The 53,265-nt window shown below is 54.8% G+C and carries 61 protein-coding genes; 26 read left to right on the top strand and 35 right to left on the bottom strand.

All coding sequences use genetic code 11. The features are described 5' to 3' along the window. The first annotated feature begins 39 nt into the window (after nucleotides 1-39). On the top strand, nucleotides 40-933 hold the full coding sequence (locus ACTID9_RS04390) for a DMT family transporter (protein WP_441070034.1): 894 nt from the start codon (nucleotides 40-42) through the stop codon (nucleotides 931-933). A gap of 82 nt (nucleotides 934-1,015) precedes the next feature. Here ACTID9_RS04390 and ACTID9_RS04385 read toward each other — a convergent pair whose 3' ends face one another. Next, nucleotides 1,016-1,969, bottom strand: a complete 954-nt coding sequence (locus tag ACTID9_RS04385; RefSeq protein WP_441070032.1) for a DNA-3-methyladenine glycosylase family protein — start codon at nucleotides 1,967-1,969, stop codon at nucleotides 1,016-1,018. A 140-nt stretch (nucleotides 1,970-2,109) separates the two neighbouring features. Beyond that, nucleotides 2,110-3,030 (bottom strand): proline dehydrogenase family protein, encoded by a 921-nt coding sequence (locus ACTID9_RS04380; protein ID WP_441070030.1) that lies wholly within the window; start codon nucleotides 3,028-3,030, stop codon nucleotides 2,110-2,112. 209 nt (nucleotides 3,031-3,239) lie between these two features. Between ACTID9_RS04380 and ACTID9_RS04375 the strand changes: the two genes are divergently transcribed. The 3 genes from ACTID9_RS04375 to ACTID9_RS04365 all read left to right on the top strand — a co-directional run bounded on the left by ACTID9_RS04375 (nucleotide 3,240) and on the right by ACTID9_RS04365 (nucleotide 7,393). Beyond that, on the top strand, nucleotides 3,240-4,937 hold the full coding sequence (locus ACTID9_RS04375; protein ID WP_441070028.1) for a sigma-54 interaction domain-containing protein: 1,698 nt from the start codon (nucleotides 3,240-3,242) through the stop codon (nucleotides 4,935-4,937). Between the two features lie 18 nt (nucleotides 4,938-4,955). After that, complete coding sequence (locus ACTID9_RS04370) at nucleotides 4,956-6,095, top strand: winged helix-turn-helix domain-containing protein (protein ID WP_441070027.1); 1,140 nt, start codon at nucleotides 4,956-4,958, stop codon at nucleotides 6,093-6,095. 62 nt (nucleotides 6,096-6,157) lie between these two features. After that, complete coding sequence (locus ACTID9_RS04365; protein ID WP_441070025.1) at nucleotides 6,158-7,393, top strand: MFS transporter; 1,236 nt, start codon at nucleotides 6,158-6,160, stop codon at nucleotides 7,391-7,393. Between the two features lie 36 nt (nucleotides 7,394-7,429). Here the strand turns inward: ACTID9_RS04365 and ACTID9_RS04360 are convergent, their stop codons facing one another. From ACTID9_RS04360 to ACTID9_RS04345, 4 genes are read right to left on the bottom strand one after another with little or no spacing between them, the layout of a single operon-like run. Then, complete coding sequence (locus ACTID9_RS04360) at nucleotides 7,430-8,248, bottom strand: SPL family radical SAM protein (protein ID WP_441070023.1); 819 nt, start codon at nucleotides 8,246-8,248, stop codon at nucleotides 7,430-7,432. Between the two features lie 15 nt (nucleotides 8,249-8,263). Beyond that, complete coding sequence (locus tag ACTID9_RS04355) at nucleotides 8,264-8,977, bottom strand: 2OG-Fe(II) oxygenase (RefSeq protein ID WP_441070022.1); 714 nt, start codon at nucleotides 8,975-8,977, stop codon at nucleotides 8,264-8,266. Further along, the gene (locus ACTID9_RS04350) at nucleotides 8,970-9,512 is read right to left on the bottom strand and encodes a methylated-DNA--[protein]-cysteine S-methyltransferase (protein WP_441070021.1); all 543 of its coding nucleotides are present in this window, start codon (nucleotides 9,510-9,512) and stop codon (nucleotides 8,970-8,972) included. Before ACTID9_RS04350 ends, ACTID9_RS04355 begins: the two co-directional genes overlap by 8 nt. Beyond that, nucleotides 9,493-10,167: a bifunctional transcriptional activator/DNA repair enzyme AdaA gene (locus ACTID9_RS04345; protein ID WP_441070020.1), complete on the bottom strand. Its 675-nt coding sequence runs from the start codon at nucleotides 10,165-10,167 to the stop codon at nucleotides 9,493-9,495. Before ACTID9_RS04345 ends, ACTID9_RS04350 begins: the two co-directional genes overlap by 20 nt. Nucleotides 10,168-10,362: 195 nt before the next feature. Between ACTID9_RS04345 and ybaK the strand changes: the two genes are divergently transcribed. Beyond that, nucleotides 10,363-10,857, top strand: a complete 495-nt coding sequence (ybaK, locus tag ACTID9_RS04340) for a Cys-tRNA(Pro) deacylase (protein WP_441070018.1) — start codon at nucleotides 10,363-10,365, stop codon at nucleotides 10,855-10,857. Between the two features lie 72 nt (nucleotides 10,858-10,929). Here ybaK and ACTID9_RS04335 read toward each other — a convergent pair whose 3' ends face one another. Further along, the gene (locus tag ACTID9_RS04335; RefSeq protein WP_441070016.1) at nucleotides 10,930-11,517 is read right to left on the bottom strand and encodes a PilZ domain-containing protein; all 588 of its coding nucleotides are present in this window, start codon (nucleotides 11,515-11,517) and stop codon (nucleotides 10,930-10,932) included. A 124-nt stretch (nucleotides 11,518-11,641) separates the two neighbouring features. Between ACTID9_RS04335 and ACTID9_RS04330 the strand changes: the two genes are divergently transcribed. Beyond that, nucleotides 11,642-11,815 (top strand): DUF5325 family protein, encoded by a 174-nt coding sequence (locus ACTID9_RS04330; protein ID WP_183192247.1) that lies wholly within the window; start codon nucleotides 11,642-11,644, stop codon nucleotides 11,813-11,815. 9 nt (nucleotides 11,816-11,824) lie between these two features. Here the strand turns inward: ACTID9_RS04330 and ACTID9_RS04325 are convergent, their stop codons facing one another. After that, nucleotides 11,825-12,886 carry a tetraprenyl-beta-curcumene synthase family protein gene (locus ACTID9_RS04325; protein WP_441070015.1) on the bottom strand — a complete coding sequence of 354 codons (1,062 nt, stop codon included), beginning with the start codon at nucleotides 12,884-12,886 and terminating at the stop codon, nucleotides 11,825-11,827. A gap of 219 nt (nucleotides 12,887-13,105) precedes the next feature. Between ACTID9_RS04325 and ACTID9_RS04320 the strand changes: the two genes are divergently transcribed. The 4 genes from ACTID9_RS04320 (at nucleotide 13,106) to ACTID9_RS04305 (ending at nucleotide 17,442) form a co-directional block, all read left to right on the top strand. Beyond that, entirely contained in the window at nucleotides 13,106-13,678 is a 573-nt protein-coding gene (locus ACTID9_RS04320) for a TetR/AcrR family transcriptional regulator (protein WP_441070013.1), read from the top strand. 164 nt (nucleotides 13,679-13,842) lie between these two features. Next, the gene (locus ACTID9_RS04315; protein ID WP_441070011.1) at nucleotides 13,843-15,147 is read left to right on the top strand and encodes an agmatine deiminase family protein; all 1,305 of its coding nucleotides are present in this window, start codon (nucleotides 13,843-13,845) and stop codon (nucleotides 15,145-15,147) included. 20 nt (nucleotides 15,148-15,167) lie between these two features. Beyond that, nucleotides 15,168-16,517, top strand: coding sequence for an APC family permease (locus tag ACTID9_RS04310; protein WP_441070009.1), 1,350 nt, complete (start codon nucleotides 15,168-15,170; stop codon nucleotides 16,515-16,517). 55 nt (nucleotides 16,518-16,572) lie between these two features. Continuing rightward, complete coding sequence (locus tag ACTID9_RS04305) at nucleotides 16,573-17,442, top strand: carbon-nitrogen hydrolase (protein WP_441070008.1); 870 nt, start codon at nucleotides 16,573-16,575, stop codon at nucleotides 17,440-17,442. A gap of 76 nt (nucleotides 17,443-17,518) precedes the next feature. On the opposite strand, the gene ACTID9_RS04300 is transcribed toward ACTID9_RS04305, so the two are convergent. Continuing rightward, complete coding sequence (locus ACTID9_RS04300) at nucleotides 17,519-18,142, bottom strand: YesL family protein (RefSeq protein ID WP_441070006.1); 624 nt, start codon at nucleotides 18,140-18,142, stop codon at nucleotides 17,519-17,521. A gap of 27 nt (nucleotides 18,143-18,169) precedes the next feature. Beyond that, a complete protein-coding gene (locus tag ACTID9_RS04295) occupies nucleotides 18,170-19,168 on the bottom strand; it encodes a CvfB family protein (protein ID WP_441070005.1) in 999 nt (332 codons plus the stop codon). 177 nt (nucleotides 19,169-19,345) lie between these two features. On the opposite strand from ACTID9_RS04295, the gene ACTID9_RS04290 reads away from it, so the two are divergent. Then, nucleotides 19,346-20,128, top strand: a complete 783-nt coding sequence (locus ACTID9_RS04290; RefSeq protein ID WP_441070003.1) for an undecaprenyl-diphosphate phosphatase — start codon at nucleotides 19,346-19,348, stop codon at nucleotides 20,126-20,128. 60 nt (nucleotides 20,129-20,188) lie between these two features. Here ACTID9_RS04290 and ACTID9_RS04285 read toward each other — a convergent pair whose 3' ends face one another. Both ACTID9_RS04285 and ACTID9_RS04280 read right to left on the bottom strand, forming a co-directional pair. Further along, on the bottom strand, nucleotides 20,189-20,998 hold the full coding sequence (locus ACTID9_RS04285) for a CAP domain-containing protein (protein WP_441070001.1): 810 nt from the start codon (nucleotides 20,996-20,998) through the stop codon (nucleotides 20,189-20,191). Next, complete coding sequence (locus ACTID9_RS04280) at nucleotides 20,995-21,210, bottom strand: hypothetical protein (protein WP_441069997.1); 216 nt, start codon at nucleotides 21,208-21,210, stop codon at nucleotides 20,995-20,997. The genes ACTID9_RS04285 and ACTID9_RS04280 overlap by 4 nt, the downstream gene beginning before the upstream one ends. 169 nt (nucleotides 21,211-21,379) lie before the next feature. Between ACTID9_RS04280 and ACTID9_RS04275 the strand changes: the two genes are divergently transcribed. After that, nucleotides 21,380-21,523, top strand: coding sequence for a hypothetical protein (locus ACTID9_RS04275; RefSeq protein ID WP_441069996.1), 144 nt, complete (start codon nucleotides 21,380-21,382; stop codon nucleotides 21,521-21,523). A 234-nt stretch (nucleotides 21,524-21,757) separates the two neighbouring features. Here the strand turns inward: ACTID9_RS04275 and ACTID9_RS04270 are convergent, their stop codons facing one another. Together ACTID9_RS04270 and ACTID9_RS04265 are read right to left on the bottom strand one after the other, a co-directional pair. Next, nucleotides 21,758-23,107 (bottom strand): sensor histidine kinase, encoded by a 1,350-nt coding sequence (locus ACTID9_RS04270; protein ID WP_441069995.1) that lies wholly within the window; start codon nucleotides 23,105-23,107, stop codon nucleotides 21,758-21,760. Between the two features lies 1 nt (nucleotide 23,108). Further along, nucleotides 23,109-23,849, bottom strand: a complete 741-nt coding sequence (locus ACTID9_RS04265; protein ID WP_441069994.1) for a response regulator transcription factor — start codon at nucleotides 23,847-23,849, stop codon at nucleotides 23,109-23,111. Between the two features lie 197 nt (nucleotides 23,850-24,046). Between ACTID9_RS04265 and ACTID9_RS04260 the strand changes: the two genes are divergently transcribed. Continuing rightward, nucleotides 24,047-24,538: a hypothetical protein gene (locus ACTID9_RS04260; RefSeq protein ID WP_441069993.1), complete on the top strand. Its 492-nt coding sequence runs from the start codon at nucleotides 24,047-24,049 to the stop codon at nucleotides 24,536-24,538. Between the two features lie 40 nt (nucleotides 24,539-24,578). On the opposite strand, the gene ACTID9_RS04255 is transcribed toward ACTID9_RS04260, so the two are convergent. The 6 genes from ACTID9_RS04255 to ACTID9_RS04230 form a co-directional block, all read right to left on the bottom strand. Continuing rightward, complete coding sequence (locus ACTID9_RS04255) at nucleotides 24,579-25,130, bottom strand: DJ-1/PfpI family protein (protein WP_441069991.1); 552 nt, start codon at nucleotides 25,128-25,130, stop codon at nucleotides 24,579-24,581. Nucleotides 25,131-25,242: 112 nt separating this feature from the next. Beyond that, a complete protein-coding gene (gene spoVAE, locus ACTID9_RS04250) occupies nucleotides 25,243-25,593 on the bottom strand; it encodes a stage V sporulation protein AE (RefSeq protein ID WP_441069990.1) in 351 nt (116 codons plus the stop codon). A gap of 14 nt (nucleotides 25,594-25,607) precedes the next feature. Continuing rightward, nucleotides 25,608-26,609, bottom strand: a complete 1,002-nt coding sequence (spoVAD, locus tag ACTID9_RS04245; RefSeq protein WP_441069988.1) for a stage V sporulation protein AD — start codon at nucleotides 26,607-26,609, stop codon at nucleotides 25,608-25,610. Nucleotides 26,610-26,613: 4 nt separating this feature from the next. Then, the gene (gene spoVAC, locus ACTID9_RS04240; protein WP_441069986.1) at nucleotides 26,614-27,087 is read right to left on the bottom strand and encodes a stage V sporulation protein AC; all 474 of its coding nucleotides are present in this window, start codon (nucleotides 27,085-27,087) and stop codon (nucleotides 26,614-26,616) included. Between the two features lie 28 nt (nucleotides 27,088-27,115). Further along, the gene (locus ACTID9_RS04235; protein WP_441069984.1) at nucleotides 27,116-27,976 is read right to left on the bottom strand and encodes a DUF421 domain-containing protein; all 861 of its coding nucleotides are present in this window, start codon (nucleotides 27,974-27,976) and stop codon (nucleotides 27,116-27,118) included. Between the two features lie 76 nt (nucleotides 27,977-28,052). After that, nucleotides 28,053-28,259 carry a DUF1657 domain-containing protein gene (locus ACTID9_RS04230; RefSeq protein ID WP_441069983.1) on the bottom strand — a complete coding sequence of 69 codons (207 nt, stop codon included), beginning with the start codon at nucleotides 28,257-28,259 and terminating at the stop codon, nucleotides 28,053-28,055. Nucleotides 28,260-28,518: 259 nt separating this feature from the next. Between ACTID9_RS04230 and ACTID9_RS04225 the strand changes: the two genes are divergently transcribed. Genes ACTID9_RS04225 through ACTID9_RS04215 form a run of 3 tightly spaced genes read left to right on the top strand, consistent with a single transcriptional unit; the run spans nucleotide 28,519 to nucleotide 31,620 of the window. Next, nucleotides 28,519-29,862 carry an ammonium transporter gene (locus ACTID9_RS04225; RefSeq protein ID WP_441069982.1) on the top strand — a complete coding sequence of 448 codons (1,344 nt, stop codon included), beginning with the start codon at nucleotides 28,519-28,521 and terminating at the stop codon, nucleotides 29,860-29,862. Between the two features lie 22 nt (nucleotides 29,863-29,884). After that, nucleotides 29,885-30,904 carry a DUF294 nucleotidyltransferase-like domain-containing protein gene (locus ACTID9_RS04220; RefSeq protein WP_441069980.1) on the top strand — a complete coding sequence of 340 codons (1,020 nt, stop codon included), beginning with the start codon at nucleotides 29,885-29,887 and terminating at the stop codon, nucleotides 30,902-30,904. Continuing rightward, nucleotides 30,901-31,620 (top strand): exonuclease domain-containing protein, encoded by a 720-nt coding sequence (locus ACTID9_RS04215; protein WP_441069978.1) that lies wholly within the window; start codon nucleotides 30,901-30,903, stop codon nucleotides 31,618-31,620. Before ACTID9_RS04220 ends, ACTID9_RS04215 begins: the two co-directional genes overlap by 4 nt. A gap of 9 nt (nucleotides 31,621-31,629) precedes the next feature. Here the strand turns inward: ACTID9_RS04215 and ACTID9_RS04210 are convergent, their stop codons facing one another. The 5 genes from ACTID9_RS04210 to ACTID9_RS04190 all read right to left on the bottom strand — a co-directional run bounded on the left by ACTID9_RS04210 (nucleotide 31,630) and on the right by ACTID9_RS04190 (nucleotide 37,465). After that, nucleotides 31,630-32,748, bottom strand: a complete 1,119-nt coding sequence (locus ACTID9_RS04210; RefSeq protein ID WP_441069976.1) for an S-layer homology domain-containing protein — start codon at nucleotides 32,746-32,748, stop codon at nucleotides 31,630-31,632. Nucleotides 32,749-32,810: 62 nt separating this feature from the next. After that, nucleotides 32,811-33,773 (bottom strand): helix-turn-helix transcriptional regulator, encoded by a 963-nt coding sequence (locus ACTID9_RS04205; protein WP_441069974.1) that lies wholly within the window; start codon nucleotides 33,771-33,773, stop codon nucleotides 32,811-32,813. 4 nt (nucleotides 33,774-33,777) lie between these two features. Beyond that, on the bottom strand, nucleotides 33,778-34,572 hold the full coding sequence (locus ACTID9_RS04200; RefSeq protein WP_441069972.1) for an NAD kinase: 795 nt from the start codon (nucleotides 34,570-34,572) through the stop codon (nucleotides 33,778-33,780). 136 nt (nucleotides 34,573-34,708) lie between these two features. Beyond that, nucleotides 34,709-35,113 (bottom strand): YugN family protein, encoded by a 405-nt coding sequence (locus ACTID9_RS04195; protein WP_441069970.1) that lies wholly within the window; start codon nucleotides 35,111-35,113, stop codon nucleotides 34,709-34,711. Between the two features lie 66 nt (nucleotides 35,114-35,179). Further along, on the bottom strand, nucleotides 35,180-37,465 hold the full coding sequence (locus ACTID9_RS04190; protein ID WP_441069969.1) for an immune inhibitor A domain-containing protein: 2,286 nt from the start codon (nucleotides 37,463-37,465) through the stop codon (nucleotides 35,180-35,182). Nucleotides 37,466-37,674: 209 nt separating this feature from the next. Here ACTID9_RS04190 and ACTID9_RS04185 point away from each other — a divergent pair, with 209 nt between their 5' ends. From ACTID9_RS04185 to ACTID9_RS04175, 3 genes are all read left to right on the top strand, one after another. Continuing rightward, nucleotides 37,675-38,730 carry an alpha/beta fold hydrolase gene (locus ACTID9_RS04185; protein ID WP_441069967.1) on the top strand — a complete coding sequence of 352 codons (1,056 nt, stop codon included), beginning with the start codon at nucleotides 37,675-37,677 and terminating at the stop codon, nucleotides 38,728-38,730. Between the two features lie 69 nt (nucleotides 38,731-38,799). Next, on the top strand, nucleotides 38,800-39,918 hold the full coding sequence (locus ACTID9_RS04180) for a glycosyl hydrolase family 18 protein (protein WP_441069966.1): 1,119 nt from the start codon (nucleotides 38,800-38,802) through the stop codon (nucleotides 39,916-39,918). A 1-nt stretch (nucleotide 39,919) separates the two neighbouring features. Continuing rightward, nucleotides 39,920-40,825 (top strand): LysR family transcriptional regulator, encoded by a 906-nt coding sequence (locus ACTID9_RS04175; RefSeq protein ID WP_441069965.1) that lies wholly within the window; start codon nucleotides 39,920-39,922, stop codon nucleotides 40,823-40,825. On the opposite strand, the gene ACTID9_RS04170 is transcribed toward ACTID9_RS04175, so the two are convergent. The 3 genes from ACTID9_RS04170 to ACTID9_RS04160 all read right to left on the bottom strand — a co-directional run bounded on the left by ACTID9_RS04170 (nucleotide 40,822) and on the right by ACTID9_RS04160 (nucleotide 43,104). Then, a complete protein-coding gene (locus ACTID9_RS04170; RefSeq protein ID WP_441069964.1) occupies nucleotides 40,822-41,235 on the bottom strand; it encodes a nuclear transport factor 2 family protein in 414 nt (137 codons plus the stop codon). The genes ACTID9_RS04175 and ACTID9_RS04170 overlap by 4 nt on opposite strands. 275 nt (nucleotides 41,236-41,510) lie before the next feature. Beyond that, on the bottom strand, nucleotides 41,511-41,741 hold the full coding sequence (locus tag ACTID9_RS04165) for an excisionase family DNA-binding protein (protein ID WP_441069963.1): 231 nt from the start codon (nucleotides 41,739-41,741) through the stop codon (nucleotides 41,511-41,513). Further along, nucleotides 41,725-43,104, bottom strand: coding sequence for a glucose-6-phosphate isomerase (locus ACTID9_RS04160; protein WP_441069962.1), 1,380 nt, complete (start codon nucleotides 43,102-43,104; stop codon nucleotides 41,725-41,727). The genes ACTID9_RS04165 and ACTID9_RS04160 overlap by 17 nt, the downstream gene beginning before the upstream one ends. Before the next feature lie 164 nt (nucleotides 43,105-43,268). On the opposite strand from ACTID9_RS04160, the gene ACTID9_RS04155 reads away from it, so the two are divergent. The 3 genes from ACTID9_RS04155 to ACTID9_RS04145 are packed head-to-tail and all read left to right on the top strand — an operon-like array spanning nucleotide 43,269 to nucleotide 46,444. Then, entirely contained in the window at nucleotides 43,269-44,528 is a 1,260-nt protein-coding gene (locus ACTID9_RS04155) for an efflux RND transporter periplasmic adaptor subunit (RefSeq protein WP_441069961.1), read from the top strand. Between the two features lie 12 nt (nucleotides 44,529-44,540). Further along, entirely contained in the window at nucleotides 44,541-45,260 is a 720-nt protein-coding gene (locus ACTID9_RS04150; protein ID WP_441069960.1) for an ABC transporter ATP-binding protein, read from the top strand. Further along, entirely contained in the window at nucleotides 45,257-46,444 is a 1,188-nt protein-coding gene (locus ACTID9_RS04145) for an ABC transporter permease (RefSeq protein WP_441069959.1), read from the top strand. Before ACTID9_RS04150 ends, ACTID9_RS04145 begins: the two co-directional genes overlap by 4 nt. 38 nt (nucleotides 46,445-46,482) lie before the next feature. Here ACTID9_RS04145 and ACTID9_RS04140 read toward each other — a convergent pair whose 3' ends face one another. Continuing rightward, nucleotides 46,483-46,662, bottom strand: coding sequence for a hypothetical protein (locus tag ACTID9_RS04140; protein ID WP_441069958.1), 180 nt, complete (start codon nucleotides 46,660-46,662; stop codon nucleotides 46,483-46,485). A 153-nt stretch (nucleotides 46,663-46,815) separates the two neighbouring features. After that, complete coding sequence (locus ACTID9_RS04135) at nucleotides 46,816-47,082, bottom strand: DUF3886 domain-containing protein (RefSeq protein ID WP_441069957.1); 267 nt, start codon at nucleotides 47,080-47,082, stop codon at nucleotides 46,816-46,818. A gap of 109 nt (nucleotides 47,083-47,191) precedes the next feature. Between ACTID9_RS04135 and sspK the strand changes: the two genes are divergently transcribed. Further along, nucleotides 47,192-47,323: a small acid-soluble spore protein K gene (gene sspK, locus ACTID9_RS04130; RefSeq protein ID WP_003391014.1), complete on the top strand. Its 132-nt coding sequence runs from the start codon at nucleotides 47,192-47,194 to the stop codon at nucleotides 47,321-47,323. A 26-nt stretch (nucleotides 47,324-47,349) separates the two neighbouring features. Here sspK and ACTID9_RS04125 read toward each other — a convergent pair whose 3' ends face one another. Genes ACTID9_RS04125 through ACTID9_RS04105 form a run of 5 tightly spaced genes read right to left on the bottom strand, consistent with a single transcriptional unit; the run spans nucleotide 47,350 to nucleotide 51,644 of the window. After that, entirely contained in the window at nucleotides 47,350-47,565 is a 216-nt protein-coding gene (locus tag ACTID9_RS04125) for a hypothetical protein (RefSeq protein WP_441069956.1), read from the bottom strand. Further along, nucleotides 47,562-48,662, bottom strand: coding sequence for a GerAB/ArcD/ProY family transporter (locus tag ACTID9_RS04120; protein WP_441069955.1), 1,101 nt, complete (start codon nucleotides 48,660-48,662; stop codon nucleotides 47,562-47,564). The genes ACTID9_RS04125 and ACTID9_RS04120 overlap by 4 nt, the downstream gene beginning before the upstream one ends. A 3-nt stretch (nucleotides 48,663-48,665) precedes the next feature. After that, a complete protein-coding gene (locus ACTID9_RS04115; RefSeq protein WP_441069954.1) occupies nucleotides 48,666-48,890 on the bottom strand; it encodes a hypothetical protein in 225 nt (74 codons plus the stop codon). Further along, nucleotides 48,887-50,080: a Ger(x)C family spore germination protein gene (locus tag ACTID9_RS04110; protein ID WP_441069953.1), complete on the bottom strand. Its 1,194-nt coding sequence runs from the start codon at nucleotides 50,078-50,080 to the stop codon at nucleotides 48,887-48,889. Before ACTID9_RS04110 ends, ACTID9_RS04115 begins: the two co-directional genes overlap by 4 nt. Next, nucleotides 50,067-51,644 carry a spore germination protein gene (locus ACTID9_RS04105; protein WP_441072407.1) on the bottom strand — a complete coding sequence of 526 codons (1,578 nt, stop codon included), beginning with the start codon at nucleotides 51,642-51,644 and terminating at the stop codon, nucleotides 50,067-50,069. Before ACTID9_RS04105 ends, ACTID9_RS04110 begins: the two co-directional genes overlap by 14 nt. A 198-nt stretch (nucleotides 51,645-51,842) precedes the next feature. Here ACTID9_RS04105 and ACTID9_RS04100 point away from each other — a divergent pair, with 198 nt between their 5' ends. From ACTID9_RS04100 to ACTID9_RS04090, 3 genes are all read left to right on the top strand, one after another. Then, entirely contained in the window at nucleotides 51,843-52,196 is a 354-nt protein-coding gene (locus tag ACTID9_RS04100) for a DUF3905 domain-containing protein (RefSeq protein WP_441069952.1), read from the top strand. A gap of 168 nt (nucleotides 52,197-52,364) precedes the next feature. Next, nucleotides 52,365-52,661: an iron-sulfur cluster biosynthesis family protein gene (locus tag ACTID9_RS04095; protein ID WP_441069951.1), complete on the top strand. Its 297-nt coding sequence runs from the start codon at nucleotides 52,365-52,367 to the stop codon at nucleotides 52,659-52,661. A 24-nt stretch (nucleotides 52,662-52,685) separates the two neighbouring features. After that, nucleotides 52,686-53,150 carry a low molecular weight protein-tyrosine-phosphatase gene (locus ACTID9_RS04090; protein WP_441069950.1) on the top strand — a complete coding sequence of 155 codons (465 nt, stop codon included), beginning with the start codon at nucleotides 52,686-52,688 and terminating at the stop codon, nucleotides 53,148-53,150. The last annotated feature ends 115 nt before the right edge of the window (nucleotides 53,151-53,265 follow it).

Below are 53,265 nucleotides of genomic sequence, written 5' to 3'. Positions count from 1 at the left end.
CTTGCAACGAATGAATCCACTCCGGGAGGGCTTTTACGCATGAATGCACATACAAAACAACAATTGCTGGGATGTCTCTGGCTGTCGCTTGCCGCAGCGATCTGGGGCGGGGTCTATGTCGTGAGCAAAGTCGTGCTCGCCTACATTCCGCCGTTTACGTTGCTCATCATCCGCTTCACCATCTCACTGCTGATTCTCGGCGCAATCGTCGTCGCGCGCAAGGAATACGTCAGCAAGCGCGATTTGCCGTTGATGATGCTGGTCGGCTTCGTAGGTGTCACGATCTCGATCGCCGCGCAGTTTTTGGGTACCAAGCTATCGAATGCGCACATGGGCGCGATCATCACGTCGGCCTCGCCTGCATTTATCGCGGTTTTTGCCGTCTGGCTGCTGAAGGAGCGCATCGGCATTCATCAGATCGTCGGCATCGCGCTGGCGACAGCGGGCGTCCTGGTTGTCGTCGGCCTGCCGGATTCGTCCGGAGAAGGCCATTCCTTGACTGGCAACCTCATCCTGCTTGTCGCCGCCGTAAGCTGGGGGCTGTACACCGTGCTTTGCAAACGGGCCACCCAAACGTACTCGTCGCTCGCCGTTACCGCCTATGTGTCATTTTTCGGCGTGCTTTTCAGCAGTCCGCTGATGATCTGGGAGATGTCTACCACACCGATCGACTGGGGCTTTGGCTGGGACATTTGGGCGGGCGTGCTGTACGTCGGGGTCATCTCGACGACCGTCGCCTTTTATTTGTGGAACAAAGGCTTTGAGATGGTGCAGGCCGGAAGCGGCGCAGTCTTTTTCTTCTTTCAGCCGATCGTCGGCACGCTGTTTGGCTGGCTGTTGCTGGGCGAGCATTTGAGCTTCGGCTTTTTCATTGGAGCTGCCTGCATTTTGGCCGGCGTCGCGTTTTCCAATCGGCAGAACGCGGAAAAATAATCGGTACGTACAAAAAGAGCATCGGGGAGAAGGTTACTCCCTGATGCTCTACTTTGCTTTCGGACAGAACCGGGGAAACGCCTCACTTGCGACGCGGCTTGCTTTCCGCCTTCTCCCGCGCCGCCTCCCGTTTCGCTTCGCCCACCGCCTCCCACAAGTACAGGCTGACGTAGCTGCGATAAGGCGCCCAGCTCTCGCCGATCCGGCGAATCTCCTGCTCGTCCGGCTTCTCGGCAATCCCGTACACCAGCTGAATGCCGTTGCGCAGCCCGATATCGGCAGCAGGCAGCAGATCGGGACGTCCCATGCCAAACATCAGCAGACACTCGACCGTCCAGCGGCCGATTCCGCGCAGCTTGGACAAACAGGCGATCACGTCTTCATCCGGCATCGCATGCAGACGGTCCAAATCAACATCGCCCGAGACGACAGCGCGGGCAAAGTCGATGATATACTCCGCCTTGCGCTGGCTGAACTGCCAGGCGCGCATCTGCTCCACCTCAAGGCGGGCGACCGCTTCCGGCGTCGGGAAAACCAGGAACTCGCGCCCTTGTTGATCCACAATCACATCCCCGGCCTGTCTGATCAGCCGATGCGTCAAGGTCGCAGCGAACGCCAGATTCAGCTGCTGCCCGATGATCGTTCGGACCATCGACTGAAACAGGTCGGGATCATGCAAGAGACGCAGCCCGCGAAACTTTTCCGTCAGCGGGCGCAGCTCCGCACTTTCGCGCATACGGCGATAGACCGGCTCCAGATCGACATCGACACCGTACATGTGCCGGGAGACGCGAATCAGTTCGTCCTGCTGGCGCTGCGTCAGCGCTGCCTCCGTCTCGATCTGCAAAACCGGTTCCTCCACGCTGCCGCCAAAGCGAAAAACAACAAGCACAGGCTGTCCGTCCAAACGTAGTGCCCGCCGGATCACGCCTGCTGCCGCATCGATCTGCAACTGCTCATCGGGATGTGTCAACAGGCGCTGCAAAAGCCGTTCAAATGAATAAGGTGGTTTCATCGTTATGGTGGTGGCAAACATCGGCTGGACGTCACTCCTCTTCCCTTTTCCCAGGATCGTGTCCCTCGGTCATTTCATTATAATGGAAAAAGCCGATCCCCCGCAGTATGCAAGAAACCGGCTTTGAGATAAGAAGTGCCAAAAATAAGTGCAAACGAAAATTACTTGGTAAACATGCCTTTCAACACGAACTTCACATTGGCAGGGCTTTCCGCCAGACGGCGCATGAAGTAGCCATACCAGTCGTTGCCGTACGGAACATACACGCGCATGCGGTACCCTTCGCGCGCCAGATCCACCTGGGATTGCGTGCGGATGCCGTAGAGCATTTGGAATTCAAACTGGGAGCGCGGAATGTTGTATTCCTTCTCCAGCTGTTTGACATAAGCGATGATGTTGTCGTCATGGGTCGCGACCGCTGCGTAGTTTCCGTTCAGCAGATGCTGCTTGATGATTTTTTTGTAATTCTCATCCACATCGGCCTTGTTTGGATACGCGACTTGCGGCGACTCTTTGTAAGCCCCTTTTACCAGGCGGAAATTCGGGCGCTTGTCTTTGAGGCTGTCGATGTCATCGGCGGATTTGTACAGGTACGCCTGGATAACGGTGCCGACATTGTCATAATCCTGCAAAAGTTCGCGCAAGATTTCCAGCGTGACCTCGTTGTGCGCGTAGTCTTCCATGTCGATGCGGACGAAGATGTTGCCGTTTTTCTTCGCGGAATCAAGAATGCGGCGCATATTGGTAACGCACAGTTCACGGCTGATGTCGAGGCCGAGCTGTGTCATTTTCAGCGAGAGGTTGCAGTCGACACCGGAGCTGTGGATCGCTTCCAGCGTTTTGATGCAGTAGTCAGCCGATTCGTTTGCTTCTTCCACACTGAATACGAATTCGCCCAGATGGTCGAGGGTGCAGCACAGACCTTTCTGATTCAAGTCTTTTACACCTTTGATCGCCTCTTGAATCGTCTCGCCCGATACGAACCGGCTTGCTCCGAAGCGCAGTCCCCATTTTTTCGCGGCTGCGTTCAAGCTTTGGTTTTTGGACAAAAACAGGAAGAAATCCTTCATGAGTTGTTCCATTGTGACTAAGTCTCCTCCCTAAACGTGCATGCTCTGCTCAAGTCATAATGCATGTTCCATGCCATCCATAATTCGAGGAATTTCGTCATCATTGCAACTGCAATTCGTATACGATCTATACACATATGTACAATCGTTGTTCATTATTGTACATTGATAGTACAAACTTGTACGACTTACATCATCTCTCCAGCTTAGGATGTGATCTTGTGAAGCCATTATTCTCCTTGCAAAGCCCCATCTCCTCACTGGATGCCTCTGCCATCGATGATACTGCCATCATACGCAGCGCCACATCCACAGGTGTTCGCGTGGAAGATGACTCCGTCTTGCCTGTGCTGATACTGGCAGGCGATACGCCGCTGCTCGACGCGATTCGGCTCGTCCAGCAGGCGCCCGCTGCACCGCTGCCTGACCTGCTCATTGCGCCCGCGCATCCGGGCGACGCTTACAGGCGGGTCGCTTTTTCCCAGCTGTTTGCCGCACTTGCGGAAATCGCGGGAAACCAGAGCAAGCTGCTCGAAACGATGCTGGCTACCGTCAGCGAGGCGATTACGATCGTCGATAAAGAAAACCGCGTGCTGTATTGGAATGAATCAGCGGAAAAAATTTATGAAATCTCGCGCACGGATGTGGTCGGAACCTCGCTCGACACGCATTTTTCCAGCGAGTCCATCCGTTTGATCGACGCCTTGTCGCACGGGACTTCGGTTCAGCGCGTCTATCACGTGCCCCGTCCGGACCGGCATGTGCTGATCAACTCGGCTCCGATCTATCGGGATGAGGAAATCATCGGCGCCATCTCCATCGAGCAAGACATTACCGAATTGGTTCGCCTCAATGAAGAGCTGGCAGACATGACGGCGCATCTGCATACGCTAAAGCAGGAGATGAACCGGTTTCAGGCTGCGGACGACCCGTTTTACATGATCAAAGGGCATTCCGCCGCCATTCAGTCCGCCATCCAGTCGGCACGGAAAGTGGCGCAAACCGACGCAACCGTTCTCTTGTACGGCGAGAGCGGCGTGGGCAAGGAGCTGTTTGCCCAGGCGATCCACCAAGCGAGCAAACGGCACGACAAGCCTTTTATCGCCATCAACTGCGGCGCCATCCCGGCCGCGCTGTTTGAGAGCGAGCTGTTCGGCTATCAGGGCGGCGCATTTACCGGCGCTGAGAAAAAAGGGAAGCCCGGCAAGCTGGAGCTGGCGCATGAAGGCACGCTGTTTCTCGATGAGGTGGGGGAGCTGCCGCTTGAGCTGCAGGTCAAGCTGCTGCGGGCTTTGCAGGAGCGTCAGTTTTACCGTGTCGGCGGAACGGAGCCGATCCGTGTCAACACGCGCATCATCGCTGCGACAAACCGGCAGCTCGAAGCGATGGTCGCCGAAGGGCGTTTCCGTGAAGACCTCTATTACCGGCTGCACGTCTTTTCCATTGAAATCCCGTCGCTCCGCGAACGCCGCGAGGACATTCCCGAACTCGTGCAAATTTTTCTGCAGGAATATGCGACGACCCAAAACCAGCCGGTTCCCCGGATGCTGCCTGAAGTGATGCAGCCGCTGCTCCATTACCACTGGCCAGGGAATATCCGCCAGCTGCGCAATGTGATGGAACGGCTGTTCATTTTGCAGGAAAACGGGATCATTTCGGCCGAGCATCTGCCGCACAGCATCCGGTTGCAGCAAGGCGAGCCAGCGCCCGCCTTTAGCTTCACCCCGGCGGAGCCAGCACCTATGCCAGCTTTTGCGGAAATGGCCGGCAAAAAACACGATGCACAGGAACGCGAGCGGATCATCGCCGCGCTCGACCGTACCTACGGCAATAAAAAGGCTGCGGCGGAGCTGCTCGGCATGTCGCGCGGCACGCTGTACAACAAAATGCGCAAGCACGGGATCGACCCGGAGCGCTAGGCGGATGAGGAGGACGCAATGATCCATTTTGAACCGGATACGCTTCAGGCTGTTTACGCCGGGGAAAGCATCCAGCTTCTGCCCAAGGAGTTTGCCTTGCTCCGCTTCCTTTATGAGCACCCGGGACGCATTTTTTCGCGCGACGAGCTGCTCGATGCCGTCTGGCCGTTGGAGACGCCCGTCGACCGTACCGTCGACGATCACATCTACCGCGTCCGCAAAAAGCTCACCGCCTGGTCGCACCTGATCAGCGTGGAGACGATCCGTGGACAAGGCTACAAGCTGACGCGCCACGCCCCAAAGCAGCAGGAAAGCCCGCTTTTGCAGGATGAGGAGTTTGCTGCCAACGTCAAACAGATGCTCGTCAAATATCACGGGCTCGGCATGGGCGCCGCCATGCAGCTGCTCTCCTCCAATCGGGACGTGCTTGGTTTGCCGGGCGATCCGTTTTATGACGCCTACCTTCATTTTGTCCGGGGCGATTTTTCTTGGCTGATTCATACGGACACCTTGACGTTTTGGCAGAAAGCGTCCTACGCCGTCTTTGTCCACGCTGCCATTCAGCGTGATCCCAAGCTATCGCTTTCCTTTGCGGAACGGCTGATCGCCAAAGGCGACCATGTGGAGCAAAAATGGATGTACGATCTGCAGCTGAACATCGCCTTTCTCTATTTGCAGGCTGGCATGCTGGAGAAGGCGCGCCGTCATCTGGACGATATTCGGCAGATGATCATGGACCTGCAATCTCCCAGCTTCACTGCGATCTTTTTATTGAAGGAAATGTACACATATCTATTGGAGGGAAAACTGGACGCAGCGGCAAGCAAGCTCCGGGAATGCGAGACGTTGCTCGCGCAGCACCCGATCCAGCGCGAGCGCGGCGCTTTTCTCGTGGGCAAGGCCTTCTTTCTGTACCTGCAGGGCGCGGTGCCAGCCGCCCGGAAATCGCTGGACGACGGCATCGAGACGACGCGCCAGACGCAATTCATCCCCCATCTGATCAACAATCTGCACCTTACGCTCACCTTCCTTTCGCAGCATGTAAAAGATGAGTCCTACCGCAAAAAATACCAGCGGCAATGGGACCAGCTGGCGGATCAATATCATTTCGGGCAGCTTTTGGCCGAGACCGAACAGCTGCTGAACAGCCATCTCTGATATTCTTCTGACATTCCCCTGCTACGCTATGTTTACGGAACATACTGGCAGGGGGTTTTCACATGCTCTGGAAAAACCGGACATTCACGAAAATGTTTTTCTCATACGGACTTTCCGCTTTTGGCGACTATTTTGATTTCATGGCCGTCTCGATTTTGCTCGGCTTCATCTGGAAAGTGGACGCGATGACGGTGGCGCTCCTTCCGCTCGCTTTTGCTGTGCCTGGCATCCTGTGCAGCCAGCTGGCAGGAATCCTCGCCGACCGCTGGAACAAGCGCAATTTGATGCTTGCGACCGACCTGATTCGCGCAGCGATCACGACGATGCTGATTTTCGCCCCAAACGCCTGGGCGCTGCTTGCGCTGATCACATTGCGTTCCACCGCGCGCGTCTTCCATTATCCGGCACAGCAGGCGATGACGCGTCGAGTCGTTGCGACCGAGCAGCTTTTGCAGGCAACCTCCCTCAACGGTGCCATTTTTCAGCTGTCAAAAGTGCTAGGCCCGCTTTTCGGCGCATCCGTGGCCACCGCCTTTTCCCCCGGAGCCTGCATGGCGGTCAATGCCGTGTGCTACGTCTTCTCCGCGCTGCTGCTCTTCTTCGTGCCCGCACACCAGGGACGGATCGAGCAAACCGATGCGGATTCGGAAAAACTCAACCTGCGCACAGCATGGAAAGGGGGCTGGCTGATCCTGCTGAAAAGCCGCGTCCTTTTGGTCAGCATCTTCTTCTGTCTGGTCGGCATGGGCGGCATCCAGATGATTGACGCCCAAATCACGGTCCTGCTGCGCGATGTCGCGCCTGACCGCCCCGACCTGATCGGCTGGCTCGTCACCGCCATCGGAGCAGGGGGCCTCGCAAGCGTCACCTGGCTGCGCCGCTTCCGGCAGCTGTCCGCCTATGGCTGGCTGCTGGGAGGTGGCCTTGGGCTGATCGGGCTGATGTTCGCCGCAACCGGCCTGTTCCAGCACGATACACCGCTTGGGCTCATGCTGGCCGTCTGTTTTGTCGGCGGCGTCGGCACAGGTTTTACTTCCACAGGTCTGAACTACATTTTGCAAAAAGAGACGCCTGTCGATGCGATCGGGCGAATCAGCGGCATTTTGGATTCGATGAGCAGCATCATCCTGATTGTCGCACCGTTGACAGGCGGCGCTTTGATCGGCCTTTTGGGTGCAGCGCAAACGTTTTTGTACGTCGGCGCCTCGATTGGCGGCATCGGACTGATCGGCATCGCGTTCCAGCGTCTGCTGTGGAGAAAAACTGCCCAGCATTCGTCCACAGCGATAGCTTCATAAATGAAAAGCCCCGTTCCGCCAACGAACCTGTGCGGATTACGGGGCAAAGCCGTCTTGATTCAAAAGTATCTGTTCTTCCGGGAACACTTTTTTCAACCGCTCATACACGATCCGCCAGGCCGCTGGATCATACCACTCCTCCAGGCCCAATTCCGCATACAACGCCCCGATCCCCAGCCTGCGCGTGCGCTTTCCGCCGCTGCCGTCGCCCATGAAATAATCGTCCAGACAAATCCGGCTCACCAAGGGCCGCAGCAGATGCGCAAACGCCTCGCTGCTCGGCAGCACCGGCGCGATGGTCGCCTGCGCCGGGACACCGGCTTCCGCCAGCAGCTGCAGCGTCTTCAAGCGGGCGGCGATCGGCGGCGCATACGGGGAGAAGTGGCGGCGTATCTCATCCAGATCGGTCTCGACCGTCATGCTGACCCGCACGCGGTCCCCCAATCGCTGCAGCAGATCGATATCCCGCCGCACAAGCGGGCTGCGCGTCTGCACAAGCAAAAAATCCGGCGGGTCACCGACCATCGCCTCAAGCAGAGAGCGGGTCACTTTTTCCTGATATTCAAGCGGCTGGTACGGGTCGGTGGCGGACGACATGAAGATCGTCACCGGCCCCTTCGCTTTGGCCCGGCGCAGCTCCTTGGCGAGCAGCGCTGCCGCTCCCTGCTTGCTGTCTACCCACGTTCCCCACTCCTGCCCGCGAAAGGTCGATACGGGCATTTGCCGCACATAGCAATAAGCGCAGCCGAACGAACAGCCGGTAAATGGGTTGAGCGAATGCGTGTAGCCGGACAAGTAGCCGGTCCCTTTGTTCAGCAGCGTTTTCGGATGCGTGCGAGCGATCGTGATGTGCATCTGCCTGCCCCCCCTTTACGTCGCATCGTGAAAAATGATGCCGAGACTGAACCGCGTCCCGGACGTGATCGTGCTGACGCCGTGGCGGAGCGTGGTTTTGTAGGTACCGCGCGCCCCCGACACAGGCCGATGATTCGTCGGAAAAATCAGCCCCGCCCCTTGCGCAAGCGCGATCGCATGCCCTCTGCTCTGCGCCCGCGGCCGCTGCTCCACAAGCAGAAATTCTCCCCCGGTATAATCGACATCCTTCTGATTCAGGGCAAACACGGCCTGAAACGGAAAAAACACCTCGCCGTACAAATCCTGATGCAGGCAGTTGTACCCGCCCGCCTCGTATTTTAAAATCAGCGGAGTCGGCCGCAGCTGTCCCGCCTGATGGCAGGTGTCCAGAAAGCTTTGCAGATCGGAAGGATACGCCGCAGCCAGGCCGAGCCGCTCCCGCCATCGGTTCGCCGTTTTCGCCAGTTCCGGGTACAGCCCGGCCCGCAGCTGCTGCAGCACATCCGGCAAAGGAGCCGCGTAATACTTATACTGACCGATCCCGAATCGGTAGCGTGCCATATCGATCGTGCTGCGGAAAAAGTCCCGCTGTTCATACGTGGCGATGAGCGCCGCGCACTCCCCGGGTGTCAAAAGAGGTGGAATGGACGCATACCCTTGCTCGTCAAGCTCCTGCTGCATGTGCTCCCACGGCAAGGCTGCGATCCGGTCCGCAAGCCGCTCAACCATAGGCTGCGCCCCCTTCCGCCCCCGCTTTTTCCAAAGCAAGCAGCTTCTTCTTCATGTCGAGTCCGCCGCGATAGCCGGTCAAGGAGCCGTCTTTTCCGATCACCCGGTGGCACGGGATCGAAATCAGGATCGGATTGGCCCCGATGGCAGCGCCGACCGCGCGGACCGCCGCCGGCTTCTCGATCTGCTGCGCGATCGCCGCATACGTCCTGGTTTCTCCGTACGGGATTTGCAGCAGCGCTTGCCAGACAGCTGTTTGAAACGGTGTGCCGCGAAAATCAAAAGGGATCGAAAAATCTTTGCGCTCCCCTGCCATATACGCGCGCAATTCGTCTGCATACGGCTTCATCGCATCATCGTCTTTTTGCAGCACCGCATGCGGATAGCGCGCGTTCGCCCACGCCGCCAGCTCATCGAACGGTTTGTCCTGCGAACCGACAAAGCAGAGCCCGTTTTGCGTGGCAGCGATGTGCAGCAGCCATCCCTCGTGTTCAAGCACCGTCCAATTTATCGTCTCATTGCGCTTTGGATTCATCGTCTTTCCCTCCCGGCTCATCTATTTTCTTGCCATGTGACCCTCGATACTCCTTCGGCGTCTTTCCCGTCAGCTTTTTGAACAGCGTGATGAAGTATGGTGCATTCGCGATGCCGACGGCTCCTGCGATCGCCGCCACCGTTTTGTCCGTTTCCGCCAAATACTCCATCGCCTTGCCGATCCGCTTTTGCTGTACATAATCGACCGGCGTCATGCCTTTGACCCGTTTGAACGTCCGGTGCAAATGGTACGGACTGCCGTGGCACACATCCGCCAACGTCGCGAGTGTCATGTCCTCGCTGTAATGAGCGTCGATGTACTGGGTAATCTGCGACACCCATTCGTTGTCGGGCAAGCGCTGGCCGGTCGGCTTGCACCGCTTGCAGGGGCGGTAATCTTCCGCCAACGCCTCCTTGGCTGCGTGGAAAATGCGGACATTTTCCTTTTTCGGCGGGCGCGATTTGCAGGAGGGCCGGCAAAAGATTTTCGTCGTCCTGACCGCGTAAAAAAATTGGTCGTTGTACGCCGCATCATTGTTCAAAATCGCCTGCCATCGCTCGTCCGTCAGCCGCTCCTCGCTGGTGTCCCCCACAATCCCGGGCTGAAAGCTCTCCAGCTCTTGCTCATGCGCAAAACCGTGTCCGTCATGACTCATGTGGTTTTCACCTCCATCCACAGTATAACCCCGCGCTGTCGTCTCTGTACGTTTTTGGGGATAGAAGAGCAAGATAACGAAAGAGAGTCGCCAAAGAGGGTCGCCCTTCAGGCGGCAATCATGATAGACTGATCGTGATTGCTGGAACGACGCAACGGCGCACAACGATATTCGCGCATAGACAAGGAGTACGACATGAAACAGAGCAAAACGAATGCGATGCGCATTCTCGACAAAGAAAAAATCGCCTATCAGATGCTGACCTATCATGCGGACGACGGAAAGATCGATGGCATCTCGGTTGCCCAAAAAATCGGCAGAGCAGCGGGAGTCGTCTTCAAGACGCTTATTTCTCAAGGCGCCAGCAAAGCCTATTATGTTTTCGTGATTCCTGTAGAAGCCGAGCTGGATTTGAAAAAAGCGGCCAAAACGGTAGGAGAGAAGAAAATCGAAATGATTCCGGTCGCCGACATTTTGAAGGTGTCCGGCTATATTCGCGGGGGCTGTTCACCGGTCGGGATGAAGAAGCTGTTTCCGACGATCATCGACGAGGCGGTACAAGCGCAAGAGACCATCATCGTCAGCGGGGGCAGCATCGGCGTGCAAATTGAGCTGGCGACTGCCGATTTGCTCCACGTGACAAAAGCGCGCCTGGCCGACGTGCAAAAAGAAAACGAAAAACCTGCGTAAACGTCAAAAGCCAGTCTCCACCTTTTTGCAAAGGGGACTGGCTTTATGGCTGGGTCAGGGAAAATGCTCCGATTAAGAATGCTGCAGCTTCAACATTTCCAGCTGGCGGTTCAAGATGTAGCGGCGCAGCGCGTGCAGATTTTTCGAAGAGATGCTGGTCACTTTACATCCGTAGTGAAATCCGTTTTCCTCACGGCTATAAATGTTCATGACAGCCAAATCCACACGCACATCCGGCAGCTGAATCGAGATGCGGTACTCCGTTTTCGCTGCCAGCTTTTCCGAAGTATGGAGCGCCAAGCCCCCCAGACTGAGATTGGTGACTTTGACGATCAGCTTGCTTGTGCTCCCATCCTCCTGCTTGCGCTCCAAAACGGCGTCAAAATTCACATCGAAGCGGGGATAGCGGCGGCGCTGCTCGCGGAACTCGGTCGCAGTCGGCGAATAAAACAAGATGATTCGCTTGTCGTCCTTCGCCAAAATCACCCCGTTGAAATTTTGTATTTCCGAATAATTGTGGGTGATCAAACAGGAGACCGGGTCGCCAACCTGTGCGGTCAATGGCTCGCTGAAAACGACTTCCACCACGTCGCCTTCCTGATAGGTGACTTGCCCCTCGTACATTTTTTTCCCCAGCTTTATTTGCACAATGGAATCCATAATTCCTTTTTTCCCCCTAATGATTCTCCTCCTTTATGTATATATCACCTTTTTCCATCAGCAAAACACCCAATTCTCGGGTATAATGGTGGCATGGACTTGTAATCGTAGGAGGTTTACACACATGAGTCGCTATCAAATCGTTACGTTATGTTTGGCTATTCTCGTAGCCGCTTGCTATTGCGGCGTCGGCGTAGCCATTGCGGAAGGCAGCGCGTTTGGCATTATCGGCTGTCTTGTCCTTTCCGTCGTGTTGATGGGCGCAGGCTTTTCGTACAAACGCAAACATTTGCGCTAGTCGTTTCGCTCAACGCCTTACCAGAAAACTGTTGACGTAGAAGAGGAACGAGGTTATGCTGCCCGCCTGCTTCAATAGCTGCTTCGCGGTGTTATAGATTTGCGGCTGATCGCGGGTGACTTTCCGGTCGACAAGGTAAAAGGCGATCAAGCCGTCCACAATCATGCTGTGGAACGCTGCGTTCGGCAGCGCTTTTGCGCTGGTTTTGGCCTGCTGGATAAAATGCGTAAGCCGCGCGGTCGCTTCATCGGCGTTTGCGTAATAGCTGACAAAGTTCAGATCGCCGCCCGCTTTGTCTTCTTCCAGATCGATCAGGTAATCGAGCAAAATGTGCAGCCCGCAAATCCAGGGGAAGTACGCCGCATCAAGCCGCTCGATGTCAGCTTGGTCGATTTTTTGCTGTGTGGCCATCACGAACAGGGAGAAAATGCCGATCGTCGATCCCGTCACAGCGGAAAACTCCTGCCATAAAATATCGGGGTACTCGGGCCGATGCTGTTCCCACCAGTGGAGCAGCGCGGCTTCTCTTTTTTCCGGGGCAATATGTTTATGTACTTGCAAATCGCTATAGAGCAAGGAGTATTTCAGCACGAGCGGCTGAACCTGCGGATACGATGGCAACCGCTCCACCTGCTGCTGACAGGTTTTGACCAGTCGCGCCAGGAAACCTCCATCATCTTTTTCTTCGCGGTAGAGATAATAGTCTCGAATCTTTGCGCCCGGTGTCAGCGCATCCTGCATGGACAGATGCAGCTGCCGGAAATCGACGGGATCGAGCGACGTGCTCCGGTCACAGAGATTGTCCAGATAGTCGCTGATCGTCTGGTACGCGACGATTAAGGCGACGAGCACGTCTACATGCGTCAGCGCTTGCGCTGCATAGACCGCTCCACCTTGGCAATGGAACTTTTTCGTCTCCATGCTGGCTATTGCCTGTTTACGCAGCTCCGGATCAGGAATGGTTTGCGCCTCTTTATACCAACAGGAAAACTCCTGTTCCAGGACCGGGTTTACATGGCGATAGACGCGATAGAGCAACTGCCACGGGTTACGAATTCCTTTGCCCTTCACTTGTATGCCTCCTAAAATTCGCTTCTTCCATCATATCACAACGCCCCTATCCATTTCATTCATGCGCGTTTTTACAGGCGATGAAAAGTTTTTGAACGTTGTAGCGGTAAAAGATAAACGGATTGGAAAATCCCGCTTGCAAAGAAAGAGCTTCCTGATTAAAATGAAGGAAACCAATTTTGTTTTTTCAGTTTCCATTCGCGGACGAACGATGAAAGGATGGTCGACATTAAGGATCGCATTGTCAGAGCAGCTATTGAGGAAATGCAGGACAAAGGCGTCAAGTTTTCGGTAGACGAGTTGGCGAAAAGGCTCGGTATCAGCAAAAAGACGTTGTATCAGCACTTTCCTTCCAAGGTCGAAATCCTCGACACGATCATCGAGCAAATTTTCAATGAGATGAATGAAAAGGCGACGTCCATCATCAACGACGAACAGCTGCCCCTGCTGGAAAAAATCAAGCGCGTCATCACCGTTTTGCCAGACCATTACGATATCATCAACCGGAACAACTATGAGCAAATGAAGCGATATTATCCGGAGCAGTATGACAAAATGGCGGCCTATCTGGAAAACGACTGGGGATTGCTGCGCGGCCTGATTGAAAAAGGAATGCAAGAAGGCGTCCTCATCAACATGAACTTGTCACTGGTCATGAAAATCGTGATTGATGCAATGAACTCCACGCTGGACCAACATTTTTACAAACAGAATAATATCACGATCGCCGAAGCGCTTGCAGGGATTGTCGACATCTTGCTATATGGGCTCATTCCAGAGAATAAAAGGTAATCAATCTTTTATTCTTCCTTTTTACCCTTAGGAAACTACAAATACAAAATAAGTTTCTTTTGTATCCCATTGTGCTTGAAGGGAGTGATGCGCTATGTAAACCGTTTGTTCCACACAGAGCCATTCGTTACAAAAACACTAGAAAACACAGGGGGTTTTTTCAGATGCAAACGAAAGGCTGGCGAACATTGCTTCAACTGTCCGCGCTTGCCGCAACCATCGCGATGGCGTGCTCTCCGATCGCGGCGGCAGCAGTCGGGCAATCTGCTCCAGCAGCCAAAATGTCGTACCGGTTTCCTGCCGAATGGGAGACCCAACGCGCAGTCTGGCTTGATTGGTATGCCAAAAATGAATACGGGCAGGAGACAACAGACGCGATGCATGCTGTCACTGCCCAAATCATTGAGGCGCTGCACGCGCATCATGTGGCGGTTGAGATGATCGTCGATACGGAAACGCGCAAAGCGGAGGTTCTGAATTTTTTGGCAGCTTATCGCGTCGATCCCGCGAAGATTCGTTTTCACGTCTATGCGGACAGCTATCTGTTCATGCGGGATATGGGACCGCTCTTTCTCAAAACGAACGATGGCAAGCCGCTGATCGCCGATTTTGCCTGGAATTACTACGGGATTTGGTCAGAAGCGAAAGCCAAACCGATCGGTGATGTGGACAAAGCAATGGCTGCGGAGCGGAACATCCCTCTCGTCAAATCCCACATGGTCGCGGAAGGCGGCGGCATTGAAGTCAACGGCGAGGGCGTCATGATGACCTACAAAGATACGGCACTTCAGCGCAATCCGGGCAAGTCTCTTGCGGAAATCGAGAGCGAATACCTTCGTCTGTACGGACAAAAGAAAATGATTTGGCTTCCACGTAGCCCGCTTTCCGACAAATTGACAGCGGATGGCAGCCCAATCATCGAAAACTTTTTCGGGTATGGCGCAAACGGGCATGTGGATGAGGTAGCTCGTTTCGTCGACCCGCACACGATTTTGGTTGCCCAGGTTTCCAAAGAGGCACGGGACAGCAACGCACTGGAGAAGGCTGATTATGAAAGAATCGAGGAGGCGGTCGAAACGCTGAAGCACGCCACCGATACGCAGGGCAAGCCGTTTCGCATCATCCGTGTCCAAAACCCGAGTCTGTCGACGGTCTGGAACGAGCACACAGTCGAAACCGGGGATGTTTACAAGCAATTCGGCTTTCAAGCCGGCGACACCGTGTATGAGCTGCCCGCAGCGAGCTATTTGAATTTCCTCATCTCCAATGGCGTCGTGATTGCCGCGAAGTATTGGGAGCCAGGGAAGCCGGAATCGCTCAAGCGTCTTGACGAGCAGGCAAAAGCAACTCTCGAGCAAGCATTCCCTGACCGTGACATCGTGCAGATCAATCCGCTTGCGATCAACTGGTGGGGCGGCGGCATTCATTGCATCTCGCAGCAAGAGCCGCTATTTGAAAACGCACCTTGAAGGAGGATCAAACCTATCCGATGAAACATGAATCCTCGACCCTCGCACGCGCGCTTTCTTTGCGGCATGTGGTTTTGTTCGGGCTCGCTTTCATGGCGCCATTGACCGTGTTTGTCACCTACGGAGTCGCCATCGAGAGCACCCGCGGCATGATCCCGACCGCCTACGCCATCGCCTTGACTGTGATGCTGTTTACCGCTTATAGCTATGGAGCAATGTCCAAAGCGTTCCCGATTGCAGGCTCCTCCTACACCTTTACGCAGAAAGCCATCAGCTCCCATCTCGGTTTTCTCGTAGGCTGGACGATCCTGCTCGATTATGTGCTCAGCCCGATGATCAGCTCCTTGATCGTCGGCTTGTACGCAAACGCTTACTTTCCGTCTATCCCGATGTTCGTGTGGATCATCCTGTTTATCACTGTCATTACGACGGTCAACATTCTCGGGATTAAAATAGCGGCCAGTTTCAATATGTGTGTGGTTGTTTTTCAGATTTTGTTTTTTGCGGCGTTCGCGTTCCTGTCAATGAAAGGGCTGTTAGCGGGGCAAGGAGCTGGGCACGTTTTTTCGCTGCTTCCGTTTTATGATCCCCATGTAGAACTCGCTTCCTTGTTCGGGGTCATCCCGCTGCTCTGCTTCAGCTTTTTAGGCTTTGATGCCGTATCAACCTTGTCGGAAGAGACGAGGAACCCTGTCTCGACCTTACCAAGAGCGATCCTCCTGATCACGTTGATCGGCGGCATTTTGTTTATCGTGGTCACGTATTTCGCACAGCTGATTTTTCCTCATTTCAGCGAATTTGCGAGCCCGGAGACAGCGGCTACGCAGATCATCGTGTTTCTCGGCGGCAACGCGCTCAACGCAGTCTTCACCGCCGTTATGGTCACAACCAGCTTCGCTTCTGCGGTCGCATCGGGTGCCAGCTCGTCACGCATTTTGTATGCCATGGGACGCGAAAAGGTCTTGACCCAAAAGGTGTTCGGCTACCTTTCTCCCCGGTTCCAAACACCGGTGTACAACCTGCTGCTGATTGGCGCGATTTCGTTATCGGCGATTTACATGGACATCGATAAAGCCGTCTCGTTCATCAATTTTGGCGCTTTGTTCGCGTTCATCTTCGTGAATTTGTCGGTCATCGCACATTACTTTATCAAAAAAAGAAACCGGTCTGCCGCAGGCTGGGTTCGCTATTTCTTCATCCCGCTGGTTGGCGCGCTTTGTACTGGCTGGTTTTGGACACAGTCAAACGCGCATGCGCTGCTTTTTGGTGGCGCCTGGCTCTTTTGCGGCATCGCTTATCTGATGTATGTGACCAAGATGTTTCGTCAACAGCCGCCGCAACTGCACTTTGACGAAGGAGAATCCGCCTGACAAGCCGGATTCACATACGAGAAAAATGATGGATACGAGTGGAGGAAAAATGATCATGACTGAAAACGTAACAATTGGCCTGGTTCAAATGAAATGCGGCGAGGATATCGCGCAAAATACTGCACATACCATAGAAAAAATCAAGGAAGCCGCTGCCAAGGGCGCCCAGATCGTCTGCTTGCAGGAGCTTTTCAATGCCCACTATTGCGGCCAACAACTGGATGTCACCCTGTATGATACCGCCGAACCGGTTGATTGCACCATGCTCGCCGGAATGAGCGAGCTGGCGAAAAACCTCGGCATCGTATTGATCGTCCCATTTTACGAGAAAGCCGGGCGAGGCTTGTATTTCAACAGTGCAGCCGTTTATGACGCCGATGGTCGCCATTTGGGCACAACGCGCAAAAACCACATCCCGCACGCCCCCCAATACGAGGAAAAGTATTACTTCGCTCCCGGCAACACGGGCTATCCGGTGTATGAGACACGCTACGGTAAAATCGGAATCGGCATTTGCTGGGATGAATGGTTCCCGGAGGTCGCGCGAATTATGGCGCTCAAAGGGGCAGAAATCTTGTTCTACCCTTCCGCAATCGGCTCCGATCATGACAATCCCGAACTTTCCTTGCGCCCATCGTGGGAAAAGGCCATTTCTGCGCACGGTATTTCAAACGGCGTGTTTATCGCTGCCAGCAATCGCGTCGGTCGTGAACATGCAATGACCTTTTACGGCGGGAGCTTTGTCAGCGACCCTTTGGGGACGGTGCTGCAATCGCTCGGTGATGAGGAAGGGATTTTGATCCAGCAGATTGATCTTGCGCAAATCGATTTCGCCCGCAATTTGCTGCAATTTTTGCGCGATCGCCGGCCGGAAACCTACGGGCCATTGCTTGAGCTTGAGGCGTTTTCGGGAATGAAAAAATAGAGATTAGAAACCCTGGCTGCGCGATCTCTTAGCGGAGCCGAAGTTGCACTTGTACAAAAAAGCAGGCCCCTGTTCATCAGGCCTGCTTTCTTTTTTCGATCGTTTGAAAGGAGCGGTTTGCCAGACGCATCACCCAATAGCTTGCGCCGCTTATGGCGCAGAGCGGAAACAGCACGGGAAAAACCAGCGTCAACGCAGCCATCGCCGCTACCCCTGCCGCCATGCCGAGCGTGTGCAGCGGTTTGGCGAAGCCGATGAAAAACGCGAATTTGAAGCATTGCAGGAAACGGATGTCATAATGAACGAATACCGGAAACAGATTGACCGCAATCACGACATAGGCCAAGCCGAATGCCGCGATGAGCACGCGGAGCACGGAATAAACCGCCCCTTGCTGCGCAAGGAAAAACTGATAATCCATAAACAGAATGAAGCCTGCGATCGCCGTCATCCACCCCAGCGCATTCGCCTTGCCGAATTCCGTCCGGTACGTTCGCCAACAGGTGGCAAGGAGCGGGACGTCCGTCTCTCCCTGCACCCATTTGCGCGTGACAGTATAAACCGCTGCCGTCGCTGGCCCCGCGCCGAGGATGCCGAGCCCAAGTACCGTCAAGCCGAGCCACAGCAAGTTCAGCAGGACGATTCGCGTGATCCATTCGCACGCCGCCATTATCTTTTCACTCCATCGACCGCCACTCACGCGCTTCCCCTCCCTGTCGGCGCTTCTTTACGCTTTGTCCGCTTCTTCGCTCGCCGCGATTCGCGTCCAGCCGTCCGCGCTCGTGATGCGCCGTTCTTTCAGCAGTTTGCCCAGCGCGCGTTTGAACGCCGATTTGCTCATGCCAAACACGTCCCGAATCACCTCTGGCGCCGAATCATCCGTATACGGCATCGAGCCGCCGCGATTTTCCAGATACCGCATCAGCTTGTCCGCATCTTCGCTGTACAGTTGCTCCTTGCGCGCTTTCATCGAGCCGTTCATCTTGCCATCCTCGCGCACATAGCTGACGCGGGCTTGAACCGTCTGTCCCAATCGGAGCGGCTCCGTCATCTCATCGCGGTGGATGAACAGAATATGCTCACCTTCCGTCAGCAAAAATGCGCCTGCCCCGATGATTTTGTAAACCGTCCCATCCAGCACCTTGTTCAGCATATCCGGCGTGCCCGGCTTGGCATTGGGTGCGATCACTTCCTCCGACACCGGCTGGGCCAGGAGCCGTCCCTCTTTGTCCCGCTTCAGGCTGACCAGAATCATGTCTCCCAGACGCGGCCATTCGTTGCGCAGCATCGGTAAGTCATCGACGAACAGCAATACGTCACGCTTGATCCCGTTGTTCAAATACACGCCCATGCGCGTGATGATCTCCACCACTTCCAGCCAGCCGAATTCGCCCACCTGCACGATCGGCTCTTCCATCGTAGCCGCTACGCGCCCATCATGGTCGGTATACAGGAAAACCTCCACCTGCTCCCCTTGTTTCAGCGTGCGCGTCGCCTCATTGTTATGAAGCAAAATATTCGTTTCGCCGTCATTCAAAAAATAGCCGTACTCCGTTACTTTCGCCACTGGGAGCGTCACCGTCGTCCCAACCGGCAGCTTGCTGTTTTTGGCATTCCCTTGTTCCTTCGACAGATTCCGTGCCGGTTTTGCCGTCCGATTCGGCCGGTTCATCCCCTGCGATCGGCCGCCACCGCGACCATTACTGGTGAATCCACGCTGCTTCATGAAAAAACCACTTCCTGTTCCTCACTCTATGTGTCATCTCATTATACACAAAACGTCGAAAGCATTGGAAAGAAGCTCGACAGCTTTTCCCATATTTTTAAAAAGAGCCGTGCTAAAATAGGGGAGATTTCCCGCTTCGATACTGCTTACATGTAAAAAAACGTTGAAGGTGATGAGATGCTGATCTATCTGGAACATATCATCATGGGGATTGTCCAAGGGTTAACCGAATTTTTGCCGATTTCAAGCACCGGCCATCTTGTATTGTTTGGCAAACTATTCGGACTGCGCGAAGCGGGCCTTCTTTTCGATACGATGCTTCATTTCGGCACCTTGCTCGCCGTCGTCATTTTTTATTGGCAGGAGGTCGTCTCCATTCTGGCCAATCCGTTTGGCAGACTGGCGCGGCTCCTGGTAGTGGGCACGATCCCGACAGCCGTCATCGGGCTTGCATTCGAGGATTTCTTTGACGCCATATCCCGCACAGGCCAAACGATCGGGCTGGAATTTCTGGCGACCGGGGTCATCATCTGGGCGGTCGAATCCATGCGCCAGGGCGACCGCAAATTCGCGGACATCGGGTACAAGGATGCCTTGATCATCGGCACGCTGCAAGGCGTAGCAATCTTGCCGGCGATCTCGCGCTCGGGGCTGACCATCGCAGGTTCCCTGCTGCGCGGCATCGCGCGTCCGGATGCTGCCCGCTTCTCTTTTCTCCTCTCGCTTCCAGCCATTTTGGGCGCTTCCGTCCTGCAAGCGAAAAAAGTCATTGAGCACCCTATCGAAGATACTTTTCTCATCCCGATGCTTGTCGGTACCGCTTTCGCTGCATGTTTCGGCTATTTGGCCATTCGCTGGATGGTGCGGGTGATCAGCACAGGCTCGATGAAAGGCTTTGCCGTTTATGTATGGATTTTGGGGGCACTGATCGTCGTGCTTCAACTGTTAGGGTTATGGTGAAAAACAGGTGGTTGACCGTTATCGTGCCGGTTCAACCGCCTGTTTTTTTATTGCCTTTTGTTACTGGCTGATAAACATCTGCGACCAATACGTCCCCATCTGTCCGCCTTGCACGCTGCCGATGCCCATTTGCGTAAATTGCGGATCAAGGATATTGCGGCGATGTCCCTCAGAATTCATCCATCCTTGCATCACTTCCGCAGGCGTTTGTTGACCGGCGGCAATATTTTCGCCCATTGCCTGGAATGGTATGTTGAAACGCTTGATCATGTCAGCCGGCGAGCCATATGTCGGCGATGTATGGTCGAAATAGTTTTGGTCCCGCATATCCTGTGCCTTGGTCCGCGCCACATCCGAAAGCTGCTTGTTCAACGTCAGCGGAGAGAGCCCTGCTTTTGACCGCTCGCTGTTCACCAGCGAAAGCACCGCGTTATCGCTTGATTGCGTCCCGCCTGCATTCGTTGTGTCACCGGCGCCTGTGCGTGTCGCAGCTTCATTGCCCGCGGCAGGTCCGGTAGTCATGCCGCTATTGCCCATGTACGGCGAAGCACCTGGTGTGATGGTCGCAGGTCCTGTCCCCATGCCTGGAGTGACCGGAGCAGACCCTGGAAAGACGCCGGTCCCCGGATTGACTGTGGCTGGACCCGGCCCGACTCCGGCCCCCGGATTCACCCCGTAACCCGGCGCTGGCCCATAGCCCACAGCCCCAGGCATACCTGTATCCGCCACTTTGACTCTCGTTGTCCGGGCATTGTTGGTGGTGTCCTTACCGGCAGGCGGATTGCCATGCGGTACATTGGCTCTTACGAGAGCGAGGCAAAGCACGGCGACACCCACCCATCCAGCGATTACAAAAGGTCGTTTGCTCATCGGTTTTTCTCCTTTTCATGTTCTTCTACCCATCGTCTGGAAGCCACTCGCGCCACGACGAGAACGATTGCCCAGACAACAGTCGCCATCAGGGCGGTCCAGGCCCAGTTGGCTGTGCCGAGCACCATGTACAGCAAGAGATGAGCGACAAAGATTCCGCTGACCCACAAAACCAGATTCATCCGACTGATATATTGCATGATGTCGTTCATTTTCCGTACGGCCCCTTCCCTTTCTTTACTCCTTGCTATCAGTTGTTATTACCCGGATGCATCCGCGTTATCCATGACACGTCATGCCAAACCGGGCAACAACTCACTGGGTAGACAAGGGCAGTCTCGCACAGACTACGCGATGTAACCAAAAAGGGGGGGCTTTCGCATGGGTAAGAAGGGCGCTGCAAACATGAACCAAAAAGGATTGGCCGTGACAGGGCTGACCAGCGATACGCTGGCGGATGACACGACGCATCCGGCGATGAATCAGGAGGCTAGCAGCAAGCGGCGCGGGAGAAAGCAGCCATAGGCTAGATTGAAGGGAAAAGAAGGGGCGTCTCCAAGTCGAAAAACCGACTTTTGAGACAGCCCCTTCTTTGTTTTGGTTTTGGTGGAGGCGAGGGGATTTTTGAAAGAAAGCTCCACAGAAGCGGTGACAATGCCCACTAGGGGTCGGGGTGAACGGCCCAGCGAAAAAATCGGAAACCGCGCCCCAAAGCCACACGCTGCGCGGCGGGTGTATATGCTGCACGGGTAACTCACGCTATTCCCTTTGAAGAAAACGAACGATAAACATCGCTCCGCCCTCCGGATGGTTTTCCGCCGTAATCGTGCCTCCGCATCGTTCGATGATCACCCGGGAAATAGCCATCCCAAGCCCTGTTTCCCCGTCCTTGCCTTTGACAAAGCGATGGAAGAGCTGAGGGAGGATCGCCTCGTCGATGCCTTTGCCATCGTCACGGATGCATAGAATGATTTCCTTGCCGTTTCTGACGCATTCGATGAAAATGTTTTCCTTGGCATAACGGATGCAGTTGCCGACGATGTTCAGCATGGCTTGCAGCAGCTTGTCAGGGTCCGCTGTGATGATGCAATCGGTTTGATCGTCGATAGCCGAGTGAATGTGCAAGCCTTTTTGCAGCAGCAGCGGCCCCAGCCGAGCGGTCGTTTTCGCGACGATCTGGTTAAGCGAGGTGGGCTGCAGATGAAAGATGTCTTCCTCGGATTCCAGCTTGGCAAGCAGGATCATTTCGGTCACGATTCCCTTCAGCCTGATGCTCTCGGACACAATCACATCCAAACCTTGCTCCGCCCGCTCCCCGACGAATACGCCATCCCGAATGCCCTCGGCATACCCCTGGATTGCCATCAGCGGCGTTTTCAATTCATGGGACGCATTTTGGAAAAACTCCTTTTGCATGCGCCCGAACCGTTCCAATTCCCCCGCCATTTGATAGACAGATTGGGCGACCTCGCCGATTTCGCCATTTGCCTCAATCCGTTTGACTTCGGAGAAGCGGCGCTCCCTCACCTTGTTCACTTCCACCCGCAGCAATGTCAGCGGCTTCACCAGACGCCTCGTCACCACAAGGCTGAGCAAATAGGCGAGAAGACCGCCAACCAGCAAAATCAGCAGCACTTGTCGGGCCAGCTCATACTGCATCTCTTTGATCCCGTGCAAAGGCATCGCAAGAATCAGCTTTTCTTTCGCTTGCGCCCGGTTGTTGATCAGTTCGACGATATATTTATCTTCTTTTCCCTGAAACAGCTCTTTTCCCTGCTTCTTCTGATCCTTCGCCAGTTCAATCCATTGGACTGCCGTTTGCTCCGGCAAAGTCGAGAACAACACATTGCCGCTGCCCCGATACAAAATGATCTCCATTTTGGCGCCGCGCAGCGCAATGTTGTTGATCGCCTGCAAATCCCGTTTATCCAGGCGATCTCCCTCTTCCCCGATGATCTGCAAGGACAGCTTGCCCTTTTCCCTCATTTCCTTGCGCTGCTCCGCCACCAATTTATCCAGCAAAAACGAGTAAAACAAAATCGACGTGATCCCGATGACCGCCACGAGCAATACGGCGAATGCAAGATGGAGCTGACGCGACAGCCTCATGCTACTCCTCCGCCTCCAAACGCAGGCGGTACCCGTATCCCCACACCGTTTCGATCGGCAGCCCCTCCATTTTTTTGCGCAATCGCTTGATCAAATCGTCAACGGCACGCTCGCTGCCGAAATAATCCATGCCCCAGACCAGCGTCAACAGCTCATCTCTGGCAAAAGCCCGGTTCGGCCGCTCCACCATGATTTGCAGCAGTGTGAATTCTTTTGCCGTAATCTCGATTTCTTCAGCCCCCCAAAAAACGCGGCGTTCGTCCAGCTTCAATCGCAGCTCGCCGCTTTCCATCGTCGTGACCGTCTGCGTGCCCGGCTCCGTTTTGACAGAGTCCGGTCCGGCTGGCCGTCCGCCCTGCGCAAGCCGCTTCAACGCATCCCACCGATGAAGATGCCGCTTCACACGCGCCACCAGCTCACGCGGACTAAACGGCTTGGTCAAATAATCGTCGCTGCCCATTTCAAGCCCAAGGATTTTGTCCACCTCTTCATCGCGCGCCGAGATGAGAATAATCGGCACCTCCGCTTCATTGCGAATCCGGCGGCAAAACTCGTAGCCGTCCATACCTGGCAGCATAATATCGAGAATCCAGAGATCGGGCGGCGCCTGGGTCCATAGCTCCCATGCCGCTTCCGCTGTGGACAGGCCGATGGTCCGGTAGCCTTCTTTTTGCAAGTAAGCCTCCACGATCTCACGGATGTTGTCATCATCATCTACGACAGCAATGATATGCTCCTTCATCTCACTCTTCCTCCTGTGTCGGAACATTTGCTTCTTTTTCACAAACCACATCGTCATTGTAGCAAAAAAACGCGGCAGCTTGCGCCCGCTCGTACAGTTACACACTTTTTCCACACTTTCGCCGAGGTTTTGCCAAGTCTCGGAGCTAGACTGATCTTGCAAGCAACAATAACGAAGCCATAGGAGAGTGAACGACTATGAAAAAAGCATGGGTAGCATCTCTGGTAGCAAGCAGTCTCTTTTTCGGGGCCGTTTCCGTCGTAGGCGCGGAAGAAGCCGCTCCGAAGGAAAAACCGAAACAAGTATTGAAAGATGAGCGCCAGGCCCTCAAAGACCTGCGTACGGAGCGCCAAGCGGTTCAGGATGAAATCAAGCAGCTCCGCCAGCAAGTGCGCGAAATCGTGAAAGCAGCTCCGAAAGAGCAGCGCAAACAGCTGGTGCAAAGCTGGATCGACTGGAAGAAAAACCACCTGATCAGCAAGGATGAGCGTGCACAGCGCAAAGCGGACAACGAAGCGGCTCGCGCGGCGATCAAAGCGGCCATCCAGCAAAAAGATTTCGCGACGGCGGAAAAAGACCTGCAAGACCTGCTTGCCGTGAAACAAACCCGCAAGCAAGCAGCTGACCAAATTTCCGCTGAACTGCAGCAGCTCCTCAACGAACTGAAAACGACGGGCACGATCAACTAAACGCGAAAAAACCGGCTGCAAAGAGCCGGTTTTTTGTCCATTATTTGAGCAGGCGGATAAATTCGCGCATGAAGCCCGGCAGATCAGGCCAAGCATGACCGGAAACGAGGTTGCCATCCACATGCAGCGACTCATGGCGATAGGTGGCGCCGCACGCTTCCACATCGAGGCGGCACGCCTGATAAGCGGTCAGCTCTCTTTCGCGCAAATGCTCAGCTACCAGCGTCAACACTTGCGATCCGTGGCAAATCGAGGCAACCGGCTTGTTCTCCAGGAAAAAGTGGGCGACGATCGGCTTGAGGTACTCATTGAGCCGTATGTATTCGGGGGCGCGGCCGCCAGGAATGATCAGTCCGTCATACTCGGCAGGATTCACTTCCGCAAAGGACAGGTGCGCCTGAAGCTGGTATGCCGGCTTTTCGGTGTACGTTTCGGAATGAGCCTCGAAATCATGGCATACCGTATGCAGAATTTTTTTCGAAGGGGCCGCGATCACCGCTTCAAACCCTTCCTCCAGGCAGCGGTAGTACGGATAAAAAACCTCCAGCGCTTCTACAGCATCACCCGTCACAATCAAAACCTTTTTGCTCATGACACAGCCTCCCTTTACTTGCGAATGGTCCTGTACAGGACTTACAGGATATTCCATTCTACGCAACAGAACGCTGTTCCTTCCGGGTTAATCGAAAATTTACACGCGCTTTTTACCCTTTCGGCCTCGCCAAAACGGCTGCAAAAAAACCGAAGATGATCGCAGCCGAGATGCCCGCGCTGGTCACCTCGAAAATGCCTGTGATGATCCCGATGATGCCGTCCGTTTTGGCTTCGCTGATCGCCCCGTGCACCAGCGCATTGCCGAAGCTGGTGATCGGAACCGTTGCCCCCGCTCCGGCGAAATTGATCAGCGGCTCATACAGGCCGAACCCATCCAAAATCGCGCCCAACACAACCAAGGCAGACATCGTGTGCGCAGGCGTGAGCTTTACTACGTCCATCAAGAACTGGCCGATCAAACAGATGAACCCTCCGACAAGAAATGCCCAGAGAAATATCATTGCCATCCTCCTCTTTACGATTCGATGGAAACGGCGTGCGCGATGCAAGGGATGCTTTCCCCTTGCTGGAACGTCAAAGGTGAAAGCAGCGCTCCTGTTGCGACCACCAAAATCCGGCGCCACTCCCCTTCGCGCATCCGCCGCAGCAGATGGCCGTACGTGACGGAGGCAACGCAGCCGCAGCCGCTTCCTCCCGCCCACACATTGGGGTTCTCACCGTAAATCAGCCTGCCGCAATCCACGTATCGATCCAAAGGAATGTTGATGTTATGGCTGGGCAAAAGTTCGGACAAGATCGAATGCCCCACCCGCCCCAAATCGCCCGTCACGACCAAATCGTAATAGTCATGAGGAAGCTCGCGCTCATGAAAGTGGCGCTCGATCGTCGCAAAAGCGGCCGGCGCCATCGCCGCCCCCATGTTGAACGGGTCGGTCAAGCCCATATCCACCACGCGCCCGATCGTCGCCGAGGTGACATGCAGTCCTTTCCCATTCGGCACGACAACTGCCGCGCCGGCGCCCGTGACGGTCCACTGTGCGGTCGGCGGCTTTTGCGAGCCATACTCCGTCGGATAGCGGTACTGCTTTTCCGCCGCCGCATTATGGCTGCACGTCCCGGTCAGCACACAGCTCGCATTGCCGGAATCCACAAGCAGAGATGCCAGCGCAAGTCCCTCCATCGCGGTCGAGCACGCGCCGAACAGCCCCAAATACGGAATGCACAGCGTACGGGCGGAAAAACTGCCGGAGATCGTCTGGTTCATCAGGTCGCCTGCGAGATAAAAATCGACATGATCCCGCTGCACCTCCGCTTTTTCCATCGCCTTGTCGCACGCTTCCTCAAGCAGCACCTTCTCCGCCTTTTCCCAGCTCTCCTGACCAAGCGTCAAATCACCGTGAAGCGTATCGAAGTCCTCGGCAAGCGGCCCTTGCGCTTCAAAAGGCCCACCGACCGCGGCTGAAGCGGCGATGACCGGTCGATTGGCAAAAACCCATGTCTGGTGACCTTTTCGCATCGCTTCATCCCCCCATCTGAATCAACGTCTTGATCAAACCGATCACAAAAGCGGCGAAAACGCCGAATACGATAACCGAGCCTGCGAGCTTGAACATGTTGCCGCCAACCCCAAGCACCAGCCCTTCGCTTTTGTGCTCGATTGCTGCCGATGCGATCGAATTGGCGAAACCGGTGACAGGCACCGCCGTGCCCGCTCCCGCCCATTGCGCGATCTTGTCATAGCCGCCGAATGCCGTGACGACAACCGAGAGGAAAATCAGCACAGCCACCGTCGGATTGCCGGCCGTCTCTTTTGTGAAATGAAAAAAATGAATAAACATTTCCTGCAGAAGCTGACCAATGACGCAAATAAACCCGCCTATCAAAAAAGCGAGCGAAAAATTGCGCACGAGCGGCCGCGGCGGCTCGTGCCGCTTCGCCAGAGCCTGGTAGGTTTGCTGTGTCGGGGTCAGCTTTTTCTTCTTTTGATCGGCCATGCGTTCATGCCCTCCCTTCTTCTTTTGGTTAACGGATCAGATAAGGGGCAAGCCGATCGATCAGCTTTTGCAAGCGGGCTGCCTCTTCCGTATAGTTCGCCTTCCATTGCTCGCTTTCCGTCGCCAGCGCGTACAGTTCGAGATCGGACTGGCATTTTTTCAGCGTCGCCATCGTCAGCTTCCGCTCCTGCGGCTCGGGGGCCTGGATTTTGTCGTCGTACAGGTCCAGATACAGCTCGCCCGCCTTGTCGACCTGCCCCAAAAAGACGTTTTCCACCGCGACGCCCGCTTTCGCCAGCTCGGTATTGATCCAGCGGCGGTTCAAGCCCATGTTGGCGAGCGGCTCATCCATGATCACGCCATCCATGATCACCGCTTGCGGCTCTTCGGCAGGCGACACTTCGATCCCGAGATGCGACGGCGTGATCGGCTGATTTTGCGACTTCAGCAACACGCTTACCTCGCCGTTCGCTTCCATCAAGGCGAATTCGACATCGGCGACCCGAAAGGCGTTTTTCAGCCGCAGCTGCTCCATCACATCCTCGAGCGTCAAGCGTTCTTTTTTCAAGTTATCTTCGAGCAGCTTGCCGTCTTTGACCAAGATCGTCGCTTTGCCTTCGACGACATCGCGGACAACCTTGCTTTTGAGGGAAAGAAATTCGGAAAGGACAGGAAAGATCGCAAAAATGGTCATCGCGATCAAGCTATGATAAATCGGTCCATCCATCTCAGTCGCCATAAAGGCAGCGATTGAACCGATGGATATGCCCACAATGTATTCGATGTACGTAAGCTGCCGGATCTGCCGTTTGCCCACGATTTTCGTCAAAATAAAAAGATAGACAAGCGCACCTATTGAACGGACTACGATACTCAGCCAATCAGGCATGGCATAACCTCCTTGCAGCTGGCAAAAAAAGAGAGGGAGGGAGAACCACAGTTTTGCTGCTCTCCCGAAAAATGCGTTAGAAACCTTTGTATTGAGGTTCTTCTTGCTCCAATTGGGATACGCGTTGCTCAAGCGCAGTCACGATCGTTTGCGTGTCTTGAGCCGCTTGCGTGTACGTTTGCTTCGCTTGCTGATTTTGCGTGCTCAGCGCAAATGATTCCAGGTTCGCTTGCGCTCCCTTCAAGCTGGCAAGCGTTTGCTTCACTTGTGCGGAAACTGTCATATCGAATCACCTCCCTTACCGAAAGTTAGGGTATTCCATTTGCCGTTTTTTTATCATCCATTACGGAAGGAATTGTTTCCCATCCACATCTGTTAAAAAAGCTTACACCGCTTAGATGATAGCGCATTCAAAATTTTGTCTAACGCAGACACAATTCTGTTTTTTCAAAAAAATGTATTGCACGCAAAAGAAACTATGTCATATAATCTAACACATAATCGTAAAACGTCATAAAACCTTACATTAGGAGTGAGAGGTTATGGAACCAACTGCTGCAACTGTCGCACAATCTGTAGATGCCGTTTGGGTCATGCTGTCAGCTATTTTGGTCATTTTCATGCAAGCGGGCTTCTTGCTGCTCGAAGCGGGTTCAACCCGAATGAAAAATGCGGGGCACATTGCAGGGAAAACCATTTTTACCTTCGGGATCTGCACCATCGCCTTCTGGGCGCTTGGCTTCGGGTTCACGTTCGGAAACGGGAACTCCTTCATCGGCTTGACCGGATTCTTTTTTGACGGCTCCGGCATGCAGGCAGAAACCTCGTATGAGTCCCTTTCTGCCGCAGCCATTCCGATCAGTGTCAAATTCCTGTTCCAGCTCGGCTTCGCAGCCGTCTCGCTTGCGATCGCCTGGGGCGGATTCGCCGAACGCGCCAAGCTTTCCGTTTATCTCGTCTTCAGCGCGCTGTTCACCATCGCCATCTATCCGGTCGTCGGCCATTGGGTGTGGGGCGGCGGTTGGCTCGGCCAGCTGGGTATGCAAGATTTCGCCGGCTCGACCGTCGTTCATTTGCAAGGCGCGTTGGTGGCATTGGTCGCCACATTGCTGCTGAAGCCGCGCATTGGTAAATACAACAAAGACGGCAGCTCCAACATGATTCACGGCCATAACCAGGTTTACACCGCGCTTGGCGTCCTGGTCATTTTCATCGGCTGGTTCGGTTTTAATGCAGGCTCCACCTTGAACGCCACGTCCGGTTTCTTTGCCTACGTCGCTTTGACGACCGTGCTGGCTGCAGCGGCAGGGGCGGTTGCAGCCTTCCTGACCTCTTGGGTGGTGACCGGCAAAGCGGATATTCCGAGCATGCTCAACGGTCTGTTGGCCGCACTGGTCGCCATTACTGCCGCTTGCGCTTTCGTTGAGCCGTGGGCCGCGATCGTCATCGGCTTCCTCGCCGGGTTCATCACCTATTTCACCGCTCTCTTCTTCGACCGGATGGGCATTGACGATCCGATTTACGCTTTCTCCGTCCACGGCATCGCCGGTATTTGGGGAACGCTGTCCACGGGCCTGTTCGCCACGCCTGAACTGGTCAAGCAAGTCGGCGTCGGGTCTGCCGGGCTCTTTTACGGCGGCGGCGTTCACCAGCTGGGCATTCAGGCGCTCGGCCTCATCGGCACCATCGCGTACGTCTTGGTTGTTTCCTTCATTCTTCTGGGCATCATGAAAGCGACGATGGGCTTGCGGGTCAATGAAGAGGAGGAGGTCGTCGGGCTCGATTTGAGCGAGCATGGCAGCTACGGCTATCCAGAGCTGCTTTCTGCACCGATTCCCACACGCTCGTTCAAACGCGAGGGAGGCGAATCCCCTGCCATTCATTGAGGAAGGCCAAACATTCCGGGAGTTGGGGATTCTCAGGCGAGAGCGGCTGGCATATTTCCTCACCCATGAAAGCGAGGAAATCAACCTTCTCCATGACCGCGTAATCGCCCGCTGCCTGCAGCTGTCCCTCCTCGCGCTCCAAAGGCAGGGCATGGGCTCGCCACCTGTGCCTTTTGCCCTCCTTCTATTCGGAAGCGGCGGTCGCCGGGAGCAATCGTTGGTCAGCGACCAGGATCACGGGTTGGTTTACGAACTCCCGATTCAAAGCGAACCGGAGCAGATTCGGCAAATTCACGATTACTTCCGCGAGCTGGCAGCCGTATTCGTCGCAGGGCTGGAAGAGGCCGGGTATCCGCCCTGCCACGGCAATGTGGTCTGCACCAATGAACGGTGGCGCCGTCCATTGGATAGCTGGAAACGGGAATTGAACGGCTGGCACGATGACCCGACATGGGAAAACATGCGCCACCTGCTGATGGTCTCCGATGCCCGCTGCATCGCAGGAGACCTCCACCTGTTCCAGCAATTCTCCTTTCATCTGCATCATCTGATACAGAAACAGCCGCTCCTCACCGACCGGCTCATCAGCAATACGCTGCACCACCGCGTCCCGCTGGGCTGGTTCGGACACATCTATAAAGAGGTGCGTGGCAAATACCAAGGGGCAGTCAATATCAAGAACGGACTTTATTTACCACTGGTCAACAGCGTCAGGCTGTGGGCGCTTGTCAACGGGGCCAGCGCCACTTCCACGCTGGAGCGGCTCCGCTTTTTAGAGGAGCGGGCCATCTGGCCGAAAGCGCTCTGCCAGGAAGTCAGCCAGCACTTTCGCTTTGCCCAGAGCTTGCGGCTACTGGCTTGCAGCCAATGGCATGACGACGATTATGTGAGCAACAGCTATGTGAGTGCCGATTCGCTCACCAAAGAATCGCGGCGCCTGCTGCGGAACGCGATGCGCACAGCGCTTGACCTGCAAAAAAAGACTGCGCAGCTCGCCTCGCAGTCAAGCTTACTTTCCCATGAAACGAGGATGCTCCCATGAGTTTGTGGAACCGGTTGTTTTCTGATTTGCGGCTGCCTTATTCCCTCTCGTCGTCGGTAACAGGCAGCGATCCCGGCCAACTTGCCTTTTTGCGCGCAATGAAAAAGGACCTTCAGCAAGACCGTGTCTTGGAAAGTCCTTTGGAAAGCTTGGAAGTGGTTGTCGTCGATCTGGAAACCACCGGTTTTTTTCCGCAAAAAGGAGATGAAATCATCTCGATCGGCGCCGTCGCGATGCGCGGCACAACCATCCTGGAAGCCGAACGGTTCGAGACGCTGGTGAATCCGCAGCGGACGGTCCCGCCGGAAATCGAAGCGCTGACCGGCATCCGAACGGAAGATTTGGCGGCTGCTCCCGAGCTGCTCGCCGCGCTCTCCCGCTTCTTTTCTTTTGTTGCGGGACGCACGCTCGTTGCCCATCATTCGCGGCATGAGCGGGATTTTTTGCAAGCCGGGCTGTGGAAAACTTCACGTTCCAAGCTGGCGCACCGCTTGCTCGACACCACCCTGCTGTTGCGCCTGGATGACCGGACTCTCGAAAACGCCTCGCTCGACGCTCTCTGCGAACGGCACAATCTCCACATTGAAAAGCGGCATGATGCGTATCACGATGCCTTGGCCACAGCCAAGCTTTGGTCGATCTACCTGGAGCGAGCCATGGTCAAGGGCTTTCGTGATTTGCTCATGATCTACGAATACATTGGCAGAAGAATGTGAACATGCCGTCTACTTCAGCGCCACATTCACGCCCCGAATGATCCACCCGTACGGATTGCTCTTCGACGGGTCCACACTGCAATAGTAGGTCACCTGATAGCCCCCTACTTTGCCATCCTTGTATTGGCCCGTAACGATCATCTGGTCCGTCGACGATTCAATCACATTCAGCGTTCCGGTGTACTGGTGCAGCGGGACCACTTTTTCTCCCATCGCCGCTGCGGCCTGGGACAGCGATTTCTTCGCCTCTTCACCGAAATAGCGATCCATCTCCGCGCTGTTTTGCTGATGGTAGGCATAGGTGGCGGCGGAAAACAGCAGGTTCATTTTATTGACCGGCAGCTGGATGTCCCGATACTTCCCGGAGGCTTCACAGAAGCGCACCAGATTGACCGCGAATTCCGCTCTGGTCACCGTTTTCTCAGGGTAGAAATACTTTTCACCCGGCGTATAGATCGGGAATCCTTGCAAGGCGGTTGCATACGGGGACGTTGTATCCAAATAGTTGGAAGGTTGCTTCCATTTATAGTAGCCGGTGAAGCGCGACTCCACATCCAACGGTGTTGCCTGCAGCTGGTTGCGGATCGCCGGCGCCATCGCATGGAACAGAATCATGCTGGCTTCCTCACGGGACAGCGGCTGGCTCAAATACGCTTGGGTCAAGTACCAGTTGCTGCTCGGGAAATCGACATACTTCATTTTTTTGCCGGAACTTGCCAGCCACAAGTAGTACAGCATGCTGTCACCCGGGTTGAACTGGGAATACGAGTGCATGTCTGTGTAGAAGACCCCGTTCAAATTGCCGAGGAATGCGCGAATCTCGTCTGCCGCCCAATGCTTGGCATCCAGATGGGTCGTGGTAACAGGCCCTGCCATCACCCCATAGCTCGCTTGATAGGCCCGGTTCAAAAGCAGCAGCGCCTCGCCGCGCGTCGTCGGTGAATCCGGCCGGAACTCTTTCCCAAACCCTTTATAAATGCCAAGAGCTGCAAGCGAATTGATGTAATCCTTGGCCCAGTGGCGGCTGATGTCGGTGAAGCCGGGTGCAGGCGCAGGCGTAGCCGCAGTCGCTCCGACAGGGATCAGGAGAAGGAACAACAAACAAATCATAAGCGCTTTTCTTGCCATAGAGACCTCCTTCATTGATTTTAAAAAATAACAACTCCTTCCAGTATAACAAATCCTTGCTCTCAATTGGGCGCGTTTGCGGAAATTACTGCCTGCGCTTCCGCCAAGACCCGCTGGCGAAGTGATTCCGGGGCCAGGACCCGAACGCCACCTCCCCACCGCAGCAGCCATGGCAGCACTTCGGCCTCATGCCGCACCCGCAGCCTGACATAAAAACCTTCCTCGCGCCGCTCCTCATGCACGGTAAAAAACGAGCGCTCCTCTTTCACCCACGCCTCCAGATGCGCGCCAAACAGGAGCTGCACCTCAACCGGCTGCTCCTTGCGCTCCTGCTGGAACGAAAAATCGTCCGGTCTGACAAATGACTGCGGAAGGCGGGTCAACGATTGAATCCGCTCCAGCCGGAAATGGCGGCGGTCCCCGCGCAGATGGCACCAGCCCACCAAATACCACGCGCCATTCGTATGGACCAAACCGTACGGGTCGACCTCCCGCTGCGTGTTCACATCCTCATCCCGCGCAAGCTGGCGATAGCGGGCGCTATAGGTGAAAGCGATCCGCTTCTCCTCCAGAATTGCCCGTCGCAGCTGCCTGATCTTTTCTTCCGTTTCCCGCTCGTCCGGACGCAAATCCGGCTGCGATTCGAACAGCGCGATTCCGGCACATAGACGATCCGTCTGCTTGCGGACCGCCTCCGGCAAAACCGCTTCGATTTTGGCGGAGGCCGTCATGGCCAAACGGCTGTACTCCTCATCGAATTGCTTGGCCACATAGCGGCTGCCGAGCAAAAGAATCGCCGCCTCGTCGGCTGAAAACGCGACGGGCGGCAAAAAATAACCGTCCACAAGCGCATATCCTTTGCCCGGAACGGCCACGACAGGCACGCCCGCTTCGCAAAGCGCCTGCATGTCGCGATAGATCGTTCGCTGGCTCGTTTCGAACAAGTCAGCCAAATCGCAAGCGCGCACATTGCGCTGCCGCTGCAATTCCAGTAATATCGCCAAAAGTCGATCGGTCCGATTCATTCCATTACCCCGTTATGAACGATTTGCGCACGCGGCGCCAAAATGGCAGCTTTTTATACCGCGCGAATTTGACCTTCTGGCGGCCGACATGGCACACGATGGAACGGACGCCTTTCCATACCGCTTGCTCACGGTCGAGCCCGATCATGATCTCCGGGTTCATCACGATCAGCTCTACCACATGATGCTGCGGCAGCACAAGCGAGCTGTTGATCGTCCGGTACGCCTGATTGTTGATCGAGGCGATCTCGGATAGCTGAATCGCTTCGATGGACGGATGCACGATGGCGCCGTCCACCGCTTTATTGTACGCGGTGCTTCCGGATGGGGATGAGACGATCAGCCCGTCACCACGGAATGTCTCGAACTCCTCGCCGTTGATGAACACGCAAGTGACGAGCGTGGACAGCGACGCATTGCGGATCACCAGCTCATTGAGCGCCCATTTGGCGTGATGCTCGCCGGAAACCGTCGTGATGCAGCATTCGACACAAGGATATTCCACGACAAGCGGCTGGACATGGTTCAATGCCTCGACGAATTCGTCCAGCTCATCCGGATGCCAATCCGCATAAAACCCGAGATGTCCTGTATGAATCCCGACGTATTGCGGGCCAAAGCCATATTCATGGACCGCTTCCAGGAGCGTTCCGTCCCCGCCGATCGAGATGACAAGCTCCGGCTCTTCAGCCTTGCCCTCCACAAAGCGGAATTTGTCATTCCCTTCTATTTTTTGACGAAGCAACCGATCCATTTCCCTCGAATAATCGTCATTGCGCAGCACGGTCGCTATCTTCATAAGCCGTTTACCCTCACTCTTTCTTGGGTGATCAACCCACCCTTTTCTCTCACTATACCATAGTTTCCCACTACGAGCCTGTGCCAAGCTGAGGGCAGAAGAAAAGAGACGGCATACGAGATGCCGCCCCTCTTTCTCATACCAATTTTTGCTCCAGCCGCCGGACGATCTGCTTGGCCATCTCCACGTAATCGTCCTCGACCTCGGCATCCTTGTCTTGCGGCTCCTGGAACTGGTTGAATGAGGCAGCGATCGCGGGTCCGGACGCATAGCCGATGTCCGGGTCGTTGCCCGTCTGATACACGTGCTTGAGCACGAATGGATGACCGAACTGCACCACAGCAGCCGGATCGTCAAGCTCGCCCGATACCGTATCGATGGGCAGCCGCAAAAATACCATCGCCTTCATGTCCAGTTGCTTGTCGAAAAAGCCGTATTCATACTCCCAGTTTGACAGGGTAAACTGATCTTCCCGCAGCACTTCTCGCAGCGTATCGAACATGCCCTGTTTCCCAGTCAAGCTGCTGGGGATTTTCCGCATCACAGGCACCTGCCTTTCGCACGTTTTTCCTAGTGTGCGACAAATCCCCCAAAAGTAGTCGCGTGCCTATTTTTTCACCTTGCTGCGCGTTACGACGATGGTAGCGCCTTTGTCGTCGGCTTTCACGCTTTGCACCTTGATTTGCAAGCCGAGCACCGGCAAAATTTTGCCGCCGTCCGGATTGTATTTTTTCGCCGTGTAATCTTTCTGGTCGTTGAACGTATCGATGCCGAGCAGCCCTTTGTAGGACATGGCCCTCTCCGGATAAACCACTTCCAGATCGGATTTTTTCTCCTTGCCAAACGCCGCGTCGTACAGCTGGTAGCGCGTATCCGCGATCGTGCCGTCATCCCAGTAATGGCCGCGCTGGTGCGAGTCGACTACGCCAAGGAAACCTTCGCCCGGATGGTTGCCGACCATGTTGTCGTCACCATAGCGGGAATCATAGTACCACACCAGCATGCCAGGGTCGTACGAAATGAGGCTGTCCGCACGGCGGTAGTGAGCCAGGCCCTGGTCTACGCCATTGTGGCTGCGCCATTCAATGAGGTAGTAGTTTTTCATCATTTTGGCAGATCCGTCGAACAGTTGGAACCCATCGAGATCAAACGCGCTGTCGCCTTCTGCATCATCTTCAAACAGCGTCTTGCCGTCGCCGGTCACCACAATGTTGTCCACATAGAAGCCTTCCAGCGCCAATCCTACGTCGGATACGTAATTGAACTCGACTTTGATTTTTTTGCCTGCGAATGCGCTCAAGTCGATTTCGCTCGTTTCCCATTCCCCTTTTGTCGTGTCGGAGAACTTGGCTACCTGCTCCGGTTTGTCTTCGCCATCCACATAGACGTTGACATAGAGATAGTCGAAATCTTCCTCGATTTGGCGCCACGAATCGAATGTCAAAGTCGCTTTGGAGACACCGGTCAAATCGATCTCATGGGAGGTCAGCTTCGTATCGAGGCTGTTCCCTTTTGTCGAGAAATACGCTTTCGTGCCCTTCGGTTGGGTAGGCGGTTCCAATCCGCGATCCGGCAGATCGATTTTGAGAATTTTGTTGTTGCTCGTATTGGCAACCGCTTCGTTCAGGTTAAACTTGTACTCCTTGCCGTACTTGAGCGAGCTTGAGCTGATCGTTTTTGGCTCCGGCCAGTTTCCGCCATACACTTCATGGAAATACAGCTTTGCCCATGGACTGAAGCCCGGCGGCTCGGCACCCGGCGTCACGCCTGCCCAGCTGCCTGCCGACATGATCGACCAGACGCCCACCGGCTCCCCGTTGCCGGTATAGCCGGTGTCGTACTCATCCGGCAAGCCGAGGTTGTGCCCGTATTCGTGGGCGAACACCCCTGCCGTTCCGTCCTCCGGCTGAATGATGTAGTCATAGGCTTTCAGGCTGGTGCCCGGGATTTTGGTAGGCTCGTCAAGCGTCGAGCGATGTGCCCAAATCGCATCGTCGCCCAGCTCTCCGCCGCCTGCCGACTCGTCGACGCCGGCATGTACAACCAGCAGGCTGTCGAGCATGCCATCCGGCTCCATCACATTGCCGTCGCCATCGATATCATACGGGTCGCGCTGGTCATATTCGTCTTCATGGCCGGCAATCGCCGCGCCGACATCCGCCAGCGTCTCGACAACCAGCTCGCGCGGTGCGCTGTCGTTGCCGTGGTCGTTGTTTCCGCCATAGTAGGCGGCGTTTTCACGCGCCATGATCCACGGCGTTACGACACCATCCACAGACCAGCTGCCCGCCGATTGCTCGCGATAGTATTCGTTAAAGGTAAGCAGCTCTTTGCCTTCCGGCGATGTATAGCCGTCCTTGTTGAACAGCATCCCTTGATAATGCGCCTGGTTAAAATCTTTCGTCCAGAAATCGACGCCGTTATCCTCGATCCGGTTGTGGTTAAAATCCGGAAATTCAACAAGAGCAACCGCAGCTCTGTCGACGAATTCGTCAACCTTGTTGCTCGCCTTGATTTTCCGCGCCTTCTCATCGCCATCCACCAAGGCTTTGGCGTTTTCCTGGAAGCCTTTCAGCGATTTGTATGCCTCTTTTCCGAAATCGGAAGAGGTGTCGATCCCATCCGTTTCCGCAAACGGGAGGCTGCGCGCCTGCACATAGTTTTCGATCGCTTGTTTCACTTCTTCAGGAGACGCGTTCTTGCCAAGCTCCCCACGCTCTTTCAGCGCCCGTTCCAACCGATCCTGGTTGACTACCGCCATGTCTACTTTCCTGGACGATTCCTGATGCGGCTTCTTTTTGGTTTTCGCCGCGCCCGCTACCGGGGAACCTGCCACAACACCGACGATCAGCGCAGTGGACAATAGCCCAGCCACAACCTTTCTTCGCTTCATGTTGACCACCCTCTCTTGAAATAAATGGAAATTACTGCGAATTTTACAATTCCTTATTTTGGGAGAAAATCCTTTTTCGTAATAAAAATAATTTTCTGACAAATATTGCGCCGATTGTCGCATTTTGCTTTTCCTCCCCTCCTCTTTTCGTATAGGCCACAAGTAGCGATCATATAGTGGTAGAAGGAGGGAAGGGAGGAGTCCGTTTCATGGTTGCCCGTTTCGAACCCCAGACCATTCAGACGGATCGGCTGGCGGTGTCCTATTTGACAGGCGGTTCTGCACAAAAGCCGACACTGCTTCTGGTTCATGGAAACATCTCGTCAAACCAATTTTGGGACGGGACCATTGCGGCATTAAGCAAGAACTACCGCGTAATCGCCCCCGACTTGCGCGGATACGGCCGCACCCAGCCTCGCCCCATCGATGCGACGCGCGGACTGCGCGATTGGTCCGACGATTTGCATTCCTTCATTCGCGCGCTCCAGATCCAAGAGCCCGTTCATCTGGCCGGCTGGTCGCTGGGCGGCGGCATCGTGATGCAATATGCGATCGACCACCCCGCGCTCGTGCGCTCCCTGACGCTGGTGGCCCCCATGTCTCCCTACGGGCTTGGCGGCACCAAGGATGTTTACGGAACCCCCTGCTACGCCAATTATGCCGGTACAGGCGCAGGCACGACCAATCCCGAGCTGGTGAATCGCATCGCCGTGGAGGACATGACCGAGGATTCGCCCGCAAGCCCGCGCAATGTGATGAATCGTCTCTATTTTCGGCCTCCGTTCCGGCTGCCCGTCGAAATGGAAGATCGGTATGTCAGCGCAATCCTCTCGATGCGGATCGGCGATGATTTCTTCCCCGGCGAATTCGTGCACACCGTGGAGTGGCCAGGCGTCGCGCCGGGTCAAACAGGCATCAATAACGCGCTGTCTCCCAAGTATGTAAATCTCTCGACTTTTGCGGACATCGAGCCCAAATGTCCGGTGCTGTGGATTCGCGGGGCGAACGATGCGATCGTCTCCGATCAATCGCATGTCGATCTTGGGATGATGGGCAGACTCGGCTATATCCCCGGTTGGCCAGGCGATGCGGTGTTTCCGCCGCAGCCGATGGTCTCCCAAATGCGCTACGTGCTGGGCCGCTACCAGGAGGCAGGGGGCTTTTTTCAGGAGGTTGTTCTCGAAAACGTCGGCCATTCTCCCCACATCGAAAAGCCGAAAGAATTTCAATCCATAGTTAAAAAATTTTTAACGAATATAAAATAATACAATCCCTCACCCGATATTGAAATAAGAGCTTTTCTTCAACCATTCGGGGGAGGGATTTTACTATCTATGATGAAACAACTGCTGCTCCTGATTTCACTCGCCATGATTACGGCAGGCCCGTCGGTTCCTGCCCAAACGGAGGCTGCACCAACTGGCCCGGCCGCATCGGCCGCTGTCGCTCCAACTGCTGTCGCGTCAAAACCCGCCGCTTCAACAGCTGCCGCACCCGTCCAATCCGCTGCAAAGCCGAAAAAGGTGCTGGGCTACTACGTGGAGTATTATGACACGGACCGCAATTCGTACCGATCGCTTTTCGCCAATGCAGATGTCATCACCGACATCAGCCTCGTCTCCTACGACGCCAAAGCCGATGGCAGCCTTACCGGTTCGCCTTCTGCGACAGGCTTGACCACAGCGCGCGCCAAGTCGGTCGCTTCCTATCTGCTCGTCGCCAATCATGGCACGGAAACATTCGACAAAAAACTGGTACATACGATTTTGAACAATCCGACCGCTTCGGCGCGATTGATCGACAATCTGGTCGCACAAGCCGTTAAAATGAAGGCCAATGGCATTAACCTTGACTTTGAGAATATTCCGGCAGATGATCGCGCAAAATATACGCAGCTTATCTCACAGCTTTCCGCCAAGCTGCATCAAAATAAAAAACAGCTCGTCGTCTCTGTTCCTGCCAAACTGAGCGATGATCCGAATGAAACGTGGACCTATGCCTATGATTACCGCGGAATCGGCGCCAAAAGCGACTTTCTGCAAGTCATGAGCTATGACGAATACGGCCCGTGGATGGAAGCCGGGCCGGTTGCCTCCTATCCTTGGGTAGACAGCGTCCTGCACTTTGCGGCGAGCCAGGTTTCAGCGGACAAGCTGCTGATGGGCATCCCGAGCTACGGCTACGAGTGGAGTGCAGCCGGCAACAAGGCTGTGGCCTACAAGGCCATTCCCGAGCTTGTCGCCAACCAGCATGCGCAGGTTCATTGGAACGATCAACTGAAGTCCCCGTACCTCACCTATCAAAAAGATGGTGTGCTCCATACGCTCTGGTTTGAAAATGAGGAAAGCTTGAGCGCCAAGCGCGCGCTCGCCGACAAATACCATCTGGCGGGCTACGGCATCTGGCGTCTGGGCCTTGACGATCCATCCTTTTGGGATGCGCTAGTGAGGTGACATGATGGACCTTCGCTTTTTGAAAACGTTTCAAACAATCGTGCGCTCCGGCAGCTTCCAGCAGGCAGCGGAAAAATTGCAATATGCCCAATCCACCGTTACCGCGCAGATTCAGAAGCTTGAATCAGACTTGGGGATTTTGCTGTTTGACCGGATCGGCAAGCGGGCGGTCTTGACCGAGGCAGGCCGCTTGCTGTATGAGCAGTCCAAACAAATTTTGCAGGATGTGGAGAAGCTGCAGCAGACGATTACCGACATCAGCACCGGCTACAGCGGCCATGTCCGGATCGGCGCGATCGAACCGACGGCAAGTGTCCGGCTCCCCGGTTTGATCCGGCAGTTTTGCCAGGAGCGCCCGTTGGTGAATCTGACGCTTGAGGTGGGGACGGCGTTGCCGCTGCACCAGCGCATTCTTGCTGACGAGCTGGATTTCGCCATCAGCACGATGCCTGCGTCCGGGCTCGGGCTCATGTTTGAACCGCTGTTTTCCGAGCGTTTCGGCCTGCTCGTTCCGGCTGACCATCCCTTTGCGGATCAGCCTCATGTGCCGGCGGCCGATTTGAGCCGCCACCGTCTGATCTTGCCGGAGCCGACTTGCGCGTATAAAGAAATGATCGAACGCATCCTGATGGAGAACGACATCAAGCTGCAGTCCAACCTGCAAATCGGCAGCATTGATGCGATGAAGCAGCTCGTGCAGGCAAAAGTGGGGATCGCCTTGATCCCGCTTTCGTCTTCCGCAACATTGGCCGACGGCGTTTTGCTGAAACCGGTTGAGGACATCAAGCTGCAAGTTTCCATCGGACTCGTCCATCGCGAGGAACACCATCGTTTCGGGCTCGCGGTCAAAGCGTTTCTCGATTTGTGCCGCAGTGAACTCGGCAGCGCGGGCAGGAAGCTCGCCTAACGGTACCGCCGCTCGTGCTCGGCAATCGGGTAATCGTTGGCGCTCATGTCCCGTCGCCGCATCAAGCCGTCCTCCGCGAATTCCCAATGCTCGTTGCCATGGGTGCGCATCCATTGACCGGTCCCGGCATCCTGCCACTCGTACTCAAAGCGTACGGAGATGCGGTTGTCCGTATAGCACCACAATTCCTTCATCAGCTTGTAATGGGCCTCTTTGGCCCATTTTCTATGCAAAAATGCCTTGATCTCCTCCCGACCGGCAATGAAATCCGTCCGGTTGCGCCATTGCGAATCGGGCGTATAGGCAAGCGCTACGCGTTCCGGGTCGCAGCTGTTCCACGCCTCTTCGGCAGCCTTCACTTTCGCGCGGGCCGTCTCTTCCGTGAATGGGGGCTTTAAAATCGTGCGCATCGTCATTCCTCCAATGTTGATGGTTCGCCATCAGCTAAGGTGGCGTCATTCGTCCTCAGTATAAACCTGCACATTCCATCTGTATAATTGAATTAAAGGAACGTTTCGTTCGATTTTTTCGATATAACAGGCAGGCATTAGAAAACCTGGCTACGCCAAGCTTTTTGGCGTAGCCGCGGTTGCACTTATACTGGATAAGAATTTTATAAATTCTTATCTGTACGAAAACAAACAGACCTTCAGAACATAGCTGAAGGTCTGCCTCACACATGGAATCAATCTTCATCTTTATAATCATAGCTTTCCGCAATCGGCTCGTCTTTTTCTTTCTCCCATTCCGCTTTCAGCTTCACCAGCTGATCGAGGAAATGGTTGAACTGCTCCTTGTTGATCATGTACTCTTCCCCGTTGTGCACAGCGCGAATGCGGCCTTCGGCGATCTTTTCCATGATGAACGATACAGGCAGTTGCAAATAGTCCGCCGTCTCTTTAACCGTTAAATACATTATCCGATCTCCCTTGCAGTCGTGCTTCCAGCTCCCGCTTCCGTTCCTCATGCCCCGGCTTGCCGAGCAGCGCGAACATATTGGCTTTATACAGCTCGACACCTGGCTGATCGAACGGGTTGACACCCAGCAGATAGCCGCTGATCCCGCACGCTTTCTCGAAAAAGTAAATCAGCCAGCCAAGATGGTATGCGGTCAATTCCGGAATTGAGACTACCAGATTCGGCACGCCGCCGTCAAGATGGGCAAGCAATGTTCCTTCAAACGCCTTTTTATTGACATAATCGATGCTCTGTCCAGCGAGGAAATTCAACCCGTCCCGATCCACCTCTTCTTCTCCGATGACAAGCTCGCGCTGCGGGCGCTCGACATGCAGCACCGTCTCAAACAGGTGACGCATGCCATCCTGAATATATTGGCCGAGCGAATGCAGGTCGGCCGAGAACTCCGCCGATGCGGGAAAAATTCCTTTGCCGTTCTTCCCTTCCGATTCGCCGTACAGCTGCTTCCACCATTCGGCGAAAAATCGCAGCTGCGGCTCATAGCCGACCAGCATTTCGATCGTCTTGTTTTTTCGGTACAGCGTGTTGCGGACCGCTGCATACTGGTAGCATTCATTCTCCCCGAGATCAGGTGTCAAATAGCGACGCCGCGCATCAGCCGCGCCCGCCATCAGCGCATCGATGTCGGCCCCGCCCACCGCAATGGGCAATAGACCCACAGGCGTCAGTACGGAAAACCGGCCGCCGATATCATCCGGGATCACGAAGCATTCATAGCCCGCTTCATCTGCAAGCTGCTTCAGCGCCCCGCGGTTTCGGTCGGTGGTCACGTAAATGCGCTGCCGCGCCTCGTCTTTTCCCACCTTTTTTTCCAGCAGCTCGCGGAACAGGCGGAAGGCGATCGCAGGCTCTGTCGTCGTCCCTGACTTGGAGATGACATTGATCGAGAACCGTTTTTCCTCCAGCACATCCATCAGGTGGGACATATAGACAGAGCTGATGTTGTTGCCGACAAAATAGATTTCCGGCGTCCGGCGCTTCGATTTGCCAAGCACGTTGTAGAATGTATGCCCAAGGCTATCCAGAACCGCCCTCGCCCCCAAATAGGAGCCGCCGATCCCGATGACCAGGAGCACATCCGATTGCTGGCTGATCCGCGCCGCCGCTTGTTTCATCCGAACCAATTCAGTTTCATCATAGGTGACAGGCAAATCGACCCAACCAAGGTATTCATGGCCTAACCCCGTTTTTTCATGGAGCATGAAATGGGCGTGGCGTACGGCTGCCTCCAACTGACCCCATTCCTCCGGTGCTGTAAACGGAACTGCTTTTGAGTGATCAAAGCGTACGGTTCCCTTCATAAGCGACCTCCACCTGAATTGTAAAAAATATCCTTTTAATTGTAACACAATTCTGTTAATTTCCCTATCTCTGATTCAGGCCAAAACGATTTCCATTTCCGTAACAATTCTTCCAGCAGTTCGTATTGAATGAGGGATCAGCTTTTGAAAGGAGCAGCAAAACAATGAAAAAACGTTGGTGGATCATCGGCGCCGCCGTGCTTGCGGTAGGAGGAATCGGCAGCTACAGCATGATGGGAGGCAGCCAGCCGGCAGGCGCCATGGTAACGATGGCGACCGTAGAGAAAAACAGCATGCAGAACAAAGTGATGACGACGGGCCAGGTGAAAGTGAAAAATTCCGTTACACTATATGCGGGCACAGACGGTTTCTTGCGCGATTTTTCGCTGCAAGCCGGGGACAGCGTCAAGCAGGGCCAAATCATCGGCAAGCTGGATCAATCGGATATGGATGGCCGCTTGCTCGACATCGATGCGCAGATCGAGCTGAAGCGGGCCGATCTGGCCAAGGCCAGGCTGGGCGAAGAACCGGAAGCGATCGCCCAGCTGCAAGAGCGCGTCGCAGCGGAACAGCGCAATGTGGACGCGGCTGCGCGCGAGCATGAGCGAGCCCTTGCCTTGTTCCATTCCGGGGCGAGCACCCAGCAAGAGGTGGACAAGGCGGCGGAAGCGGTCAGCACCGCCGAAACCAATCTCAAGATCGCCAAGCAAAACCTGGCGCTGAAGCAAAAGGGGCCGCGTCCTGAAGAATTGCAATCGATCGAAGCGCAGATCAAAAAGCTGCAGATCGAGAAGAGCCAATTGGAAAAAGACCGGGTGCAAAGCATCATCCGGGCGCCGTTCGACGGCACAATCTTGACGACAAAAATCGAGAACGGCCAATATGTCGGCAAAGGCAAGGAGCTGTTCACCATCGGCGATTTGTCCAAGCTTGCCGTGGAAGCGCAAGTGAGCGAATCGGATGCGCCGAAGATCCAGGTGAACCAGGCTGCATCCATTGAGGACAATTCCTTGGGCAAAAAGCAGCTGAAAGCCAAAGTCACCCGGATTGCGCCGATCGCCGAGGCGACGACAGACAGCTCGCAAGGCAAAAAAATTCGCGTTGCCGTAACGCTTGATCTGCTCGAAGCGGCGCCACAGCTCAAGCCAGGCTATCAGGTAGATGTCAACGTCATCGTGCTGCAATCGCAAAACGCGCTTCAGGTGCCGATCGAAAGCATCCAGCAGGATGACAACGGCACCGCATTCGTCTGGGTCGGCGAAAACGGCGTCGCCAAAAAACGGACTGTAGAAACCGGGATGGAAAACGAGCTGTTCTGCGAAATTCGCAGCGGCCTTGCCCCAGGCGAAAAAATCATCGTCACCCCTCCCGACACGCTGAAGGACAATGATCCGATTATGGAGCAGCCGCAGGGAATGATGTAAGGAGGGATTCACATGCTGCATATCAAAGATTTGACCAAACGATACGAATCGGGCGGCCTGGAGCAATTCGCCCTCCAACCGATCTCCCTGACAGTCGAGCAAGGCGAATTCGTCGCCATCATGGGGCCGTCCGGTTCCGGGAAATCGACATTCATGAATTTGCTCGGATGTTTGGACAAGCCTACTTCAGGCTCGTACGTGCTCGACGGCATCGAAATCAGCCAGCTGGATGAAAACAAGCTCGCTGACGTGAGGAACCGCAAGATCGGCTTCGTCTTTCAGGCGTTCCATCTGCTGCCGCGCTCCTCTGCCCTCACGAACGTGGAGCTCCCGATGCTGTATGCGGGCCTCAGCAGAATAGAGCGCCGCGAACGGGCGACAGAAGCATTGGGACGGGTTGGCCTGGCCGAACGACTGCACAATCGGCCCAACCAGCTGTCCGGCGGACAAAAGCAGCGGGTCGCCATCGCGCGCTCACTGGTTAATCGGCCCGCGATTTTGCTGGCAGATGAGCCAACGGGTAATCTAGATTCCCGCTCTAGCCTGGAGATCATGGCGATTTTCCAAGAGCTGCACGCCCAAGGCGTCACCATTCTCCTGGTCACCCATGAGACGGATATCGCCGAGCACGCGGAACGGATCATCACATTCCGAGATGGCGCGATCATCGCTGACGACCGCGTCCAAAACCGCCGCCTCGCCCAATTGGGTGGAGAGGCGGTGCAGCCATGAATTTGTGGGAAAGCTTTCGCAGCGCGACAGAGGGCATTTGGGCGAACAAGCTGCGTTCCGGCCTGACGATGCTCGGCATCATCATCGGGATCACCTCCGTCATTGCGGTTACCACGCTCGGCCAGGGCGGCCAGCAAGCGGTCGTGAGTGAATTGGAAAAGTTCGGCACCAATACATTCAACGTTTTCGTGAAATGGGACTCGACGGAAGAAGCCAAGGACACAGACCTGCAGCTTGAGGACGCGGACATTCTCGCCCGCACCAGCCCCTATATCGATAAGATCGTTCCGATCAACAGCTGGCAAAACACCATTCGCGGCCCGAAAAAAGAAGTGCAGGGCACCTTTTACGGGTCGACCGAAGATTACCTGGCTTTACAGCCGAACATCAAAGTTGTCAAAGGGCGTTTTTACTCGTCCGAGGACACCAAGGAAAGCCGTGCCGTCATCGTGCTCGACACCGACATGGCCAAAGACTTGTTCGGCAACCAAAATCCATTGGGACAGCGTGTCGTTGTCGGCTCCAGTTCGCTCGTCGTCATCGGCGTCGTACAGGAGAGCAAGTTCCGCTTTGACCAGACGCAAATCCATTCCACCTACCTGCCGATCACGGTGCTTCAGGAATTGAATGACACGCATGAGGTGGGCCGCCTTGCCGGCAAGGCCAAGTCAAAGACTCAGCTGCAGCAGGCGATGAAACAAACGGAGCAATACTTGAACCGGAAGCATGAGCACAAGAATCACTACATGGTGAGCAGCTTGGAACAGGAGCTTGCCCAATTTAACCAGATGACCGGCATGCTGACGCTGGTGTTCGGCGTCATCGCCGGGATCTCCCTGCTCGTGGGCGGCATCGGCGTCATGAACATCATGCTTGTTTCCGTAACGGAGCGAACGCGCGAAATCGGCATCCGCAAAGCGCTCGGGGCCAAACGCCGCGATATTTTGACCCAGTTTTTGATTGAATCGATCATCGTCTGCTTGATCGGGGGAGTGATCGGTATGCTCTTGGGCAGCGGCTGCGCAATGATCATCTCCCACTTTGCTGGTCTGCCGCCGATGATTTCCTGGGAGAGCGTCGCGATTTCATTCGGTTTCTCCAGCGCAATGGGTATTTTCTTCGGCCTGTATCCGGCCAATAAAGCGGCGAAGCTCAACCCGATCGAAGCGCTTCGCTACGAATAGTGCCTGTTCGGACAAAACGGTCACGACTGCTTTGCTCGCTACATGGGGTCGGCAAAGATTTTTAGCAAAAAAAATAAGACGACCCCTATTCCTGTAATGATGATCCATAGCGGCTTGCTGCCTGGCGGCGGCGGTTCATCAGCCTTGATGAGGCCGATCAGCTGCCAGGTGCCTGCCGCGATACAAAGGAGACTTACCAGCAACAGGAATATCCCCATGCACCGTCCTCCTTCCTCCCCCTTCCTATAAGCTATATGCATTAGAAAACTTGGCGATGCCAGGCTTTTTTGGCAGAACCGCAGTTGCACTTATACAAAAAAAAAACGGCCATGACCGCTTTGGGTGATAAACACGCCGCGATCGCCGTTTTTTTAGCTAAACTTCCCGCCAGATTTTTTGTCATACTCATCCAGCAATTCGCCAAAGCTCTTGTTCTTTTCGCGCTCTTCCTTTTCGCGTCGGCGCGCTTCCTGTTCTTCTTGCGCAGCGCGCTCAACCTCGTTTTTCAAGTCACGCTCGGCTTGCTTCAGCTTGGCCAGCGCAGCCTCTCCCAGCATATCCTTCAAGGTCATCGGCGCTTGCTCCGCTGTCGTCGCTGCCGCCTGTGGTTTTCGGTTATTCGCCTGTTTTTTTGCCATGTCATCCACCTTTTCCTTCGAATTCGCGGTCCATGTCGTCCGATCATGTTGCACTCATGGTTTCCATCTGTTTCGGTCATACTACTCCTGTAAAGGGGGTGTAGCCAGCATGGTCCGCAATAAAGCAAAAGACTTCGGGAAAACCGCAGAGATCCGCGGTCCCAAAGCCCAATCGGAAGCGGTACGCTCCGACGGCTCTATCAATAGTGAACCACAAGAACGACTAAAAGAAAACCGCTAAGTGCGCCGCTTGTAAAAACCGCCTGCTCAATTTTGAGGGTGGTTTTTGTTTTTTTTCCGCTTGGGCAGCCAGCCGCAGGAGTACAACACAAAGAACGAAAACAGGATGCCATAAACGACCCCCAGCATTTGCGGGAGAATTCCTCCGTTTTTGCCGATCATGATCCCTACGATCAAAATGATGGCCATCGCAAACAGCAACAGGAAAAACCCAAGGTAGATCCCCTGCCTATTCTCCTTCATACGCTGACACTTCGCTTTCTCCTCCATTTCATGACCATCAAGAGCAGCAACAGCGGCAGTTGCGTGATCAAGGTAAAAAGGGGCCAGACGTGCGACTCAAAATGCAGCAGGTCGATGACGTTTTCGAACGAAAACTTGGTGAACAGCATCACGAGCGGCATCAATACGATCACGTACGCCCGGCTTTCCATATTCGTTTGCCCGATGGAACAGGTACATTCGCACAAGGCGTAATACACCATGCAGATTTTCATGATCAAGGACGGGATAAACACCGTCGTCATCAAAACATCCAGCCGATCCAAAAAGTCGGTGATGTGGATCATCTGCAAAACGAACAGGTTCGGGTAAACCGCTTTGCTGCCCATGGACGTGCCGATGCTGACAAGCAAGGTGACCATCATCAGCGACGCCAAAAACGTACCCAGCATGATGCCGCGCAAGAGCGGATGCACTTTGCCCGGCTCCCGCTGCGGAGTAAAGGCGAACGTGACCGCGCTGATGATCAGCACCTCGCCGTACAGCCCCAAAAAATTGAATGACCCTTTCATGATGCCCGGCCAGCCCGAGGTGAACATCGGACGCAAATTGCCCAGCGTCACCTCATTGAGCAGCAGCAGCGGCAACGTCAGAAACATGATAAGCGTAATAAGGTAGTAAATATGATTGACACGCACAAGCACCTCGATCCCGGCGCGAACGAGGTAGACGACCAGTGCGAGAATGCTTAAGACAATCACAGGCGCTGGGGTATTATACAGCAGAATGGTCTTGACGAACTCGCTCAGCTCGCGCAAATCCATCGAGACAGACAGCAACAGGTAAAACATCAGCCATACGTTGATCAAGCTGCCGAGCGTGTTGCCGGCCAACTTTTTAATCAGTTCAAACAAGGTCGACTCCACGCTGTCGCGCGACAAATAAATGATGCAAAACGAGATGAGGAAACCGTAGAGCATCGCAGGAAAAAACGTGAGCCACGCATCCTGTTTGGCAAACACGATCGAGTCTTTCGTCAATGACAGACCAGACCCGGCAGTCAGAAAAGAAGCCATGATCAATGTCAGTTGACTGGTAGAAATGGTTTGCTTGCTCATGCACTAGTCTCCTCTCAAAATATCTTGGCCCCACCCTCCCCACCATTGGCTCATCCATTCGGCAGGCAGCTTCAGCGGAAAGTGAAAATCCTTCATGATGGCGATCACAAGTGACGCCACGAACAAAATATAATAGAGCCGCTTGCCCTGTTTCCGCCAGATGTGCTTGTCGAGATTCTTGCAAAATTGGCTGTAAGCCAGAATGATGCAGACGATGATGGTATTCATTTCGTTGGCGCAGACGGTTGGTGCTTCCAGATGTCTACATTTTCCGTGACTTGACCAACCCGACGGATCAGCAGATTTGCTTGAATGTCAAACTTGGCTTTCTTGAATACGTCGTACCATCGGTTTTTCACCTTGTCCCACTCCTTCGGATGCGTTTGGTAGAGCAAATACCCCGCCCCCATCACATCGCTGTGCAAATTTTGCATCTTGGCGATCAGCTTCTCCATTTCGGTTTTCATATGTTTCGCCCAGATTTTCTCCATTTCTTTGATATATTGTTCATTATCCAGGTTCACAATTGCCGTGCTTTCCAGAATGCTTCCTTCCGCGTGAAGGGAAAGCCGGAACCGCAGCGGTTCTTTCACGCTGACCAGCTCCAGCTTTTTGTCGCCCGATTCAATCTGAATGCCCACTCTGTCCTTTGATTTATCCCCGAACGGGATGACATCGCGGTACCGTTGAAATTTGTTGGTCAACCACAGGATCGCGCGCGCCTCGCTCCCCGTGACCATACCGACCATCCTGTCGCCCGAAAACAGTGCAGTGCCAATCATCATGGCTTCGTCGCTCGGTGAAGGCCCCTTGTTCTTCAAGGTCTTAAAGACCGGCAGCGTCATGTCGACCCCCTGATTGCTCAACTTCTGCCAAATCTCGTTCAGATTGACTTTGCCTGACGGATTCAGCGTAATGATCTCGCGGATCGCCTCGCCGGAAAAACGCTCCAAATGGGGTTTTGCCTTCAGCAGCTTTTCCCCCGAATCCTTGCCGATGACGAAATAGGTGGTGATCCGGTTTTGCGGAATGCGGGCAAGCACATCGAAGATGATGCGAATCCCTTTTCGCGCCAGCTCTTCGCCGATGATGATCACACGTCTGTGGGAATAGTTGAGCACCCGCGACATCCTTACCTGCATCTTGCCAGCCCCATTCGTAAGGGGAAAGCCGACCGAGTCATCGATATAGTAGGGACTTTTGCCGCTCGTGCCGCCGCCGCCTCCTGTCGACCCGCCCATCTGCCCGGGCAGCGCGATGAGGGCCGCCTGTTTGTATTGTCCATTCTTGTCAATATCGAAAGAATTCGCCAGGACAAACGCGACGTCATTGATCTCCCGCCTGTCCCAGCATCCGGCAAGGAAAAGGGCTGGCAGCAGCGTCACGATCAGGCACGCGTGCTTTTTACGGTTTTTCACCCTTCATCCCTCCTTGATCGGCAATCTCTTTATGCGTTTCCTCGCTTACCCGCGTAGCGTTTCGGGTATTCAACTGAACAGGACGCTGCATGTTTTGCCAAATCGGATTGCGGATGAGCGAATCCTTCCATTCCGAGAACTGCATCGGCCCCATTGGCCAAAAGTAAGGGGTGCCGAACGACCGAAGCTTGCAGAGATGACCCACAATGAACATGAAGCCGATAATGATCCCGAAGACGCCGAGGATCGAGGCCAAAATCATCAGCGGGAAACGAAGCATCCGGATCGGGATCGCCAGGTTGAAACGCGGAATGACAAACGTCGCGATCCCCGTGGTCGAAACGACGATAACCACGGGTGCGCTCACGATCCCCGCTTGCACCGCCGCTTGCCCCACCACCAAGGCGCCGAGAATGGACACGGCTTGCCCGATCGTACGCGGCAGCCGGATGCCCGCCTCCCGCAGCGCCTCGAAGGCGATCTCCATCAAGAGCGCCTCCACCACAGCCGGAAACGGGATCGATTCCCTCGCGGCCGCGATGCTGAGCATGAGCGACGTGGGCAGCATCTCCTGGTGGAACGTAGTGACCGCAATATAAAGCGCCGGCGTGAACAAGGCGACGCCGAGCAGCAGCACGCGCAGCAGCCGCAGCAAGGTGGAAATTTCCCAGCGTTCGTAGTAGTCTTCCGACGCCTGCATCATGGACCAAAACGTGGACGGGACAATCAGGGCAAACGGCGTGCCATCCACCAGGATGGAAATGCGCCCTTCCAACAGGGAGGCCGCTACCGTATCCGGCCGTTCCGTATGCATGATTTGCGGGAACAGCGTCCAGGTGTCGTCCTGGATAAACTCCTCGATGTAGCCCGATTCCAGAATGCCGTCGACATGGACTTTCTTCAGACGGGCCAGCACTTCTTCCACCAGATCGTGGGAAACGATTCCTTCCAGATAGGCCACGACCAGATTCGTATGGGTCTCGTCTCCGATCACGATCGATTTCATCTTCAAGCGCGGCGTTTTCAGCTTGCGGCGCAGCAGCGCCGTGTTCGTGCGGATATTTTCATTAAAACCTTCGCGGGGACCACGGATGACGGTCTCCGTTTCCGGCTCCGCTACACTCCGATGCTCGGCTCCGCGATAGCCCACGCTGACAGCCTTGTCATTGCCGTCGACCAAAAGGATGGTGTCGCCGTTTAGCACCTGCAAAACCATCTTGCCGAAATTATCGAGCAGGCTCAGCTGTGTCGCATTAATGGAATGCTGCATCAAGCATTCGATGTCAGCTTCCTGCCCTTCCTGGATCAAGAGCGAGCGCAGCAAGCTGGTGTCCACCAATTCCGTATTGACCATCCCGTCGATAAAGACGAGAAGCGCTTTTGTCGATGTTCCTTCAATGATAAACTCACGGAAAACCATGTCCGAGCACTCATAAAACAGGCCTTCCAGCGATCTCTTATTCTCTGCCAAATTCGACGAAAGCGGCAATTGCTTGAGCGCTTCGACATCATAGCTGATCAGTTCGTGCAACGGGGTTTCTTTTTGCTGCTGCTTGGTCGCCATCTCTTTGAGACGGCTCCATTTTCTCCCGAAATTGCTCGTGCGCCTTCCGCTTGGCAAAAGCTTCACATCCTTCACCATAAGCTAGTTCAAGTTTTTGTCTCTTCGTTCACGGTTATACCTGTTATTTTCCAATGGCGCATAATCATGGCAGATCGGTTGCATACTCTTACCAGAATCCATGTTTGGGAGGAAGCGGCAATGGCGAAAGACAACTCGCGGGAAAAACAAACGCTCCAGCAGGTAGGAATTGACGGCACAATGCCGCATCAAATTGATGCGCCCGATTTCAAGCAATCGACCAAAGACATGCAGGCGCCGTTCGTGAATGAGCACGGCGTCGTGATTGGCGACAGCTTTTACAACTCGGCCAACTCCCCGCTGAATCAGTGGAGCACCGAAACCGATCCGAGCGTGATGGCAGGTGACGAGTGGGTCCATCCCACCAACGACATCGGCTGGAACTCCCCGGATAACAAAGATTTGCTCCATGACATTCCACCGACACAGCCTTTCCAGCATGCGGACAAGGATGTCAGCTATGGAGGCGATTGACCAGATGCGCTCTGGACGGGCACGAAAGGCACTCATCCACCGAGTGCCTTTTTGCTGTTCGTTACGATGACCGTCATCGTGATTTCCCTTTGCCACCACCACTTTGGAACGCGTACAATAGGAACGTGTCGATTTTTTTTGAGATGATCGTTTGGAGGCGTTTTGTTCGTGAAGATAGAGTTGCGCATCCAGCCAGAATTTGCGCTGGCGTATCAGCGTTATGCGGATTTCCGCCCCGGCGATACCCTTCGGCTGTATGTCCGGACGGGAGGGCCGGGAACAGGCGGTTTGTTTTATGCGATTGAAAAAGATGAGCAACTGGCCAATGATGCGGCTTTTGAAGTGGAAGGGATGACGTTTGTCATTCGTCCGCAAGACTTTTGGTATTTTGACGGCGGCGCGTTGACCTATGATAAAAGGTATGGGGAATACGGCTTTTTCTTCAGCAATCCGCGGCTCGATTGACCGGAAAAAGGGGGAAGCATTTCAATGGTACATGTCTTGTTTGTCTGCTTGGGGAATATTTGCCGCTCGCCGATGGCTGAGGCGGTTTTTCGCCATTTGGTAAAGGAAGAGGGACTGGAGCAACAGATCCGCATCGACTCGGCGGGAACCGGAGATTGGCACGCGGGAGAACCGCCGCACCAAGGGACGCGTGATGTATTGAAAAAAAACGGCATTTTCCATGACGATTTGGTCGCGCGTCAGATTCAACCGATCGATTTTGACCAGTTCGATTACATCGTCTGCATGGATGAGCAAAACCTCGCTGCCTTGCGTCGCATGGCGCCAGCCGATAAACCGATCTATCGCCTGCTCGATTTCGCGCGCGAGCTATCGGAAGAGAATGTGGAGGACCCGTATTACACCGGGCGGTTTGGGCATGTGTATGATCTTGTTTTGGCTGGAAGCAGGGGGTTGTTGGAGCATATCAAAGCTGAGGGGCTTCGGTAAGTCGGTTAGTGTAGTGGAGGGTCGGGGATTTTCGGAAAAAAGTTACGCTCCGCTCTTACGATGCCTGCTGGGGGTCGGGGTGTGGCTGGCATCGTAAAGGCGTCGCTCCACTTTT

Origin of the sequence: Brevibacillus fluminis (genome assembly GCF_052072235.1) — a bacterium.
Taxonomy (GTDB): Bacteria; Bacillota; Bacilli; order Brevibacillales; family Brevibacillaceae; genus Brevibacillus_D; species Brevibacillus_D fluminis_A.
Note: the sequence above shows the minus strand (reverse complement) of the source record. Positions and strands in the feature narration are given on the sequence as shown.

What these genes read in the sequence shown, in the direction of transcription:
- ACTID9_RS04275 (WP_441069996.1), top strand. Translation starts at nt 21,380, where the DNA reads ATGGGTAAGAAGGGCGCTGCAAACATGAACCAAAAAGGATTGGCCGTG.
- ACTID9_RS04180 (WP_441069966.1), top strand. Translation starts at nt 38,800, where the DNA reads ATGATGAAACAACTGCTGCTCCTGATTTCACTCGCCATGATTACGGCA.
- ACTID9_RS04280 (WP_441069997.1), bottom strand. Translation starts at nt 21,210, where the DNA reads ATGAACGACATCATGCAATATATCAGTCGGATGAATCTGGTTTTGTGG.
- ACTID9_RS04260 (WP_441069993.1), top strand. Translation starts at nt 24,047, where the DNA reads ATGAAAAAAGCATGGGTAGCATCTCTGGTAGCAAGCAGTCTCTTTTTC.
- ACTID9_RS04285 (WP_441070001.1), bottom strand. Translation starts at nt 20,998, where the DNA reads ATGAGCAAACGACCTTTTGTAATCGCTGGATGGGTGGGTGTCGCCGTG.
- ACTID9_RS04365 (WP_441070025.1), top strand. Translation starts at nt 6,158, where the DNA reads ATGCTCTGGAAAAACCGGACATTCACGAAAATGTTTTTCTCATACGGA.
- ACTID9_RS04165 (WP_441069963.1), bottom strand. Translation starts at nt 41,741, where the DNA reads ATGTATTTAACGGTTAAAGAGACGGCGGACTATTTGCAACTGCCTGTA.
- ACTID9_RS04315 (WP_441070011.1), top strand. Translation starts at nt 13,843, where the DNA reads ATGCAAACGAAAGGCTGGCGAACATTGCTTCAACTGTCCGCGCTTGCC.
- ACTID9_RS04310 (WP_441070009.1), top strand. Translation starts at nt 15,168, where the DNA reads ATGAAACATGAATCCTCGACCCTCGCACGCGCGCTTTCTTTGCGGCAT.
- ACTID9_RS04360 (WP_441070023.1), bottom strand. Translation starts at nt 8,248, where the DNA reads ATGCACATCACGATCGCTCGCACGCATCCGAAAACGCTGCTGAACAAA.
- ACTID9_RS04355 (WP_441070022.1), bottom strand. Translation starts at nt 8,977, where the DNA reads ATGGTTGAGCGGCTTGCGGACCGGATCGCAGCCTTGCCGTGGGAGCAC.
- ACTID9_RS04370 (WP_441070027.1), top strand. Translation starts at nt 4,956, where the DNA reads ATGATCCATTTTGAACCGGATACGCTTCAGGCTGTTTACGCCGGGGAA.
- ACTID9_RS04295 (WP_441070005.1), bottom strand. Translation starts at nt 19,168, where the DNA reads ATGAAGCAGCGTGGATTCACCAGTAATGGTCGCGGTGGCGGCCGATCG.
- ACTID9_RS04330 (WP_183192247.1), top strand. Translation starts at nt 11,642, where the DNA reads ATGAGTCGCTATCAAATCGTTACGTTATGTTTGGCTATTCTCGTAGCC.
- ACTID9_RS04155 (WP_441069961.1), top strand. Translation starts at nt 43,269, where the DNA reads ATGAAAAAACGTTGGTGGATCATCGGCGCCGCCGTGCTTGCGGTAGGA.
- ACTID9_RS04175 (WP_441069965.1), top strand. Translation starts at nt 39,920, where the DNA reads ATGATGGACCTTCGCTTTTTGAAAACGTTTCAAACAATCGTGCGCTCC.
- ACTID9_RS04205 (WP_441069974.1), bottom strand. Translation starts at nt 33,773, where the DNA reads ATGAATCGGACCGATCGACTTTTGGCGATATTACTGGAATTGCAGCGG.
- sspK (WP_003391014.1), top strand. Translation starts at nt 47,192, where the DNA reads ATGGTCCGCAATAAAGCAAAAGACTTCGGGAAAACCGCAGAGATCCGC.
- ACTID9_RS04235 (WP_441069984.1), bottom strand. Translation starts at nt 27,976, where the DNA reads ATGCCTGATTGGCTGAGTATCGTAGTCCGTTCAATAGGTGCGCTTGTC.
- ACTID9_RS04105 (WP_441072407.1), bottom strand. Translation starts at nt 51,644, where the DNA reads ATGGCGACCAAGCAGCAGCAAAAAGAAACCCCGTTGCACGAACTGATC.
- ACTID9_RS04380 (WP_441070030.1), bottom strand. Translation starts at nt 3,030, where the DNA reads ATGGAACAACTCATGAAGGATTTCTTCCTGTTTTTGTCCAAAAACCAA.
- ybaK (WP_441070018.1), top strand. Translation starts at nt 10,363, where the DNA reads ATGAAACAGAGCAAAACGAATGCGATGCGCATTCTCGACAAAGAAAAA.
- ACTID9_RS04135 (WP_441069957.1), bottom strand. Translation starts at nt 47,082, where the DNA reads ATGGCAAAAAAACAGGCGAATAACCGAAAACCACAGGCGGCAGCGACG.
- spoVAC (WP_441069986.1), bottom strand. Translation starts at nt 27,087, where the DNA reads ATGGCCGATCAAAAGAAGAAAAAGCTGACCCCGACACAGCAAACCTAC.
- ACTID9_RS04215 (WP_441069978.1), top strand. Translation starts at nt 30,901, where the DNA reads ATGAGTTTGTGGAACCGGTTGTTTTCTGATTTGCGGCTGCCTTATTCC.
- ACTID9_RS04115 (WP_441069954.1), bottom strand. Translation starts at nt 48,890, where the DNA reads ATGAATACCATCATCGTCTGCATCATTCTGGCTTACAGCCAATTTTGC.
- ACTID9_RS04265 (WP_441069994.1), bottom strand. Translation starts at nt 23,849, where the DNA reads ATGAAGGAGCATATCATTGCTGTCGTAGATGATGATGACAACATCCGT.
- ACTID9_RS04350 (WP_441070021.1), bottom strand. Translation starts at nt 9,512, where the DNA reads ATGAATCCAAAGCGCAATGAGACGATAAATTGGACGGTGCTTGAACAC.
- ACTID9_RS04090 (WP_441069950.1), top strand. Translation starts at nt 52,686, where the DNA reads ATGGTACATGTCTTGTTTGTCTGCTTGGGGAATATTTGCCGCTCGCCG.
- ACTID9_RS04225 (WP_441069982.1), top strand. Translation starts at nt 28,519, where the DNA reads ATGGAACCAACTGCTGCAACTGTCGCACAATCTGTAGATGCCGTTTGG.
- spoVAD (WP_441069988.1), bottom strand. Translation starts at nt 26,609, where the DNA reads ATGCGAAAAGGTCACCAGACATGGGTTTTTGCCAATCGACCGGTCATC.
- ACTID9_RS04120 (WP_441069955.1), bottom strand. Translation starts at nt 48,662, where the DNA reads ATGAGCAAGCAAACCATTTCTACCAGTCAACTGACATTGATCATGGCT.
- ACTID9_RS04140 (WP_441069958.1), bottom strand. Translation starts at nt 46,662, where the DNA reads ATGGGGATATTCCTGTTGCTGGTAAGTCTCCTTTGTATCGCGGCAGGC.
- ACTID9_RS04255 (WP_441069991.1), bottom strand. Translation starts at nt 25,130, where the DNA reads ATGAGCAAAAAGGTTTTGATTGTGACGGGTGATGCTGTAGAAGCGCTG.
- ACTID9_RS04210 (WP_441069976.1), bottom strand. Translation starts at nt 32,748, where the DNA reads ATGGCAAGAAAAGCGCTTATGATTTGTTTGTTGTTCCTTCTCCTGATC.
- ACTID9_RS04185 (WP_441069967.1), top strand. Translation starts at nt 37,675, where the DNA reads ATGGTTGCCCGTTTCGAACCCCAGACCATTCAGACGGATCGGCTGGCG.
- ACTID9_RS04320 (WP_441070013.1), top strand. Translation starts at nt 13,106, where the DNA reads ATGGTCGACATTAAGGATCGCATTGTCAGAGCAGCTATTGAGGAAATG.
- ACTID9_RS04145 (WP_441069959.1), top strand. Translation starts at nt 45,257, where the DNA reads ATGAATTTGTGGGAAAGCTTTCGCAGCGCGACAGAGGGCATTTGGGCG.
- ACTID9_RS04170 (WP_441069964.1), bottom strand. Translation starts at nt 41,235, where the DNA reads ATGCGCACGATTTTAAAGCCCCCATTCACGGAAGAGACGGCCCGCGCG.
- ACTID9_RS04125 (WP_441069956.1), bottom strand. Translation starts at nt 47,565, where the DNA reads ATGAAGGAGAATAGGCAGGGGATCTACCTTGGGTTTTTCCTGTTGCTG.
- ACTID9_RS04390 (WP_441070034.1), top strand. Translation starts at nt 40, where the DNA reads ATGAATGCACATACAAAACAACAATTGCTGGGATGTCTCTGGCTGTCG.
- spoVAE (WP_441069990.1), bottom strand. Translation starts at nt 25,593, where the DNA reads ATGATATTTCTCTGGGCATTTCTTGTCGGAGGGTTCATCTGTTTGATC.
- ACTID9_RS04290 (WP_441070003.1), top strand. Translation starts at nt 19,346, where the DNA reads ATGCTGATCTATCTGGAACATATCATCATGGGGATTGTCCAAGGGTTA.
- ACTID9_RS04100 (WP_441069952.1), top strand. Translation starts at nt 51,843, where the DNA reads ATGGCGAAAGACAACTCGCGGGAAAAACAAACGCTCCAGCAGGTAGGA.
- ACTID9_RS04150 (WP_441069960.1), top strand. Translation starts at nt 44,541, where the DNA reads ATGCTGCATATCAAAGATTTGACCAAACGATACGAATCGGGCGGCCTG.
- ACTID9_RS04190 (WP_441069969.1), bottom strand. Translation starts at nt 37,465, where the DNA reads ATGAAGCGAAGAAAGGTTGTGGCTGGGCTATTGTCCACTGCGCTGATC.
- ACTID9_RS04160 (WP_441069962.1), bottom strand. Translation starts at nt 43,104, where the DNA reads ATGAAGGGAACCGTACGCTTTGATCACTCAAAAGCAGTTCCGTTTACA.
- ACTID9_RS04335 (WP_441070016.1), bottom strand. Translation starts at nt 11,517, where the DNA reads ATGGATTCCATTGTGCAAATAAAGCTGGGGAAAAAAATGTACGAGGGG.
- ACTID9_RS04195 (WP_441069970.1), bottom strand. Translation starts at nt 35,113, where the DNA reads ATGCGGAAAATCCCCAGCAGCTTGACTGGGAAACAGGGCATGTTCGAT.
- ACTID9_RS04305 (WP_441070008.1), top strand. Translation starts at nt 16,573, where the DNA reads ATGACTGAAAACGTAACAATTGGCCTGGTTCAAATGAAATGCGGCGAG.
- ACTID9_RS04200 (WP_441069972.1), bottom strand. Translation starts at nt 34,572, where the DNA reads ATGAAGATAGCGACCGTGCTGCGCAATGACGATTATTCGAGGGAAATG.
- ACTID9_RS04385 (WP_441070032.1), bottom strand. Translation starts at nt 1,969, where the DNA reads ATGTTTGCCACCACCATAACGATGAAACCACCTTATTCATTTGAACGG.
- ACTID9_RS04345 (WP_441070020.1), bottom strand. Translation starts at nt 10,167, where the DNA reads ATGAGTCATGACGGACACGGTTTTGCGCATGAGCAAGAGCTGGAGAGC.
- ACTID9_RS04230 (WP_441069983.1), bottom strand. Translation starts at nt 28,259, where the DNA reads ATGACAGTTTCCGCACAAGTGAAGCAAACGCTTGCCAGCTTGAAGGGA.
- ACTID9_RS04270 (WP_441069995.1), bottom strand. Translation starts at nt 23,107, where the DNA reads ATGAGGCTGTCGCGTCAGCTCCATCTTGCATTCGCCGTATTGCTCGTG.